The sequence below is a fragment of the Seohaeicola nanhaiensis genome, assembly GCF_042654245.1.
In the GTDB taxonomy this organism is placed as follows: domain Bacteria; phylum Pseudomonadota; class Alphaproteobacteria; order Rhodobacterales; family Rhodobacteraceae; genus Seohaeicola_A; species Seohaeicola_A nanhaiensis.
The window spans coordinates 105850-161870 of the sequence record NZ_JBHSGI010000024.1; the positions used below are offsets into that span (position 1 = coordinate 105850).

Here is a 56021-nt window from a genome sequence, read left to right on the forward strand (position 1 = left end):
CTCGCCTACCCGATGGGCTGGGCCAACGCGCTCTTCCTCGCCACGCCCTGGCCGTTGTTCATCGGCCTCGTCACCGCCCTCGGCTGGCTGATTGGCGGCTCGGCGATGGCCCTGCTCGGCGGCCTCGGGCTCGGTTTCGTGCTGATCTCGGGGTATTGGGTGCAGGGGATGAGCACGCTGGCGCTGGTCGCCGTCTCGGTGCCCGTCGCCCTGCTGGCCGGGATGGCCATCGGCCTGCTCGCCAATGAAATTCCGCGCGTCAAGGGCGCGGTGCAGGCGCTGCTCGACGTCATGCAGACGGTGCCCACCTTTGCCTACCTCACACCGCTCGTTCTGCTCTTCGGCTTTGGCCCCGTCGTCGGCCTGATCGCCTCCGCGATCTACGCCGCGCCGCCGATGGCGCGCAATGTGATCCTCGGCCTGGAGCGGGTCGAAACCGACGTGAAGGAAGCCGCCGTGATGAGCGGGGCGACCCGCTGGCAGCAGCTCGTCCAGGTCGAAATTCCCTCCGCCGGGCATCAGATCATGATCGGGTTCAACCAGTGCCTGATGGCCGCCCTGTCCATGGTCATCATCGCGGCGGTGATCGGCGGCTTCAACGACATCGGCTGGGAAGTCCTGCTGACCATGCGCAAGGCGCAATTCGGGCAAAGCTTCCTCGCCGGCCTCGTCATCGTCGCCTTCGCCATGGTAATCGACCGGATGAGCGGCGCACTCGCCTTCGAGCGCGCCCGCCACGACCGCCGCGTTGCGCTGGCAATCCTCGGCCTCGCGCTGATCGTCACACTCGCCGTCTGGCGGCTCCATCCCGATCCGGCCCGCTTCACCCTGCTTGCCCCGGCGGCCGAGGCGGTAGACAAGGGCCTCGGCGCCTTCACCTCTGCCTATGGCGCAAGCCTCGACCACCTCAAGAACAGCGCCATGTTCTTCGGTTTGCTGCCGCTCAGGATTGGGCTCGACGACTCGGTTCTCCCCTTCACCTGGGGCTTCCAGTGGAAGCCGTGGATGAGCGCCGTCTGGTATGCCGCCGCCTTGGGGCTGGGCTTGCTCGTCGCGCTGCGGGGACGGCCGGTGGCGGGCGTCGCGCTGGTCATCGGCATGGGCATCCTCGAAACCGGCATAGCGCAGCTGCCCTGGCCCTTCGTCCTGATCGGCACCGGCGCGCTCGGCCATGCCGCCGGCGGCCGGCGGCTCTCGGCGCTGTCGGTGGGCCTGCTGACGCTCATCCTGGTCTCCGGACTGTGGGAGCGTGCGCTTCTCTCGCTCTACCTTTGTTTCGCGGCGGTCTTCGCTTGTGCCGTCGTCGGCGGCGCGATCGGCCTTGCCAGCGCAGTCAGCCCCACCGTCTGGCGCATCGTCCGACCGATCTGCGACATGCTGCAAACCATACCGCTCTTCGTCTTCCTCATTCCGGTTCTGATGTTCTTTCAGATCGGCGAGTTTTCGGCCTTCCTCGCGATCTGCGCCTATGCCGTCGTCCCGATGATCCGCTACACCCGCCACGGCCTGACCGAGACGCCGCCCGAAATGGTCGAGGCGGCGACCGCGTCGGGCGCAACCACCTGGCAGATGTTGCGCGACGTCCGCGCGCCCTATGCTGCGCCAACCATCCTGCTCGGCCTGAACCAGACGATCCTCTACGCCTTCGCCATGCTCGTGATCGCCGCGCTGATCGGCACCACCGGCCTCGGGCAATCCATCTTTCTCGCGCTCGGGCAGGCCGACATCGGCCTCGGCGTCTCGGCCGGGGCCGCCATGGCCATCCTGGCCTTCATTGCCGACCGACTGGTTCAGGGCTTCGCAAGGGGACAACGCGAAGCGCTGGGGCTCTGAGCCGAACTCGTTGCAGGAATTCGGACATTTTCCACGAGGGAGAACGTCTAGCCGAACCGCGGCGGCACCAGGCTCGACTGGAACCAGCTCACGAAACTCAGGATCGAGAAGACCGGCAGCCCGGTCGCCGCGCGGATATCGGCGGCATAGGGCACCATATTGGTGCATTCGAGCACGATGGCGCCCAGATCGGGGTTGGCATCCTTCAGCGCCAATGCCGCCGCGACATTGTCGGCGCGCGCCAGTTCCACGTCCAGCTCCAGCTCGTTGTCCAGGATCGCCCGGGTGAATTCGCGCCCGCCCTCGGTGGATCCGATGGGCGTGTCCTGCGGCACGCCGGCCTTGACCAGATGCATCGGCGTCAGGGTCGAGGCGGAGATGGTCAGCACACCCGCGCGTCGACCGGCAGGTAGCAGACGGTTCACCATCTCGACCTGCATCAGCGACGAGGTGGCGACCGGAACCCCCACCGCCGCAGCCAGCTCGTCCTGGAACAGCGACAGGAACCCGCAGTTCGTGGTGATCCCGTCTGCCCCGTCCGCCACCAGCGTGCGGGCGGCGTCGACAAAGGCGCCCAACATCCCCTCGGCGCCATGGCGCACCACCCGGTCGGGCGAGGCGCCCCGCACGATCCGGTAATGCACTGGAAAGGGCCAGGTTAGCGCATTCCCCATGTCTCCGGGGATGCGTGGAAACCGAGCCTCCAGCATCAGGATGCCTACTGCGGCGCCATAGACCGCCTTGCCGCCAACCGCCTTGGTCATGATATCTCCTCATCGGGAACGTAAAGCTGCGAATAGGCGATGCGCACCGCCTGCGCGGCATCCTCGCGACGCCGCTCGATATGGCCGCGCATGACCTGCGCCGCGGCAGCCTCATCGCCCGAGGCGATGGTCGCGGCAATCGAACGGTGCGCCGTGACACGCGCCGTCCGCGGCGTGCCGTCCTCCACCATCCGTTTCATGAACATCAGTCGGATAAAGCGCACGCGGTCGTTCAGGTTCTCGACCATGCGCCGCAACTCGTTGTTGCCCGAGAGCGCGGCGATCTCGAGGTGAAACGCTTCGTCCATGTCCAGCAGCCGCGCCGCGTCGTCGCTTTCAGCGTATTCCGCGGCCCCCGCCTCGACATGCGCGACCAGCCTGGCCAGTCCCGCGGCCCCCGCATTGCGCGCGGCCAGACGGGCGGTCTCGGTTTCCACGGCAACGCGCGCCTCGTAAAGCTCCATGACCAACCCGGGCGAAAGCGAGCGGCAGAAGAACCCGCGCCCGCTGCGGAAGGTCAGAAATCCCTCGGCCACCAGCCGGTTCAGGGCCTCGCGCAGTGGTGTGCGGCTGGCGCCCAGTTGCTGCGACAGGGCGCTCTCGTTGATACGTTCGTCTGGCTTCAACTCGAAATCCGCCGCCATCCGGCGCAGGGTCGCGTAGACACGGCTCACATTGCTGTCGGTTCTGGACATCTGCCGGCCTCCCTCACGGGCGAAATTACAAGGCGATTGACATGCGCGCAATCCTGCATATCAATCTGTATACAGCTGGACGGGGGACGACATGGACAACCGGATGACCGGGGCCGAAGCGGTGGTGCGCATGCTGCAGGCGCACGACGTGACGCATATGTTCGGCCTTTGCGGCGACACCACGCTGCCCTTCTACGACGCGCTCGCCCAGCTCGACCACGGCATCACGCACTATCTCACCCGCGACGAACGCCATGCCGGCTACATGGCCGACGGCTATGCCCGCGTGACCGGCAAGCCGGGCGTCTGCGAAGGCCCCTCGGGGGGCGGCGCGACCTATATCCTGCCGGGCGTGGTCGAGGCGAACGAAAGCTCAATTCCGATCCTGGCCATCACCACCGACGTTTCCACCGCCTCGCGCGGGCGATATCCGCTGACCGAACTCGACCAGAAGGCGCTCTTCGCGCCGTTGACCAAATGGAATGCCTCGCTAGACGACGCGGCGCGCCTGCCCGCCATGGTCCGCGCCGCCTTTCGCGCGATGACCACCGGGCGCCCCGGCGCCGCGCATCTGGCCTTGCCCTTCGACACCCAGAAGGCCCCGGTCGACCAGGCCGAGGTCTGGGCAGATCCGCGCCACCGCGCCTTCCCCGCCGAACGCGCCGCCCCCGATCCGGAGGCCATCGCCCAGGCTGCCGAGCTGCTCGCCGCCGCCCGTCGGGCGGTCGTCATCTGTGGCGGGGGTCCGGTGATCGCCGGCGCGTCCGCCGAACTCGCCGCACTCGCCCGCCTGCTCGACCTGCCGGTCGCAACCACCGTCTCGGGTCAGGGCGCCATTGCCGAGACCGATCCCCAGGCGCTGGGCGTGGTCGGCTCGAACGGAGGCAACCCGGCCACCCGCGCCGTCGTGGACGAGGCAGACTTGGTGATGTTCATCGGCTGCCGGGCCGGCTCGGTGACGACCGAGCGCTGGCGCTCGCCAAAGCCGGGCGTGAAGATCATCCATATCGACAGCGACCCCATGGTGATCGGCGCGAATTATTCGACCGACGTTGCCATCTGCGCCGACGCCCGTCTGGCACTGGCCGCGCTGGCGACGGAACTCGATGGCCGCGATCTGGCAGGGCAGGGCGGACAGGCCCGCGCCGCTGGAGCGTGGCAGGCCAAGCTTGCCGCCTTCGCGCCGCTCGCCACCAGCGACGAGCGTCCGATCCGGCCCGAACGGGTCATTGACGCCCTGCACGACCTTCTCGACGACGACGCCATAATCGTCGCCGATCCCGGCACGCCTTGCCCCTACTTCAGTGCGCATTACCGCTGGCGGCAGGCCGGACGCCATTTCATCACCAACCGCGCCCATGGTGCGCTCGGCTATGCGCTGGCGGCCTCGATGGGCGCGCACGCCGGCCGTCCCGACGTCAAGACAGTCGCGGTGATGGGCGACGGCTCCTTCGGTTTCTGCTGCGGCGAATTCGAAACGATCTGCCGCTACCGGATGCCGATCACCTCCATCGTCTTTTCCAACTCGGTCTATGGCTGGATCAAGGCGGGCCAGAACGCCGGCTTCGGCCAGCGTTTCTACAACGTCGACTTCAACCGCACCGATCATGCCGCCGTCGCCTCGGCCTTCGGTGTCAAATCCTGGCGGGTCGAGGATCCGGCCGAGCTGCACCGCGTCCTGAAGGAGGCGCTGGCCCACGACGGCCCCACGCTGGTCGACGTCATCTCGCAGCCGCTGCACGAGGCGGCCGCACCCGTCTCCGAATGGGTCGCCTGAACATGAGCCAGCCCGACGATATCATCTCGGGAATGGACCTCTGGCACTGCGCCCTGCCCGTAACAGGGCGGCGCGACCACGGCATCGGCAGCGTCGGTGGTGCGATCGAGGTCATCATCCTGCGCCTCACCACCGAAGGCGGTCTGGAAGGCTGGGGCGAGGCCTCGCCCTGGGTCGTCTTCACCGGCTCGCCCGAGGCCAGCTTCGCCGCGCTCAACCGATACATGCGACCCCATGTGGTCGGCCGCAAGGTTTCCGAACACGCCGAGATAATGGAGAAGGCCGCCCGCGCCGTGGTCCATTGCACCGAGGCCAAGGCCGCGCTCGACTCTGCGCTCTGGGATCTTGCCGGAAAGCTGGCGAGCCAACCGGTCTGGTCGCTGCTGGGCGGGCACGACCCGCAGCCGATCCCCCTATCATGTTCCATCGCCAATCCGGATTTCACCGCCGACAAGGCCCTGCTGACCCGCCTGCGCGACGACGGCGTACGGATCGTCAAGCTCAAGACCGGCTTCAGGGGTCACGCCTTCGACATGGAACGCCTCGACTATATCCGCGCCCATCACCCCGAGATGCGCATCCGCGTCGACTACAACCAGGGCCTGACCCGCGACGAGGCCCTGCAGCAGGTGCCGGAGGTTGCTGGGCTTGCCCCCGACTTCATCGAACAGCCTGTCGCCGCCGGCGACTGGGCGACGATGTCCGAGCTGCGCGCAAAGATCGACGTGCCGTTGCTCGCAGACGAAAGCGTCTTCGGCCCCGAGGACATGGTCCGCGCCATCCGCGAAGGCATCTGCGACGGCGTCTCGGTCAAGATCATGAAAACCGCCGGGCTGGAACGGGCCCGGCAGGTCGCTCACCTCGCAGCCCAGGCCGGTCTTCTGGCCTACGGCGGCGACATGTTCGAAACCGGCCTCGCCCACCTCGCCGGCGCGCATATGATCGCCGCCACACCGGAAATCTCGCTCGGGTGCGAATTCTACCAGGCCCGGTATTTCCTGGCCGAAGACCTGCTCGCCACGCCCTTCCCCTGCGACAACGGGCATGTCCGGGTTCCGGCCGGCCCCGGATTGGGACTTGTGCCGGACATGGACAAGGTTCAGAAATTCGCCATTGCGGCGGCCCCGAGGTGACCAGATGAACGACAGCCCCAAGACCGTTGCAATCGTCGGAGCGGGTATCGTCGGTGTCTCGACCGCCCTCTGGCTTCAGCGCGACGGTCATAAGGTCATCCTGATCGACCGCCGCGGTCCGGGCGAGGGCACCAGCCACGGCAACGGCGGCGTGCTCGCCTCCTGCTCGATCATCCCGGTCGCCGTACCGGGCCTGATCGGCAAGGCCCCTCGGATGCTCTTCGATCCGAACCAGCCGCTCTTCCTCAAGTGGAGCTATCTGCCCAGGCTTGCCCCCTGGCTCTGGCGCTACCTCAAGACCGCCAACAGCACCAGCGTCCGCCAACGAGCCGCCGCGCTCGCGCCCATCATCGGCGACAGCCTCGCCGACCACCAGGCGCTGGCCGCCGGCACCGGCGCGGAAAAATGGCTGATCCCCGCCGACTACCTCTTCCTTTACAACAATCGCGCACACTACGAAGGCGACGCCTTCGGCTGGGCCATCCGCAAGGAATACGGATTCGAAGGCGAAATCCTCGAAGGTGCCGCCTTTCGGGCCTATGACCCAGGCTTCAGCAGCGTGCTCGATCTCGCCGTTCGGATGCCCGATCACGGGCGCATCGCCGATCCCGGCCAATACGTGAAGGACCTCGCCGCCCATGCCGAACGCCAGGGGGCAAAGATCATCCGGGCCGAGGTTCAGGACATCGTCCGTGACGGCGGCCGCGTGACCGGCGTGCGCGCGGGGGGCGAGACCATCCGCTGCGATGCGGCCATTCTCGCCACCGGCGTCTGGTCGGTGCCGCTGACCAACAAGCTCGGCCTGCGGATCCCTCTGGAAAGCGAACGCGGCTATCATCTCGAACTGTGGGAACCTTCGATCATGCCGCGATCCCCGGCCATGGTCGCCTCGGGCAAATTCGTCGCCACCCCGATGGAAGGCCGCATCCGCCTTGCCGGCGTGGTCGAATTCGGCGGTCTCGACGCACCACCTTCGCGCGCGCCCTTCCGCCTGCTCGAACGCAATATCCGCGCCGCCATGCCCGGCCTCACCTGGAAGAAAACCGTCGAATGGATGGGCCACCGTCCCTCGATGGTCGACTCGATCCCCGTCATTGGCAAGGTGCCGGGCGTCGAAGGCGCTTTCCTCGGCTTCGGCCACGATCATGTCGGTTTAACAGGCGGTCCCAAGACCGGCCGCATCCTCGCGCAGCTGGTTTCCGGCCGCTCACCCAACATTGACCTTGCCCCCTACAGACCTGAACGATTTAACTGAAACCGGAAGGAGGCCGTCCGAGCCTCCAAACACCACAACAGGGAGACGACCATGAAGACGATTGCCAGACTGATGGGCGCAAGCGCCATGACCCTGGCCGGTGCCGTGACGGCACAGGCCGAAAAGTGGGACATGCCGATGGCCTATGCTGCCACGAACTTCCACTCCGAGATCGGCGCGGCCTTCGGCAAATGCGTGACCGACGGCACCTCCGGCGCGCTCGAGATCGTGACGCACCCCTCGGGCTCGCTTTTCGCTGGCAACGAGATCAAGCGCGCGGTGCAGACCGGCCAGGCCAATATCGGCGAACGCCTGCTGTCGGCGCATGAAAACGAGAACCCGCTCTACGGCGTCGACTCGATCCCTTTCCTCGTGTCCTCCTTCGACGAGCATGAAAAGCTCTGGAAGATCGCCGAACCCTACGTCTCCAAGGTTCTCGAAGGCGACAACCTGCACTATCTCTATTCGGTGCCATGGCCGCCGCAGGGCCTCTACATCAACAAGCCGATGACCTCGGTCGCCGATCTCAAGGGCGTCAAGTTCCGCTCCTACTCCACCGCCACCGCCCGCATGGCCGAGCTGACCGGCGCTCTTCCGGTGCAGGTCGAGGCGGCGGAACTCTCCCAGGCGCTGGCCACCGGCGTGGCCGAAAGCTTCATCTCCTCGGGCGCAACCGGCTATGACCGCAAGGTCTGGGAGCATCTGAGCCACTTCTACGAGGTCGATGCCTGGCTGCCGCGCAACGCCGTCTTCGTCAATATGGACGCCTGGAACGGGCTCGATGACGCGACCAAGAAGGTGATGAACGACTGTGCCGCCACCGCCGCAACCGACGGCCTGGCCAAGGCAAAGGACTACACTGCCTTCACCCTCAAGGGGCTCAAGGAAGGCGGCATGACCGTCGAACGCGCCGGGGATGAGCTGATGAACGGCCTCAAGGAAATCGGCGCCACGATGACCGAAGAATGGCTGGCAAAGGCCGGTGACGACGGCAAAGCCATCGTCGACGCCTACAAGGCCGGTAACTGACTCCGGACGACCGGACCGGGGCCAGAGAACTTCGCAAGATCTTTGGCCCCCCTTCCAGCAGTGCAACGCGGGGGTGAGCGATGCCGATTGCCAGGGTGCTGCGGCGCCTTCTTGATGGCCTGTACACTCTTGGCGGGGTGATCGCGGCCTTTTTCCTGGTCGCGATCCTCGTGCTGATCGTGCTGCAGATGCTGGCCCGATGGACGGGCCATGTCTTCCCCGGCGCCACCGATTACGCCGGTTACTGCATGGCGGGCGCGTCGTTCTTCGCCTTCGCCTATGCCCTGAACCACGGCGCCCACATCCGGGTGTCGCTGTTCCTCTCCGTCCTCGGGCGGAACCGCTGGTGGGGCGAGCTTTGGTGTTTCGGCATCGGTGCCGCCACGGCCACCTATTTTGCCTGGTACGCCATCAAGGGCACGCGCATCTCCCACCGGTTCAAGGAACTCAGCCAGGGCCTCGATGCCACCCCGATGTGGATACCGCAGCTGTCGATGAGCATCGGCACAGTCCTTCTGGCGATCTGCTTCTGGGATCACCTCATCCGCCTGATCTTCACCGGCTCCCACGGCATTGCCGAGGACACGGTCGAACAGGCCCACGCGGAATAGGGGCGCGTCATGGAACAACTGATCCCGATCGGCATCTTCCTCTTCGTCCTCTTCCTGCTGCTGGGCTCCGGCGTCTGGGTCGGCCTCGCGCTGATGGGCGTGGCTTACGTCGGCATGGAGCTCTTCACCTCGCGTCCGGCCGGCGACGCGATGATCACCAAGATCTGGACATCTTCGTCCTCCTGGACGCTGACGGCGCTGCCGCTTTTCATCTGGATGGGCGAAATCTTATATCGAACAAGGCTTTCCGAGGACATGTTCAGAGGGCTCAGCCCCTGGATGGCCCGCCTCCCGGGCGGCCTGATCCACACCAATATCGTCGGCTGCACCGTCTTCGCCGCAGTGTCGGGCTCGTCAGCCGCCACGCTGACCACGGTCGGCAAGATGTCGATCCCCGAACTGCGCAAACGCGACTATCCCGAAAGCATGATCATCGGCACCCTCGCCGGCGCGGCGACCCTGGGTCTGATGATTCCTCCCTCGCTCACGCTGATCGTCTATGGCGTCACCATCAACGAATCGATCACCAAGCTCTTCATGGCCGGTGTCTTCCCGGGCCTGGTGCTGGCGGCCATGTTCATGGCCTATGTCGCCATCGCCTCCTTCCTGAAACGCGATTTCAACCCGAAGCCCGAACCGGTCATGACCTTCGCGCAGAAGCTGAAGAACTCGCGTTTCCTTCTGCCGGTGATCTGCCTCATCCTCGTCGTCATCGGCTCGATGTATCTCGGCTTTGCCACCGCGACCGAGGCGGCGGCCTTCGGCGTCATCGGCTCGCTGATCCTGGCGGCGGGGCAGGGGTCGCTCTCCCTCTCGACCTTCACCGAAAGCCTCATGGGCGCCGTGCGCACCTCGGCGATGATCGCCCTGATCCTCGCCGGCGCCGCTTTCCTCTCGCTGTCGATGGGTTTCACAGGCCTGCCGCGCGGGCTGGCCGACCTGATCGCCTCGCTCGAGCTGACGAAGTTTCAGCTGCTGATGGCGCTGCTGGTCTTCTACATCATCCTCGGCTGTTTCCTCGACGGCATCTCCTCGGTCGTACTGACCATGGCGGTGGTCGAACCGATGATCCGTCAGGCCGGCATCGACATCATCTGGTTCGGCATCTTCATCGTGGTGGTCGTCGAGATGGCGCAGATCACGCCGCCCATCGGCTTCAACCTCTTCGTGCTGCAGGGGATGACCGGCCATCAGATGACCTTCATCGCCCGCGCCGCGATTCCGATGTTCTTGATCATGGTGCTGATGGTCTTCGTTCTGATCTTCTTCCCCGAGCTCGCCACCTGGCTGCCCGACAACATCCGCCAGCGCCCGGGCGCCTGAGGCGATGCCTCTCCTGGTGATGGCGGCCCGGCACGGCCGGCTGCTTCTGGTCGCCGGGCTGGTGGCGGGGCTGGTGCTCCAGGATCTGGCCCAGGCGATGCGCGCCTGGCTGCCGGTCATGGTGGCCGGGCTGATCTTCATCGCGGCCTTCCGAATCGGGCATCGGCAGGCGGCGACTTCGCTCGGGGAGCTGCCCCGGCTGCTCGGCGCGGTTCTGGCCTTTCAGGTCGCGGTCCCGGTCATCGTCGCGCTTGTCTTCCTCGCCCTCGGAATGGCCGACACGCCGCTGGCGGTGGCGCTGACCCTGATGACCGCCGCGCCCTCGGTCGCCGGATCGCCCAATCTCACCGTCATGGCCGGCGGACCGCCAGTGCCGGCCCTGCGCCTCGTCATCGCGGGCACGGCCCTGCTGCCGCTGACGGTGTTCCCGGTGTTCCTGCTGACTCAGGGCCTCGGCGGACCTGCCGCGCTGGTCTGGGTCTCGCTGCGCCTGACCGCGATCATCCTGGCCGCCGCCACCTTCGCCTTCTGGCTGCGCGCGCGCTGGCTGCCCACGCCGGACGCGCGCCAGGTTCAGGCCATCGACGGCGCTTCGGCCCTGCTGATGGCGGTGATGGTCATCGGGCTGATGTCCGCCGCCGGCCCGGCGCTGACCCACGAGCCGGCGCGCTTCTTCACCTGGCTCGCCGCCGCCTTTGCCGCCAACTTCGGGCTGCAGCTCCTCGCCGGAGCACTGCTCAGGGGCCGCCCGGACCGGACGCCGCTCTCGATCATCGCGGGCAACCGCAACATCGCGCTGTTCCTCGTGGCGCTGCCGCCCGAGATCACCACGCCGATCCTGCTCTTCATCGGCTGCTATCAGATGCCGATGTATCTGACTCCGCTACTGATGCGCTGGTATTACCGCTAGAGCGCGCCGTCTCTTCCTCTTGCCGGAAATATCCTCGGGGGGACCGGGGGGCAGACAGCCCTCCGGCTCAGCCGACCTTTGCCTCGATCACCTGCCAGATCTTCTCGGCCACGTTGATCCCGTCGAAACGTTCCAGCTCCTGGATGCCGGTGGGCGAGGTCACGTTGATCTCGGTCAGGTAATCCCCGATCACGTCGATCCCCACGAAGACCTGACCCTTCTCGCGCAGCAATGGCCCGATGGTATCGCAGATCTCGCGGTCGCGCGCGGTCAGGCCGATCTTCTCGGGCCGCCCGCCCACATGCATGTTTGACCGCGTCTCACCCGCCTTCGGCACCCGGTTGATCGCGCCGACCGGCTCGCCGTCGACCAGGATCACCCGCTTGTCGCCCTGCGCCACCGCCGGCAGGAACTTCTGCACGATCAGAGGCTCACGCGAAAAACCGGTGAACAGCTCGTAGAGCGAGGCCAGGTTGCGGTCGTTCTCGTCCAGCCGGAACACGCCGGCCCCGCCATTGCCGTAAAGCGGCTTCAGGATGATGTCGCCGTGGCGCGCCTTGAAGGCGCGGATGGTGTCCAGGTCGCGCGCGATGGTCGTGGGCGGCGTCAGGCCCGGAAAATTCAGCACCAGCAGCTTTTCGGGATAGTTGCGCACCCAGAACGGGTCGTTCACCACCAAAGTCGTCTGCTTCAGCCGGTCGAGCAGATGGGTCGAGGTGATGTAATGCATGTCGAAGGGCGGATCCTGACGCAGCCACACCACGTCGAAATCGGCCAGATCCACCTCGCGGCTCTCGCCCAGGATTGCGGGGGCAGCCGGGTCCCGCTGGACGGTCATGTCCTGCCCGCGCGCGGTGATGCGCCCTTCCTGATAGGCCAGCTGGTCCGGGCCGTAGTAGAACAGCGAATGCCCCCGCTTCTGCGCCTCTTCGGCGAGGCGGAAGCTGCTGTCGGCATTGATGTTCACCGTAAGGATCGGGTCCATCTGGAAGGCGATTTTCATGGCGGTTCCCCTGTGTTCGGCCGCATTCATGGCGCAGGCGCGAGGGGGGATCAATGGCGATCAGGTCTCGCCGAAGGCGTTTTCGATGATCCGGAAGGCGCCGGTGGCGTTCACCAGCGCCACGTCAAACCGCATGTTGGTCATCAGCCCGTTCGGTTCCCCGGCCAGAAACTGCTCCGCCGCCGCGCAGATCCGGCGCATCTGGTGACGGCACAGGGCGTCGGCGGCCCGGGCAAAATCGCTGCTTTTCTTGACCTCGACAAAGACCAGCCCGTCCTTGTCGCGCGCGATGATGTCGATCTCTCCGCCGCCCGCGCGCCAGCGCCGCGCGGCCAGCGCAAAGCCGCGCCGCTGATAGTCTTCGGCGATCCGCTCCTCCGCCGAGGCGCCCGCCTCATAGGCCAGCTTCCCGCGCAGCGCCTTCTGCATCATCCCTTCCCCAGCGTCAGCGCCATCTGATAGACCTTGCGGCGTGGCAGATCGTGCAGCCGCGCCACAAGATCCGCCGCATCGCGCAGGCTGTTCCCCTTCATCGCCTCGATCAGATCCGCTTCTACGTCGGATTCCCTAATTTTCACCGAACGCCCGCGGTCGACCACCAGCACGATCTCGCCCTTCACCGGCGCCCCCTCCAGCGACCGCGCAAGCTCCCCCAGCGGCAGGCGGCGAACCTCCTCGAATTTCTTCGTCAGCTCACGGCACAGCGCGGCGGGGCGCTCTTCGCCCAGCACCTCCGCCATGTCGGCCAGGGCCGCCGCCACCCGCTGCGGCGATTCGTAGAACACAAGCGTGCCGGGGATCTGGGCCAGCTCTTCCAGCCGCGTGCGGCGCGCCGCCCGGGCCGGGGGCAGAAATCCGCCGAAGAAGAACGCGTCGGTTGGCAGCCCCGCCAGCGCCAGCGCGGTGGTCAGCGCCGTCGCACCCGGCGCCGCCGTGACCGGATGACCCGCCGCCGCCGCCGCGCGCGCCAGGTCGAATCCCGGATCGGCGATCAGCGGCATCCCCGCTTCCGAGGCATAGGCGACCGATCGCCCCTCGGCCATCGCCTCCACAAGCCGTGCGCGCACGCCTTCTCCGCTATGGTCGTGATAGGCGATCACCCGCCGCCCCTCCAGCGGCACGCCGTGGATGTCCATCAGATGGCGCAGGCTGCGGGTGTCCTCCGCCGCCAGCACATCGGCCGAGGCCAGGGTGTCCAGCGCGCGCAGGGTAATGTCCCGCGCGGTCCCGATGGGTGTGGCGACAAAATGCAGGCCCGGAGCCAATTGTACCTTGCGGTGATTCAATGCTGGACCCGCCTTCGCTGACGTCTATTATTCCGGACCGACCAGCACGCGGTATCAAAGCCGCGCGATCCGAGGGAGAGAGTTCCATGTTCGCTGTTTTTTCCAATGCCCGCAAGGCGGCCCTTGTCGGGCTGACACTGATCGCCGGCGCCCTGCTTTCCGCCTGTGATGTCGCCACAGGTACAGGTGGCCCGTCCATCGACACCTCCGCGCCTGTCCCCGTCGCGCTGCTCGTGCCGCGCGGTTCGGCCCAGCCCGGCGACGCAATCCTCGCGGTCAGCCTCGAAAACGCCGCCCGTCTTGCGATCGCCGACCTGCAGGGCGTCAAGATCGACCTGCGCGTCTATGACACCGCGGGCGACGCGGGCACTGCCGCCACCGTGGCCAGCCAGGCCGTGGACGAGGGCGCCCGGATCATCCTCGGACCGGTCTATGCCGAATCCGCCAATGCGGCCGGCCTCGCCGTGCGCAACCGCAACGTCAATGTGCTCTCCTTCTCGAACAACGCCTCGATCGCCGGCGGCAACGTCTTCATCCTCGGCCCCACCTTCGAGAACACCGCCACACGCATGGCCAACTACGCCGCCTCCCATGGCAAGCGGAACATCGTCGTGGTCTATTCGACCGACCTCGCCGGCACTGCTGGCCGCGACGCCTTTCAGGCCGCCGCAACCCGGGCCGGCGCACGGATCGCCGGGGCCGTACCTTTCGAGCTTTCGCAGCAGAGCGTGATCGCCTCGGTGCCCCGCATCAAGGAAACCGTCTCCAGCACCGGCGCCGACGCGCTGTTCCTGACCGCCAACACCGCCGGTGCCCTGCCGCTCCTGTCGCAGATGCTGCCCGAAGCCGGGGTGTCGCCCTCTGCCGTGCAGTACATCGGCCTCACCCGCTGGGACATCCCGGCCCAGACGCTCGAGCTTCCGGGCGTGCAGGGCGGATGGTTCGCGCTGCCCGACCCGAACAAGGCCGCGCTCTTCAACAGCCGCTACGCCGCCGCCTATGGCGCCGCGCCGCACCCGATCGGCGGCCTCGCCTATGACGGCATCGCCGCCATCGGCGCCCTTGTCGGTGCCGGCAAGGCGAACGCGCTGACCGGCGCTGCGCTCACCCAGGGGGCCGGTTTCCAGGGTGTCGGTGGCATCTTCCGCCTGCGCTCGGATGGCACCAACCAGCGCGGCCTCGCCGTCGCGACGATCCAGAACAAGCAGGTGGTAGTGATTGACCCCGCCCCGACAAGCTTCGCGGGTCCTGGCCTCTGAGCCAGCGGTCCAGGCCCCCGAACTCGCGCTGATCTGCGACGATTCGCGGTCCATCTTCGATGTGGACGCCGTCACCGCCGCGCTCGACGCGCTGGCGGTCGACGCGCTGCCGCCACTCGAAATGAGGGCCGAGACCGTCCGCATCCTGCGCGAGGCGAACCAGACCGGGCGCGCGGCGATTGCCGACGCCTTCGCCAAGGCGCCCTTCAACGCCGAGGCACTCACCCGCTCCTACGCCTGGCTGACCGACTGTCTGGTCATCTCGGCGCTGCGGGTCGCCCGCACCCGCCTGCACCCGCTGCCCAACCCCACTGCCGCCGAGCGCATCGCCCTGATCGCGGTCGGTGGCTATGGACGGGGCGAGATGGCGCCCTTCTCGGACGTCGACCTGCTGTTCGTCACCCCCTACAAGATCACCCCCTGGGCCGAGAGCGTCATCGAATCGATGCTCTACATCCTCTGGGATCTTCGGCTGAAGGTCGGCCACGCCAGCCGCACCATCCGCGAATGCGTGCGCCTTGGCCTCAGCGATTTCACCATCCGGACCGCGCTGCTCGAACATCGGTTCCTGACCGGCGACGGCCGGCTCGCGGCCGAACTCGACAAGCGCCTCAAGGCCGACCTCTTCGCCCACGACGCCCGTGCCTTTCTCGAGGCCAAGCTCGAGGAACGCGCCGCGCGGCACGCCAAGTTCGGCCAGCGCTATGTGGTCGAACCCAACGTCAAGGAAGGCAAGGGCGGGCTGCGCGATCTCCAGTCGATGTTCTGGATGGCGAAATACGTCCACGGCGTGGACGACGCCGCCGACCTCGTGCCGCTCGGCGTCTTCCGGCGCGAAGAGTTCGAACGCTTCCGCCGCGCCGAAGACTTCCTTTGGGCCGTCCGCTCGCACATGCACCTGCTCGCCGGCCGCGCCACCGAACAGCTGACCTTCGACCTCCAGGTCGAGGTGGCCGAGCGCATGGGCTATCAGGACAAGGCGGGCCGCCGGGGGGTCGAGGTCTTCATGCAGGACTATTTCCGCCACGCGACCGCGGTGGGCGACCTGACCCGCATCCTGCTGACCAAGCTCGAGGCGATCCACGTCAAGCCCGCGCCGCTGCTCGACCGCATCTTCCAGCGCAAACGCCGCGCGCGCGAGGGTTACGAGGTCATTCACAACCGTCTGGCGATCAGCGATCCCAAGGAGTTTCTTGCCGATCCGGTGAACATCCTGCGCCTTTTCGACGAAGGTCTGCGCACGGGCATGCTGATCCACCCCGACGCCATGCGGCTGGTCACGGCCAACCTCCACCTGATCGACGACGAGATGCGCAACGACCGCGAGGCGGCGAACATCTTCATGGGTCTGCTGCTGAAACACGGCAACCCGGAACGCGCCCTGCGGCGGATGAACGAGCTGGGCGTGCTGGCAGCCTTCCTGCCGGAATTCGAGCCCATCGTCGCGATGATGCAGTTCAACATGTATCACAGCTATACGGTGGACGAGCACATCATCCAGTGCATCCGCAACCTCGCCCAGATCGAAAAGGGCGAACTGCGCGAATCCCTTCCCATTGCCTCGGGCATCCTCAAGGAGGGCGTGAACCGCAAGGTGCTCTACCTTGCCGTCCTGCTTCATGACATCGGGAAGGGCCGCAGCGAGGACCATTCGATTCTCGGCGCCCAGATCGCCCGTCGCGTCGCCCCGCGCCTCGGCCTCAACAAGGCTGACAGCGAAACGGTGGAATGGCTGGTGCGCCACCACTTGCTCATGTCCGACATGGCGCAGAAACGAGATATCGCCGACCCGCGCACCGTGCGGGACTTCGCCAAGGCGGTGCAGACGGTCAAGCGGATGGACCTGCTCACTGTTCTGACCGTCTGCGACATCCGCGGTGTCGGCCCGAACACCTGGAACAACTGGAAGGCCGCGCTCATCCGTGCGCTGTACCGCCAGACGCGGCGCGCGCTGGAAGAGGGGATGGAGGCGCTCAACCGCGAGAACCGCGGCACCGAGGCCAAGCGTCTTCTGCGCGAGGCGCTGCCCGACTGGCCCAAATCTGCGCTCAAGACCGAGACGTCGCGTCACTATCCGCCATACTGGCAGGGTCTGCACGTCACCGCCCATGTCGATTTCGCCCGCATGCTGCGCGAACTCGAAGAGGCTAACGATCCCGGGAAGGTTCTGATCAACCTGCACCCGGACGAAGACCGCGACGCGACCCGCGTCTGCTTCGTGATGGCCGATCATCCCGGCATCTTCGCACGCCTCGCCGGCGCGCTGGCCCTCGTCGGCGCGAATGTGGTCGACGCGCGCAGCTATACCACCAAGGACGGCTACGTGACCGACGCCTTTTGGATCCAGGACGCCGACGGCCATCCCTACGAGGCCGCGCGCCTGCCGCGTCTGGCGCAGATGATCCACAAGACGCTCAAGGGCGAGGTGGTCGCCCGCGACGCGCTGAAATCCCGCGACAAGATCAAGAAGCGCGAGAAGGCCTTCAACGTCGCCACTCACATCTCCTTCGACAACGACGGGTCGGAAATCTACACGATCATCGAGGTCGACACCCGCGATCGCCCGGGCCTGCTCTACGATCTGGCGCGCACCCTGGCAGCCAGCAACGTCTATATCGCCAATGCGGTGATCGCGACCTTTGGCGAGCAGGTGGTCGATACCTTCTACGTGAAGGACATGTTCGGCCTGAAATACCACTCCGAAAGCAAGCAGCGCTCGCTGGAGGCGAAGCTGCGCAAGGCGATCGAGGAAGGGGCCGCCCGCGCCCGAGACTGACAGGTTCGGCAGAGCGGGTGCAGACGATTGCGCCCGGCTGTTTCCGAAAGGCGACAAGCCCCGATCCCAGGACAACGCAAAGCCGCGAACGAATGTCGCTTTTGATCGCACCCATGGTCCCCGCGGGGTATAGACCCATGCACGGATCATTCGGAGTGACGGTGCGATGACTGTTCAGGACGGCAAGGGTATTTGGAAATCGGGCAAGGGCAAGGGCCGCCACGTTCCCAAGGGGCGCCAGCTTGACGACGCCGCACTCGCCGAGGTCCGTGGCCTGCTGGGCGATGCACCCCGGCGCCGAGACCTGCTGATCGAATTTCTCCACCTGATCCAGGACGCCTATGGCCACCTGTCCGCCGCGCACCTGCGCGCACTGGCCGAGGAAATGCGCATCGGTCAGGCCGAAGTCTGGGAGGTCGCCTCCTTCTACGCCCATTTCGACCTCGTCAAGGAAGGCGAGACGCCGCCGCCGGCCCTCACGATACGTGTCTGCGACTCCCTTTCCTGCGAGATGGCCGGCGCCCGGCAGCTGAAAAGCGCGCTGGAAAAGGGGCTTGATCCAGCCAAGGTCCGCGTCCTGCGCGCGCCCTGCATGGGCCGCTGCGCCGCGGCTCCCGCACTCGAAATCGGGCACAACCACATCGAACATGCCACGCCCGAAAAGGTGCAGGCGGCAATCGACGCACAGGATATCCACGCTTATATCCCCAGCTACGAAACGCTGGAAGATTACCGAGCCGCAGGCGGTTACGCCGAACTCCTGAACCTGCGCGCGAAGGGCGACTGGGAAGAAGTGCAGGCCACCGTCGCCGCCTCCGGCCTGCGCGGTCTCGGGGGTGCCGGTTTCCCCTCGGGCAAGAAGTGGGGCTTCGTCCGCGCCCATCCCGGCCCGCGTTACCTGGCGGTAAACGGTGATGAGGGCGAACCCGGCACCTTCAAGGACCGCTTCTATCTCGAAAGCCAGCCTCATGGTTTCCTTGAAGGAATGCTCATTGCCGCCTGGGCGGTCGAGGCGCAGCGCTGTTTTATCTACATGCGCGATGAATATCCTGCGGTGATCGAGATTTTGCGCAGGGAAATCAGAGCTTTGGAAGATGAAAACCTTGTGGATAAAGGCTTCGTTGAACTGCGTCGCGGCGCGGGTGCCTATATCTGCGGCGAAGAGAGCGCGATGCTCGAATCCATCGAAGGCAAGCGCGGTCTCCCGCGCCATCGCCCGCCCTTCGTCGCCGAGGTTGGCCTCTTCGGCCGCCCGACTCTTGTCCACAATGTCGAAACGCTTTTCTGGCTCTCGCAGATTGTCAGGGAAGGACACGAAGTCCTTTCGTCGACCCAAAAAAACGGCCGCACCGGCCTGCGTTCCTATTCCGTCTCCGGCCGCGTCCGGTCTCCTGGTGTCTACCTTTTGCCCGCCGGTTCGACGATGAGGGACATTATCGAGGCCGCTGGCGGAATGCTCGAAGGCCATGTCTTCAAGGCCTATCAGCCCGGCGGCCCCTCCGCCGGCCTGTTGCCGGCCTCGTTGTCCGACATTCCGATGGATTTCGACCAGCTGCAAAAACACGGCACCTTCATCGGCTCCGCCGCCATCGTGGTCCTCTCCGACCACGATTCCGCCCGCGCTGCCGCGCTCAACATGCTGCGCTTCTTTGAGGACGAAAGCTGCGGCCAGTGCACCCCCTGCCGCGTCGGCTGCGAAAAGGCGGTCAAGCTGATGGAGGCCGACCGCTGGGATACCGCGCTGCTGGAGGAGCTCTGCCAGACGATGGCCGATGCCTCCATCTGCGGTCTCGGGCAGGCCGCGCCGAACCCGATCCGCCTGACCATCCGGCATTTCCCCGACGAAATCTGACCCCGCACGTTCCTACAGAGCACTTTTTACCACCGCCACCCTCTCCAATCCGGTCAGAAACGCCCCGACCGCTTTCCAATCGCCGCGAAGCGCATTAGGTGAAGGCAAGACCCTGCGGAGACGACTATGGCGTTTTTCCAGAAGCTGAAGGATCGGCTGTTCAACTCCTCCTCGAAACTCGACGAGGGGTTGGATGCCATTGTCGGCGATGGCGGCGACACCGAACCTGCCGCGCCTTCCGCGCCTCCTGCCGCGACCCCAGCCCCCGCCGCCCGGTCCGAACCTTCCCGCCCCGGTCTGCTCGGCCGGCTCATGTCGCGCGCCGCGCCGCAAACTGTGGTCCGTCGAACCCTGGACGACGAGATGCTCGAACAACTGGAAGAGCTGCTCATCGCCGCCGACATGGGGGTCGACACCGCGCTGCGTGTCACCGCCAACATGGCCGAGGGTCGGATGGGGCGGAAACTCTCCTCCGACGAGATCAAGCAGATCCTCGCCACCGAGATCGCCCGCATCATGGAACCCGTGGCGCGGCCGATGCCGCTCTACCCCAAGCGCCCCCAGGTGGTGCTGGTGGTCGGCGTGAACGGCTCGGGCAAGACCACCACCATCGGCAAGCTGGCCAGCCAGTTCCGCGCCGCGGGCAAATCGGTGATCATCGCCGCCGGCGACACTTTCCGCGCGGCGGCCGTCGAACAGCTTCAGGTCTGGGGCGACAGGGCAGGGGTCCCGGTGCTGACCGCGCCCGAAGGTTCCGATCCCGCCAGCCTCGCGTTCGACGCGATGACAAAGGCCCAGACCGAAGGTGCCGACCTCCTGCTGATCGACACCGCCGGACGGCTGCAGAACCGTCAGGACCTGATGGAGGAACTGGCCAAGATCGTCCGCGTCATCCGCAAGAAAGACCCCGACGCGCCGCACAACACCCTGCTCGTGCTGGATGCCACCACGGGCCAGAACGCGTTGAATCAGGTCGATATCTTCCGCAAGATCGCCGATGTCTCCGGGCTGGTGATGACCAAGCTTGACGGCACCGCCAAGGGCGGCGTTCTGGTGGCTCTGGCCGACCGGTTCGGCCTTCCGATCCATGCCATCGGCGTCGGCGAGCAGATCGACGACCTTGCGCCCTTCGACCCCGAGGAATTTGCCGCCGCCCTGACCGGACTGGACCTCACCGCTTGAGTTATTCCTCTTTGTCTCTCCAGCCCATCCGGCGTTCCACCCATCCCAGCAGCAGCAATATCCCGAAGACGAGCGCCGTCGCGAGCCCGGCCAGCGCTTCCTGCCCTGCGCCGCAGGCCAGCCCGATCGCGCCAGCCAGCCACATGGAAGCGCCTGTTGTGATGTTTCGCACCCGACCGCCCGAGGTGAAGATCGCGCCCGCGGCCAGAAACGCGACCCCGGCAGTCACCGCCTCGATCAGGCGCAGCGGATCGACCCGCATCGACTCGCGCGGGCCGAAATCCAGCGTGGCGAGGTTCTGGCTGACCAGGATGAAAAGACAGGCCGCCATCGAAACCAGCATATGCGTTCGCAACCCGGCCGGCTTGCCGCTCGCCTCGCGCTCCAGACCGATGACCGCGCCGAGAAACAGCGCAACCCCCAGCCGGATGGCCGATTGCTCGACCGGGACCACGGAAAACCCGCCGGTGATTTCTTCCTTGATGATCTCGAGCATGCCGTACCCCTCGCAACGAAACGCCAACGTCCATCGGCGGTTCCGCCGACGATGAGCGCCTGGCTGATCTCGCTCGAAGGCACCGAGGCCGGCCACACTCTGGCCATGGTTCTCGCCCTGTTGGCCGCCTTCCTGCACGCCGTCTTCGGAGCGCTGCAGAAGGGGCGGCACGATCCTTGGCTCACCCGCGGTGCCATTGACGCGAGCTATGGCCTGATCGCCGCGCCCTTCGCGTTTTTCGTTGTGCCCTGGCCCGAACCGCATATGTGGGCGATCTTCTTTGGCGCCTTCGTGATCCACGTCGCTTACAAAATGCTTCAGGCGCAGGCCTATACCAAGGGCGCCTACACCGTGGTCTATCCCGTGGTGCGCGGCACTGGCCCTCTGTTTGCCGTCATCGGCGCGCATTTCCTGTTCGACGAGGTCTTCACGCTGACCCAGTGGCTGGGTATCGCGGTCCTGCTCGCCGGCATCTTCGGCCTGGCTGTCTACAACCTGATCTACCTTCAGGCCGCGCGCGACACGCTTCATGTCGCTCTTGCGCTGGCGGTCGTGACCGGCCTCTTCGTTTCGCTCTACACGACATACGACGCCTACGGCATTCGCTCCACGGCCGATCCATTCACCTTCCTCGCCTGGTTCTTCATGATCGACGCGCTGGTAATGCCCGTGATCGCCGCGCTGCGCTGGCGCAACATGACCATCCGCCCGGCCGTCGCGCCGCTGATGCTGCGGGGAGTCATCGGCGGAATCATCGCCTTCGGCAGCTTCGGCTCGGTGATGCTGGCGACACGACTCGACAAGGTGGGCGAAGCGGCGGTATTGCGCGAGACCTCGACGGTCTTTGCCGCTTTGATCGGCTGGATCGTCCTCAAGGAAACCGTCGGGCCACGGCGCATCGCGCTGATGACCCTGATCGCGCTGGGCGCGGTGATTGTCGAAATGGGAGGCTGATAGGCCCGATGGCACAAACGGAAAAGGCAGTGAACACCTGGGTGAAACAGGCGCTGGAACTTGGTCCCACGATCCTGTTCTTCCTGATCTACCTGTGGATCCGCGACAATACCTACACCTTCCATGGCGTCGAATATTCGGGGTTCATCGTCGCCACCATCGTCTTCGTGCCCATCCTTCTCGCCGCGATGGCGATTCTGTGGAAACTCTCGGGCAAGCTCAGCCGCATGCAGATCTTCACCGCCTTCATGGTGATCTTCTTCGGCGGGCTCACCGCCTGGTTCAACGACGAGCGTTTCTTCAAGATGAAGACGACCATCGTCTATGGCGTCTTCGCGGCTCTGCTCGGCATCGGCCTGCTGCAGGGCAAATCCTATCTCTCCTATGTGATGGGCGAGCTGATCCCGATGCAGGAGGAAGGCTGGATGATCCTGACCCGCCGGCTCTTCGTCGCCTTCCTGGTGCTGGCCGCGGCGAACGAATTCGTCTGGCGCACCATGTCGACCGACCTCTGGGTCAAGATCGAGACCTTCGCCTTTCCGCTCGCGCTCTTCGGCTTTCTCTGGTGGCAGATCGTGGCGCTCCAGCGCTACATGATCGACCCCGACGACACCTCTGCCTGAGCGCGTTCCGCGCGGCGGCGCCTGCGGCGCCACGCCTTTTGTCTCGTCTCCGGCCTCACGGCCTCCGCCTCGGACGCCGGGCCTTGCGGCCCGTCGCTTTGCCTCCGGCGGAGGTATTTTCAGAACCAGAGAAGAGCAGGGGCCCGTCTCAGCGGCGGAACAGGATGGCCTGCGCCTCCTTGCCCTGTGGCGCCGGGCTGCGCAGCTCCTCGTGCAGCGCGCGGCCCCTCTGCACCGCCGGGCGGCTGCCGACCGTCTCGATCCAGCGCGCGAAATGCGGCTTGTCCGAGATGTCCTGTTCCTGCCGCTTCCACAGGTGTGCCCAGGGCCAGATCGCCATGTCGGCGATGGAATAGTCCGGGCCGGCGACATAGGCATTGTCGGCGAGCTGCCGGTCCAGCACGCCGTAAAGGCGCGCCACCTCGGCGCGATAGCGGTCTCGGGCATAGGGCAGATCCTGCGGCGGATCCATCTGCGGCGCGTAGTGGATGAAATGATGCGCCTGCCCCGCCATCGGCCCAACGCCGCCCATCTGCCACATCAGCCACTGATCGACCGCCACGCGCGCCCGCTCGGTGGCGCCGCCGAAGGTGCCGGTCTTGCGCGCCAGATACTGCAGGATCGCGCCGCTCTCGAAGATCGAGATCGGCGCCCCGTCCGGCCCGTCGGGGTCGACGATCGCCGGCATCCGGTTGTTGGGTGAAATCTTCAGGAAGTCCGGTGCGAACTGTTCGCCCTTCGAGATGTTCACCAGATGGGTGCGATAGTCGAGCCCCATCTCTTCCAGCGCGATGGAGATTTTCCAGCCATTCGGCGTGGGCCAAAAATACAGGTCGATGGTCATATGCGTCCTCCTGCGCCGGATCATCGCGGATCCGGCTGCCGGCGCAAGCCGGCAGTTGTCGTGCCGCGCGGCAGACCCATGACCTGCCGCAAAATCGGTCAGCCGGCTGTCACAACGCCCGCCAGCCGATATCGCGCCGGCAGAAGCCCTCGGGCCAGTCCACCGCATCGACCATCGCATAGGCGGCGGCATGGGCCTCGGCCAGCGTCGCTCCCCGCGCGGTCAGGTTCAGCACCCGCCCGCCATTGGCGACGACCCGGCCGTCCTTTTCGGCGGTCCCGGCGTGGAAACACATCTGCCGTCCGGTCTCGGGCAGGGCGTCCAGCCCGCCGATCACGCTGCCCTTCTCATAGGCGCCGGGATAGCCGCGCGCGGCCATCACCACGGTGATCGCGTGATCGTCGGCCCAGTTGACCCGCATCGTATCCAGCCGCCCCTCGGCCACCGCGTGCATCAGATCCATCGCCTGCGCGCCCAGCCGCATCATCAGCACCTGGCATTCAGGATCGCCAAAGCGCACATTGTATTCCACCAGCCGCGGCTGACCGTCCTTGATCATCAGCCCGGCATACAGAATGCCCTGATAGGGCATCTCCCGCCGGGCCATCTCGGCCATGGTCGGACGCACGATTTCGTCCAGCGCCTTGGCGGCGATCTCATCGGTCAGCACCGGCGCCGGGGAATAGGCGCCCATACCGCCGGTGTTCGGCCCGGTATCGCCCTCGCCAACCCGCTTGTGATCCTGCGCCGTGCCCATCGGCAGCACCGTCTCGCCGTCGCAAAGCACGAAGAACGACGCTTCCTCGCCCTCCATGAATTCCTCGATCACCACCTCGGCCCCGGCCTCGCCGAACGCGCCGCCGAAGATCTCGTCGATGCCGTCCAGCGCCTCGGTCTCCGTCATCGCCACGATGACCCCCTTGCCGGCCGCCAGCCCGTCGGCCTTGATCACGATCGGCGCGCCCTGGGCGCGCACGTAGTCCTTGGCCGGCCCGGCCTCGGAAAACCGCGCCCAGGCCGCGGTAGGCGCACCCGCCGCGTCGCAGATCTCCTTGGTGAACCGCTTGGAGGCCTCCAGCTGCGCCGCCGCCGCCGAAGGGCCGAAGACCAGGAAGCCCGCCTCGCGCAGCCGGTCCGAGATTCCGGCCGCCAAAGGCGCCTCGGGTCCGACGATCACGAAGTCGATGGCATTGGCTCCGGCAAATTCGACGACCTCGGTGGCGTCCAGAATATCCAGCTGCGCGCATTGCGCGATCTTGGCGATCCCGGCATTGCCGGGCGCCACGATCAGCTTGTCGCATTTCGGATTCTGCATCACCGCCCAGGCCAGCGCATGTTCGCGCCCGCCGCCGCCGAGAATGAGGATATTCATGCGCCTGCGCCCCCGTTGCCGTTTCTGGCGCCTGCTTAGGCGGCAAGGCAGGGATAGGCAATAACCCGCGGAACAGGGAACGCCCGGTCGCCCAGGCACGTTGTGGGGGCAGGAAACATCATCAATAAAGACAAGGAGAGCATCATGCCCCGCATCCAAGGGAAGAAAATCGCCATTCTCGCCACCAACGGTTTCGAGCAGTCCGAGCTGGAATACCCGCTCCGCGCGCTGCGCGACGCGGGCGCCGAGGTTCATGTCGTCTCGCCCGAGTCGGGCGAGATCAAGGGCTGGGATAACAAGGACTGGGGCGATGCCGTGCCGGTCGACCGCGCTCTCTCGGACGCCTCGGCCAGCGACTACGACGCACTCGTCCTGCCCGGCGGGCAGATCAACCCTGACCTGCTGCGCGTCAACGAAGAGGCGCTGTCTCTCGTGCGTGCCTTCTGGGAGGCCGGCAAGCCGATCGGCGCCATCTGTCATGCCCCCTGGCTGCTGGTCGAGGCGGGCGTTATCGCCGGCCGCCAGGTGACCTCCTACAAGTCGATCCGCACCGACGTGCGCAATGCCGGCGGTCTCTGGGAAGACAGCGAGGTTGTCTGCGACCAGGGTCTGGTCACCAGCCGCCAGCCAGATGACCTGCCTGCCTTCTGCTCCAAGCTGATCGAAGAGATCGCCGAGGGCAAGCACCAGCGTCGCGCGGCCTGAGATGGACGGGCGGGCCTATCGGCCCGCCCGTTCCGCCATCCATTCCGCCGCTGCGGTCAGCTGATCCGCCGGAAGTTCCTGAGCCAATGTGGCAACGAGCTCCGACAGGGTCACTGCCTGAAGTTCCCGCCGCCACGCGGCGTCCGCCTGCCACATCACCCGCGCGATCTGACAGGGCCCCCTGGGCTTGTGATCCTCCGCCAGGCAGGGGGAATTGCACCGGATTTCCGTGCAGGCAAAGCTTCGACCCGCGCCCTCGACCGCCTCCACCACGTCGAGAAAGCTGATCTCCGCAGCCGGCCGACCCAGCCGGTAGCCGCCCGAAGGGCCCAGCGACCCCTCGATAAGCCCCGCCTGCGCCAGATTTTGCAGCGCCTTCGAGAGGTAGTCCTTCGGCACGCCATGAAATTCGGCCAGCACACGTGTCGACAGGCGCGCGCCCTCGGGCAGCCCGGCCAGGACTGCACAGCAATGCAGCGCCCATTCAACCTGATTGCGCAGCTGCATCAGGCAAGACCTGCCTTCGACAGCCCCAGCGCCGCATCCGCAGACCCCGGCACCGGCGTGAAGGCCGCAACCAGGCGATTCCAGCCGTTGATCGCCACCACCGCGAAGGTCAGCTCGGCCAGCAGCGCCTCGCCGAAGATGCCGCGCATCCGTTCGAACATCGACGGCGGGATGCCTTCGGCCGGCAGCCGGGTCAGCGCCTCGGTCCATTCCAGCGCCGCCCGCTCGCGCGCGTCGAACAGCGGCGATTCCCGCCAGACGGCGACGTGATGCAGCCGCAGTTCGCGCTCTCCGGCCAGCCGGGCGGCCTTCACATGCATGTCCGTGCAGAAGGCACAGCCATTCATCTGCGAGGCGCGCAGGTTGACCAGTTCACGCATCCCGACCTCCAGCGCCTTGCCGCCAGCCGCCCGGCTGAAAGCCATGTAGGCCCGCGCCGGATCCGGTGCCGCCGCGTTGTAATCCAGTCTCTGAGTCATGATTCTTTCGCCTTATTGCGGATATTAGATATCTATATAGATATTTAATATCCTTAATTAGAGTCAATCGCCTTTCGCCCCTTTTCCTCGCCGGCGCGCTGGGGCAGACTCGCCGCATGGATCTGATCGACGACCCGGCCCCCGGCCAGAACACACCCGAATACAGCGTCTCGGAAATCTCGGGCGCGGTGAAACGCACGCTCGAGGGCGAATTCGGCCGGATCCGCGTGCGCGGCGAGGTCGGGCGCGTGTTTACGGCGCGGTCCGGGCACCTCTACTACGACATCAAGGACGACCGCAGCGTCCTAGCCTGCACCACCTGGAAGGGGCAGATCTCCCAGCTCTCGGTCGTCCCGGAAGAGGGGCTCGAGGTCATCGTCACCGGCCGCCTGACCGCCTTCGGCGCGCAGTCGAAATACAATCTCAACGTGGAAGAGGTGGCCGTCGCGGGGCAGGGCGCCCTGATGGCGCTGCTGGAAAGGCGCAAGAAACAGCTCGCCGCCGAAGGACTTTTCGATGCCGCCCGCAAGCGGAAACTGCCCTTCCTGCCCGAGATCATCGGCGTCATCACATCGCCGCAGGGCGCGGTGATCCGCGACATCCTCCACCGCCTGCGCGACCGCTTCCCGCGCAAGGTTCTGATCTGGCCCGTCGCCGTGCAGGGCGCCAACTGCGCCCCCGAGGTCGCCCGTGCCATCGAAGGCTTCAACCGCCTCACCCCCGGCGGGGCGATGCCGCGCCCCGATCTGCTGATCGTCGCCCGGGGCGGCGGCTCGGTCGAAGACCTCTGGGGCTTCAACGAGGAAATCGTCGCGCGCGCCGCCGCCGCCTCGGCCATCCCGCTGATCTCGGCAGTCGGTCACGAGACCGACACAACCCTGATCGACTTCGTCTCGGACATGCGTGCGCCGACGCCGACGGCCGCAGCCGAACTGGCCGTGCCCGTGCGGGTAGACCTGATCGCATGGGCCGACAGCATGGGCGCGCGCCTCGTCCGCGCCGCCTCGGTCGGCGTGCGCTTGCGCCAGCAGCGCCTTGCCGATCTCTCCCGTGCGCTGCCGCGCAAGGAAAGCCTGCTGGACACCGCGCGGCAGCGTTTCGACCGCACCGCCGACCGGCTCGACGGCGCGCTGACCACGGGCGTTCAGCGCCGCCGCCTGCATGTCTCCGAGATCGCGGGTTCGCTGCGCCCCGGCCTGCTCAACCGCATGATTGCGGCGCAACGCAACGCCTTCCAATCGCGCGCCCGCAGCCTGCGTCCCGCCCAGCTCCAGACCCGCCTCAGCGCAGAGCGTGACGCGCTGGCCCGGCTGGCACGCCGCCTGTCTATCGCCGCCAGCGCCCAGCACCAGCATCGCGTCACGGCACTCGCCAGCGCCGACCGGATGCTCGCCACCCTTGGCTATCAGGCGACGCTGGCCCGCGGCTATGCCGTCGTGCGCAGCGGCGGCGACCTCGTGACCACCCGCGCCGATGCCGCCCGTCACGCAACGCTGGAAATCGAATTTGCCGATGGCCAGATCGACGTCGCGCAGACCGGCGCTCGAACTGTGCGCAAACCGAAGGCCGAACCGCCGCCGGGCGGGCAGGGTACTCTGTTCTGAATCGCCCCGCCGGTGAAACCGGTGCGCCGCAGTTTGTTCAATGAAAAGGCAGCCAGACGGGTCTCCCGACTTGCTGCTTCTTCTCTTCAATAAATACTCAGTTCCCGGCGCCAGACGAAAGTCTCAGGCCAAGGGCAGGTGTACCTCAGACCCCGATGTCGGGTCCATAGCACAGCATCTCGTCGCCCATGTCGCGCGCCTCGTAAAGCTCAGTCGCCGCCGGATCGTTGCGGAACTGCGCGACCAGACCGCTCTGGGTCTGCTGAAAGGTCCAGCACTGTGGCCCGTCGCTGTCCTCGTAGACAAAGCAGATCTGCCCCGCCTCCTCGTACCAGATCCCGTCCTTGCACTTGCCGTCGAGGAACGACCAGACCACGCGCCGCCCCTCCAGATACCGCTCGACGCCATAGGCCTCGCCGTCGTTGCCGTAATACAGCGTCTTGCCGCGCGTGTAGGCGTCAAACGCCTCCGCGCTCAGCGTCGATTGCGCTGAGGCCGGCATCGCCGCGAGGGCGATCAGAATCAATGCCACTCTCACCATGGCCCGAGTCTGCCAGAATCGGTGACTTCGCGCCACTTTTGGTTTGCAAAAGGTTAACGTCGCCCCGGGTCAGTGCGGCGACACGCGGGTCCATCACCCGCCGCCACAGCCACGGAAAGGCCGCCAGCAGCCCCATCGCGGGCATTGCCAGAGGCAACATCGGCAAATCCGGCGCGTCCAGTCGCAGGCCGGGGAAGGCGCGGGCGGGATGCAGGTGATGGTCGGAATGGCGCGGCGCGTTCAGCATCATCGCGCCCGAAAACCAGGGCGCCGCGTTCCAGGACTCCTGAACGCTGACCGGCAGCGGGCTGCCATCGCGCCGCAGCGGCCGGCGCAGCCCGTAGTGCTGCACGTAATCGGCCAGCAGCAGCTGCGTCTGCGCCCAGGCCGCCAGCACCAGCAGGGCAGCCACGCCGCGAATGCCGCCGATCAGCGCCGCAGCCGCCAGCGTCGCCAGCGCGCCGCCGACATAGATCGCATAGGGATGCAGGTGCCCGCCGCCGCCCCTCTGTCGCAGCCGCGCCTCGGCCTGCCAGCCCGCGCGAAACGACCCGATCCAGGCCCGGGGCCAGAACCGGTAGAAGCTCTCGCCCAGCCGCGCCGAATTGGGATCGCGCGCGGTTCCCACATGCGGGTGATGCACGCGCAGATGGGCCGAGACATGGTGTCCGAACAGCAGCGAGACGAAGACCGCCGTGCCCAGCCGCACCCGCCAGCGCCCGCGCGCATGGATCAGCTCATGCGCATCGGTGTTCGACACCTGCCCGAAGAAACTGCCCAGCGCCGCGGCCAGGGCGACGCTCTGCCAGGGCCCCAGCGGCACCGCGCCCGACAACGCCCGCACGCCCAGGAACAGCAGCATGAAATGCACCGCTGCCACTGCCATCGCCAGTGCCGCACCGCTCTCTGCACGCGGCGGCAGGGACACGCGCGTGAACCGGTCCAGTGCCGCCACCAGCACGGTCATCGCTGCCAGAGCGGCCCAGGCCCAGGCGCCACCCAGCAAACAGGCCAGCGCCACGACAGCGGCCGGCGACAGGGTTGCGATCACATACCAGTTCATATGGGCTCCTTCGGAACCGACTGTCCGCCGCCCGTGCCGCGCTGTCCAGTGCCTCAGACGGCGGCGGCATCCTCCAGCCGCAGTTGCACCTGCGCCCGCCCGCCCCAGGTGTTGATCTCCAGCCGCCCCGCCACGTGGAACCGCGCGCCGCCGTGCTCCACCAGCTTTGGACCAAGGTCGCTGTCAAAGGCGCCAAAGGCGATGGCATCGATCTTCTGCCCGGCGCCATCGTTCAGAGACAGCTTCAGGTGCCGGTCGCCGACCTGTTTGGCAAAGCCCACCCTCATTTCCGGCAGCGCAAAGCGCGGGGCCGGCGCGCTGGCCCCATAGGGCCCTGCCTGCTCCACCTGCGTTATCAGCTCGGGCGTCGCCGCGCCCGGCATCAGCGCGCCATCGATGCGCAGATCAGCCACCCCGCCGACCCCGGCCCTCTGCCGCGCCAGCAGTTCGGACAGCCGCGCCATGGCCGCCTCGATCTGGCCTTCGGCCACCGTCAGTCCCGCCGCCATCCGGTGACCGCCTCCCTTCAGCACCAGCCCCTCGGCTGCCAGCCGCTGCACGGCCGCGCCCAGATCGACGCCGGCCACCGACCGGCCCGATCCCTTGCCGATACCGTTCTCGACCCCAATCACCACGGCCGGCCGGTTTGCCGACTCCTTCAGCCGCGCGGCCACGATCCCGACCACACCGGGATGCCAGCCCGCGCCGGCCGCCCAGACCAGCGGAGTCTCCAGCCCGCGCGACTCCGCCTGCGCCAGCGCCGACAGGCGCACCGACTCCTCGATCTCGCGCCGCTCGGTGTTGAGCTGGTCCAACCGCGCGGCCAGCGCCTGCGCCTCGGCCACCGAGTCGGTGGCGAGCAGCCGCGCGCCCAGGTCCGCCTTGCCGATCCGCCCGCCCGCATTGACCCTTGGCCCCAGCAGGAACCCCAGGTGATAAGGGGTCGGCGCGGTGTCCATCCGCGCCACATCGGCCAGGGCCACCAGCCCGGGCCGCTCGCGCCGTGCCATCACTGTCAGCCCCTGCCGCACAAGCGCCCGGTTCACTCCGATCAGCGGCGCGACATCGGCCACCGTCGCCAACGCCACAAGGTCGAGCAGCCCCATCAGGTCGGGCCCGGTCGGCCGCCCAGCTTCGCGCAGTTGCCGTCGTGCCTCGACCAGCATCAGGAAGACCACGCCCGCCGCGCAGAGATGGCCCAGCTCGCCGTCCTCATCCTGCCGGTTCGGGTTCACCACCGCCAGCGCGTCAGGCAGGGTCTCCCCGCCCAGGTGATGGTCCAGCACGAGCACATCCGCGCCCGCCGCCGCGGCAATCGGCTCGTGCGAGAGCGTGCCGCAATCGACGCAGACGATAAGATCATGTGCCTTCGCCAGCATCGCCATCGCCTCGACATTGGGGCCATAGCCCTCGTCGATCCGGTCGGGGACATAAAGCGTCGCCGCGATCCCCATACCGCGCAGCCAGACCAGGAGAAGCGCCGCCGAGCTGCCGCCATCGACGTCATAATCGGCGAATACAGCGATCCGCTCGCGCCGCGCCACCGCGGCCAGGAACCGCGCCGCGGCCTTTTCCATGTCGCGCAGACGACGCGGATCCGGCAGCAGGTCGGCCAGCCGGGGGGTAAGGAAACCGGTCGCCTCCTCCGGCGGCACGCCCCGCCGCGCCAGGATCTGACACAGCGGCCGGGGCAGGGCGGTGGCCTGCGCCATCGCCTCCGCCGCGCGCTCCACCTCCAGCGCCGGGCCCGTCCAGCGCCGCCCGGTCAGCGAGGCCGAAACGCCAAGAAATCCGGGGTCCGCCACAGCGCCCAAGCCTCTGTCCCTTCTGTCCTGTCAGTCGGGCCGAAGCCCGGGTCCTCAGACCACGGGCGTCCGGTATTCCATCCGCCGCACCGACCCGGTCTTCGACCGCATCAGCAGCGTCGTGCAGGTCACCCAGCCCGGTTCGCGCCGGATGCCGGGCAGCAGCGTGCCGCCGGTCACGCCGGTGGCGGCAAAAATCACGTCCTGCGTCACCATCTCGTCGCGGGTATAGACCCGGTCGAGATCGGTGATCCCCGCCTTGGCCGCGCGCGCCTTCTCGTCATCGTTGCGGAAGACGAGCCGCCCCTCGATCTGTCCGCCCATGCACTTCAGCGCAGCCGCCGCCAGGACGCCCTCGGGCGCACCGCCGGTGCCCATATACATGTCGATGCCGGTCTTCTCGCTGTCCGCGCAATGCATCACACCGGCCACGTCACCATCGGTGATCAGCCGGATCGCGGCCCCGGTCGAGCGCACCTCGGCGATCATCGCCTCGTGGCGCGGCCGCTCGAGGATGCAGACGGTGATGTCCGACGGCGCGCAGCCCTTCTCGGTCGCCAGCGCCGACACGCGGGTGGCCGGCGGCATGTCCAGTGTCACCAGCCCCTCGGGATAGCCCGGTCCGATGGCCAGCTTTTCCATGTAGGTGTCCGGCGCGTGCAGCATCGAGCCGCGCGGCCCCATCGCGATCACGGTCAGCGCGTTCGGCATGTCCTTGGCCGTCAGCGTGGTGCCCTCCAGCGGGTCGAGCGCGATGTCCACGCCCGGCCCCTTGCCGGTGCCGACCTCCTCACCGATGTACAGCATCGGCGCCTCGTCGCGCTCGCCTTCGCCGATGACGACGACACCGGCGATGTCGAGCAGGTTGAGCTGGGTGCGCATGGCGTTCACCGCCGCCTGGTCCGCAGCCTTCTCGTTGCCGCGCCCCACCCAGCTGGCCGAGGCCAGCGCTGCCTGTTCGGCGACCCGGGCAAGCCCGAGAGAGAGCATGCGGTCCTGGAAATCGGTGGTCGTGGTCATGTGGGCATTCCTGCTGAAGCGATGTTTGCCCCGGTTTAGCCGCGCGCAGGAAGCGGCACAAGCCTGCGCACAATTCCCTCCGTGCACGGAACCGGGCCGGGGCAGGGGGCGCTGCCCCCGTCGCGCCTTCGGCGCGACACCCCCGAGGGTATTTGGAAACCAGAGAAAGGGCGGGCGCCGCGCCTCAGACTTCCTCGATCCGCAGCGCGACCGGCTCGCCCGCCACCACGTCGGTTTGGCGCATCGCGGCCAGCGCCTCGTCCAGCGCCGCACGGCTGGTCTTGTGTGTCACGAAAAGCACCGGCGCGGTGGCTTCGGAATGGCCGTACTGCCGCATCCGGTCGATCGACACGCCCGCCTGCCCGAGGATTGCCGCGATCTTGGCCAGGGCGCCGGGTTTGTCCACCAGCTTCATGCGCAGGTAATAGGGGGCGGGCAGCGACGAGCGCGCGGCGGGCAGGCTTGCCAGCGTCGCCGCCGGCTGGCCGAAGGTGGCAATGCGCAGCCCGCGCGCGATGTCGCAGACATCGCCCATCACCGCGCTGGCGGTCGGCCCCTGACCGGCGCCGGGGCCGCGCAGCACCAGCTGCTGCACCGCATCGCCCTCGATCACCACCATGTTGGTGCCGCCCTCCAGTTGGCCGAGCGGCGAGTCGGCGGGCACGAGGCAGGGCTGCATCCGCTGTTCCAGCCCCCGCCCGGTCCGCTGCGCCACGCCCAGCAGCTTGATGCGATAGCCCATGTCGGCCGCCTGATGGATGTCGTCGATCGCGATCCGCTGGATCCCCTCGATCTCCATCCCGTCGAAATCCGGCGCGGTGCCGAAGGCGATGGCGGCCAGCAGCGCCAGCTTGTGACCGGCGTCGATGCCGCCCACGTCGAGGTTCGGGTCGGCCTCCAGATAGCCCAGGTCGGCCGCTTCCTGAAACACCTGGTCATAGGTCAGCCCGGCGGATTGCATCCGCGTCAGGATGTAGTTGCAGGTGCCGTTCATCACGCCCATCACCCGGGTGATCTCGTTGGCCGCCAGCCCCTCGGTCAGCGCCTTGATCACCGGTATGCCTCCGGCCACCGCCGCCTCGAAGCGGATCACCCGGCCCGCCGTCTCGGCCATCTCGGCCAGGGCGCGTCCGTGATGCGCCAGCATCGCCTTGTTCGCCGTCACCACGTCCTTGCCGCTCTGCAGCGCCGCCTTCACCGAGTCCAGCGCCGGGCCGTCCGACCCGCCGATCAGCTCGACAAAGACGTCGATGTCATCGCGCCGCGCCAGGACAACCGGATCGTCTTCCCAGGCATAGCCGCTCAGCGATACGCCCCGGTCCTTGCTGCGATCCCGAGCCGAGACGGCCGTCAGCACAACGCTGCGCCCGGTGCGCGCTTCCAGCAGGGCGGCATGCTGGCGCAGGATGTGCACGACACCCGCGCCCACGGTGCCAAGACCGGCGATTCCAAGGCGCAACGCAGCACTCATCTGGCGTATCCTCTTTCTGGGATTGATCTTGAGCCCGTCGCTTAGCCGGTTCGCCCGCGCAGCGCAACGCGGCAGATATTCACGGATGCACGCCCTCTTCCATCCGTGTCCGAGTGGCCCCATCGACCACCGAGGCCTCGTTCAGCGCCTGCGCCCGCCGCTTCAGCCGCGCCACCCGTGCATTCAGGTTGTCCGAGACCCGCTCGGCCTCGGCCGTGGGATCCTGCGGCACCGACAGCTCCGGGCCCAGCGGGATCAGCTGCGGATATTCCGCCGCGCGCAGATCGGGCGGCACCACCGCGCCCAGTTCCGGCACCTGGGTGCAGGCCGCCAGCGCCAGCAGGGCGGCAGAGGCGAGGCGGGTCAGGGGCATCGTCGGCACTCCGGAAGGGACCCCGCCAGTCTCGCCCGCGCGCGCGGCGGATGCAAGCGGGGCTTCTAATTGAACGCCCGGTCAGTTACTCTGCCGCCCATGGCCCGCACCCATGGTTCGCATTCCGACATCACCGGCCCGCGCATCCGTGACGCGGCCCTGCGCCTGTTCGCGCGCCACGGCTATGCCGCCGTCTCTATGCGCCAGATCGCAGCCGAGGTCGGGGTCCAGGCCGGCGCGCTCTACAACTACATCCCCGACAAGCAGTCGCTGCTCTTTGAACTGATGCAGGGCCACATGTCCGAGACCATCGCCGCCTGCGAGGCCCGACCGAAGGCCTCCGGCGCCCTGGCCCGCCTGCGCGACTTCATGGGCTTCCACATCCGCTTTCACCTGGCCCGGCCCGACGCGGTCTTCATCGCCTATATGGAACTGCGCAACCTCAGCCCCGAGAACTTCGCCGTCATCGAGGGCCTGCGCCAGCGCTACGAGAGCCTGCTCGAGTCGATCCTGACCGAGGGCATCCACGAAGGCACCCTCGCGCCCCCCGACCCCAAACTGGCCACCCGCGCCGTCATCGCCATGCTGAACGGCGTCAACACCTGGTACCGCGAAGGCGGACGCCTGACGCTGGACGAGGTCGAGGCGATCTATTGGGACATGGTGCGCAGGGCCGTCGGGGGATAAGCGGCGACGCCGCCGGACACCGGCGGTTCTCGCCCCGCGATGGCATCGCTGCCGCGCATCCCGCAAACGTGTCCAGATGTGCCCGGCGAAAGCCGGGGGTCGCTGAGCGCCAGGAATCCGGGACAAAAACCTCGTCCCGGATCCTCACTCCCGAATTATCCCGCTAAATCAGCCCCTTGACCCCCCGTCCCAGCTGGGACACCTAATGGGCGGGCTTGATGAAGGTGCCGTTGCGCAGCTCGGTCATGGCCTGCATCAGCTCGGCCTTGGTGTTCATCACGATCGGCCCGTGCCAGGCCACCGGCTCGTTGATCGGCGCGCCCGAGATCAGCAGGAAGCGCGCCCCTTCCGGACCGGCCTGCACGGTGATCTCATCCCCTGTGCCAAAGCGGATCAGGGTGCGGTCGCCCGACAGGTCACGGATATTGACCTCTTCGCCGGCCACTTCCTTCTCCAGCAGCACGCCCGCGGGCTTCGAGGCATCGGCAAAAGCCGCCGCCCCCTCGAAGACATAAGCGAAGGCCCGGCGATAGGTGTCGATCCGAAAGGTCTTCTTCACCCCGGCCGGCAATGAGACGTCGAGATATTGCGGATCGGCCGCGATCCCGTCCACCGGCCCGGTCTTGCCCCAGAACTCGCCCACGATCACCCGCACGCGGGTGCCGTCATCGTCGATGATCTCCGGGATCTCCTTGGCCTGCACGTCCTGATAGCGCGGCGCGGTCATCTTCTGCGCCGAGGGCAGGTTGCCCCACAGCTGAAAGCCGTGCATCTGCCCCTTGGCGTTGCCCTGCGGCATCTCCTGATGCAGGATGCCGGACCCGGCGGTCATCCACTGCACGTCCCCCGCACCGAGGAGGCCGGTATTGCCCAGCGAGTCGCCGTGCTCCACCGTACCGGCCAGCACATAGGTGATGGTCTCGATCCCGCGGTGCGGGTGCCAGGGAAAGCCGCGCAGATAGTCCTGCGGCCGCTCGTTGCGGAAATCGTCGAACAGCAGGAAGGGATCCAGTTCGCTCGGATCCTGGAACCCGAAGGCGCGGTGCAGCTTGACGCCGGCGCCTTCCAGAGTGGGCTGCGCGCGGCGGGTCTCGAGAGTCGGTCGAAGCGACATGGTCGGTCTCCTGATAAAGGGCTGCCATGACAATAGGCGCCCGCAGGATCCATTCAATGCGCGCGATCACACGGCACCTGTGCGGTGCTGCAAGACCATCGGGCCAGCGCGCAAGACCTGCGCGTAGAAATACCGATGTTACTCGTTACAGACGTCAAATCATCGCCCGGCAACGTGCCAGGCGGGAAAAACCATTCAAAACGGGGTGGTGCAGAACCAAGTGCCCTCCACCGAGACCATCTCCTCGTCGCCCAGGTGGAAGCGGTAATAGGTGATATCGTTCCGCCGGCTCCGCATCATGTTCGGCGTGTCCTCCATCTGCTGCGCGGTGCGCGCGATAAAGCCGTCGCCGGGCCGCGAGAGCCAGAGCTTCTGTGCGGGCGACACCAGCATGTGGCGCACCGGAAAGGCACCGCCCATCGCCCTGGCGCGGATCATCACCGGCTGCGCGGCCGGATGGCGTTCCAGAAAGTCGGCGTCCAGCCGGATTGCCTCGACCTTTTTCACCTCCTTGAAGGCGCCGCAGATGGTCCGCACCTGGTCGCGCCGGCGCAGCGCCTCGACGGGGAGTTCCCCGAAAATGGTGGTGATACGGCATTTGCCCTCGAAGCCCGGCAGATTCCAGATCAGCGGCGCGGGGGTATCCGCGCGTTGCCCAGGTTGAGCCTCCGGGGCGCAATTGCCGGTCTGCGAGAGCACGGCCTCCAGCACCCGGCGATCGGACGGCGCCAGTCCGCCTGCACGCTCGGCAAGCTCTCTGGTGGCGGGCCGGGCACGGGAGCGTAGCGTCGGGGTGTGCATAGAATTGTCCATGCACGCAGACTATGCCAGCGCTGCCGGACACGCGACGAATATGGCCATTTTGCGGAGTTAGGCGCCGGAAACTGCATATTGCAGGAAACAATTTCGCGAAAATCCCGGGGTTTCAGGTGAATCCGGAAACGCAGACAAACTCAGGTTGAGTCGTGCCACCAATGCCCCGGCTTCACTCGCTTGCCCCGGCCGCGGTCCAGCCACAGCGCCAACCGCCGGAACCGCGAGAGCGCAACGCGCAGCCACAGCCGGTGTCTCCTTCGCCGGAAGTCGCGGTTGAACGGGCAGACCCGCATGCAGATCGCGCAATCGGTGCTGGTCTTGGCCCAGAACGAAAAGCACTTCTCGGCGTCCGAAGTCCATTTGCGCACGCCCTGGATGGCCGAGACGTTGGCGCCGCCTACCTTCGGCGGTCCATAGGGCAGCGCCTTCGGCGGGCAGGCATCGGCGCATTTTGTGCATATCGCGCAGAAGTCGGCCACGCCCAGCGGGCGCGGGCGGTCATGGGTCAGCGGCAAGTCGGTGAAAATCTTCGAGAACCGCAGGCGCGGCCCGAACTCCGGGGTGATCACCATCTGGTTGCGCGCATATTCCCCCAGGCCCGCCTTCAGCGCATAGGGGATCACCAGCCCGGTGTCGTTCATCGAGGCCACCGCCCGCCAGCCAAGGTTGCGGATATAGGCCGCGACCTGCATCACCACCGCCGCCTCGTGGCTGTATTCGCGGCCCGTCGCCGCGCCCGCCAAAGCCGAGGGATAGGTGGCCACCAGCCCCGCGTCCATCTCGTGGCCCAGGACGATCACGCTGGTCATCCCCTCGGGCAGGCCCAGCGGCGCCTCGCTCATGTCGCGCACATCGACGCGCGCCGAATAAAGCCACCGCTCGTCCATTTCGGTGATCCCGCACAGACCCGCACCAAAGAACCGCGCCACCCGCTTGATCTCGGCGGCCATCGCAGCAGGGTTCTCGACCGCGACCCGCTCGGGCGCAACCGGCGTGTCGTCGCTGATCGGGGCCTGGAATCCCTCGCGCCGTCCGGCACCGGCAAATCGGTTCGTGATCACGTCCGAGATCAGCCAGGCCGCGTTGCGCAGCGCGAAATCGCGCTGGGCAAAGCCCTCGCCGCGCCGCGGCACAGCCTCCATGCGATACGAGTTGAAAAAGCCCTCCGTCGCCTTGCTGCGCACCGTTTCGTCCCACATCGCGCGGGTAAAGATGTCGTTGCGCTGTGCGAAGGGCTCGAACGCCTCGGTCACGTCGATCCCCGCCTCGGCATCGCCGGGACGGGTCAACGACGCGCGGTTGGCCGGATAGCTCATGCGCGCGATGCTAGCCCTGGTCCGCGCCTGCGGCAATTCTTCTGTTTGCACCCCGGTACCAGATCGCCCGGCGGGCCATCGTGTGCCGGATCGGGGACCTGGGGCAGGGCGCTCGGGTCATCGACCGGATCGCGTTCACCGAAGAGAGACCGTTGGAAATCGCCGCCGCCCTTGCCCACCTGTGACCCCAACCATCCGGTCGCGCCGGCCGCCGACGCCGCGCCCTGTCTCCACGCGCTGGGCCGGGTCTTTCCCGGGTCGCGCATATTCATCTGTAACTCCGGCCAGGCCGTCGCCTCCGACAAGCCGCGCGACAGCTGATCCGCCCGCGACCTCGAAAGCCCGCCGCCCTGTCGCAAACAGAAGCGCGCGCGTCCGGGCCGCGCGGCAGGCTTGCCGCGACAACAGCGGGGAGCGGTCACATGAAGGTCGGATTCATCGGTCTGGGCAACGTCGGCGGGAAGCTCTCCGGCAGCCTGATCCGCAACAAGGTCGATGTGACGGTTTTCGACCTCAATCCCGATCTCGTCGCGGCCTCGGTCGCCAAGGGTGCCCGCTCCGGCAGCTCCGCCGCGGCGCTGATGCGTGACTGCGACGTGGTCATCACCTGCCTGCCCAGCCCCGCGATTTCGGCCGCTGTCGTAGCCGAGATGCTGCCCGAGGTCCGAACGGGCAAGATCTGGCTGGAAATGTCCACCACCGACGAGGCCGAGATCCGGCGCCTCGGGGCAGAGGTCATCGCGCGCGGCGGCGCGGCGGTCGACTGCCCGGTCTCGGGTGGCTGTCACCGGGCCGACACCGGCAACATCTCGATCTTCGCCGGCTGCGACCGGGCTACCTTTGAACGGGTGCTGCCGCTGCTCACGATCATGGGCCGCCGCATCCTGCACACCGGCGAGATCGGCAGCGCCTCGATTCTCAAGGTCATCAGCAACTACCTCGCCACGGCCAACCTCATCTCCTGCACCGAGGCGCTGACCGTCGCTGCCGGCGCTGGCATGGACCTCGGCACCGCCTTCGAGGCGATCCGCATCTCCTCGGGCAACAGCTTCGTTCATGAGACCGAAAGCCAGGTGATCTTGAACGGCAGCCGGGACATCTCCTTCACCATGGACCTCGTCGCCAAGGACATCGGCCTGTTCCAGGCGGTGGCCGACCGCGCCGGGGTGCCGCTGGAGCTTAATCCGCTGCTGATCGGCATCTTCCAGGACGGCATCGCCCGCTACGGCGCGCGCGAGCAGTCCGACAACATCATCAAACGGCTGGAAGAGGCCACGGGCCTCGACATCCGCGCTCCCGGCTTTCCGGCCGAAATGGTCGATGACGAACCCGAAGAACCGGGCGCCGAGGTGATCGTGCGCCGCGCCGCCGCCAACTAGGCTGTTCCTGAGCGCTCAATTCCGCTAAGCGCGTCGGAACGGTGCGAGGGGGCAGGAATGAACGACGAAGTTCTGGCAGTGGTAAAGGCCTCGGCGATGCGGCGCTGGATCGGGCTGGCCATGCTCGCGGGCCTGGGCATCGTTACCCTCTATGTCGCCATGACCCAACCGCCCGCACTGCTCTGGCAGGTTTTCCTGATCGCGGTCGGCCTGCTGGCGCTCTGGGGTGCCGTGCGGTTGTATGCCGCGACCCAGCTCCACATCGAACTGACCCGCGACGAAGTCCGCGACAGCGAAGGCACCGTGCTGGCCCGCGTCGCCGATATCCGTGGCATCGACCGCGGTGCGATGGCCTTCAAACCGTCCAACGGCTTTCTGATCAGCACCGTCACCCCCGGTCCGCGCACCTGGCGGCCCGGCCTCTGGTGGCGTTTCGGCCGCCGCGTCGGGATCGGCGGCGTCGTGCCCGGCCATCAGACCAAGCTGATGAGCGACATCCTCTCGGCTCTGCTGCTCGAGCGAAAGGAACACGGCGCGGACTGAGGCCCGCGCCGCGAACGTCATCCCAACAAACGCTGGTCAGGTGCCGGAGGATGTATCGACATTGTCGTCATGGCTTTCGTTCGACCCGTTCTGCGTCCCCTCGAAGACGATCTGCGACACGAACCGCGGCCGGGTGAACACGAAGTTCGACAGGTTGATATCGTCCAGCCCCACGTTGAACAGCGGCACGAAGACGTTGTTCGTCTCCACCAGAATGACGCGCTCGTCAGCCGGCATCACCGGCAGCTTGTCCTCGATGTCCGAGATGTTGTCGTCGGTCAGCGCGTTGATGAAACCGCGATTGGCTGACCAGTCCAGGTAATAGCGGTCGTCCGTCGCGTCCCAGCGGATCACCGAAATGCGCAGGTCCACATCCGAGGGCGTGCGCGTCATCAGCTCCAGCAGGTTGACCATGCTCTGGATGTAGGCGTCGTTGATCGTCCCCGTCTCACGCGAAACAAGGTCGCTGATGGTATAGGCGGCCTTGAGGTTGATGGCGCTCTGCCGGTAGCCGTCGAAAAAGACATAGCTCGCCATGAAGCTCCAGAACAGGATCGGCATGGCCAGGCAGAACTCGACCGTCACGTTGCCCGAAGTATCGGACCAGAAGGCTTGCAGGCGGGATTTCAGCTTGAGCGTCAGCATGGCTTATCTCGGCTCCTGAACGAATGCGGATACGGCGACCAGCGCGAATTGTCCCGCGCCGTCCTTGACCAGGTTCTTGCCCAGGCCGGCGGTTGGAAACACCGGGTCGATCTTGGCGCAGGCGCGAAGGATCATCAGTGCGTTGTCGCCGGCGTCATTCTTGAACTGGACCACCGGCGCGACCTCTTCCGACTTGTCGGTGCAGGCTGCGTTCTGCGAAAGTCCCGACCAGTTGCGAGGGTCGACCTCGATCATCTCAAGCATCATGTTCTGACTGCAATTGTCGATGAAACCCGCCCGCTCGCACAGCAGATCCTTGATCTCGTCATGTTGCGGCGCGTTGCCGGTCGATAGACGGATATCGCGCACGGTGATGTCCATCGCCCGCTCCAGCATCGAATGCTGCAACGAGATCAGGCCCATCTCCACCGAAGAGAGCAGCAGGAACAGCATCGCCGGGAAGACCAGCGCAAATTCGATCGTGGCATGGCCGCTTTCCGACCGGCGGAACCGGCGAAGCATCGGGATAAGGGCGCGGCTCATTGGGTCAGCCTCAGCTTGCGGATCGAGGTGGCGATCGAGGCGAAGGCCTCCGAGATTTCCAGGCCATTAACGTCGAAGTAATGGGCATCCGAGCTGGCGCAGTCCTTCAGCACCGTCCGCCCGTTGTAGGGCGCCTCGAACCCGATGGTGAAGACGATCACGTCCTTCGCCTTGGCCGCCTCGCAGATCGCATGGGTGCGGCTGTTCTTGGACGAGGAGTTGACCTCGCCGCGCACGCCGTAATTCCATGTGTTCTGCGCCGTTGAGTCGTTCATCCAGGGGTCGTAGTTCTTGTCTACGTTCACGGCGAGCGGCGTTCGCGCCCAGAGCTCGCTGTAACTGAGCCGCACCGATGTGCCCGTTTCCGTGCGATTCTTGCAGCTATAGCTGCTCGACACGCTGTTCGTGGAAGAGACGCAGCTGTTGGCGCTCTGGCCATAGCCGTTGTCGCCATAGGGCTGACCATATGCATGATCGGCCCAACGGTCGTAGGACGAGTTGCTGTTGTGCGGCCAGTAGAATTTGCCATACTCCGGCACCCAGACCGAATACTCCTTGACGTCGGGATTCCACCAGATGTTCGAGAGGCCGTCATAACCGGGCCGGATGTAATACTGCGAGGTATTCTCGCCATCGCTCATCAGCACGATCACCTTGAGAATGTCCTGATCGTCGTAATTCAGCGGACGCGCCGCAAAATCCGCCGGGATCGTGCCCTCTCCCGCCATTGCGGCAAAGACCGGGCGCATCGCCGGATCGACAAGCGCCGTACCCCACTTCATCCCGATGTCGATCGAGGTATTGCCCCCCGCCGACAGGTTCGAAATGAAATTCTTCAGAATGGTGCGATCCTTCTGCATGATCAGCATTTCACGAGACGACATGGCCTCGCAGACAGGCTGCTTCACCAGTGCGGACGGGCTGCTGTAACGCCCATCGCGCGAGTCGCTCGATCCGCTGGTCCAGGGATCGAAATGCATGCTGCGCTCCAGCGTCTGAGTCGTGGTCACCGCGGTATCGTTGAAATCGCTCGCCGAGAAATTGATGCAGTTGGAATAGGGGTTCACGCCCGTGGTGGTGAGACGGTTGATGAAGGAACTCGGCATCGACACCTGGGTGGCGTAGGGGATGATCGAGATCGACATCTTGCCGTCCTCGGTATTGTCCACCATCGTATCGATGAAGTCGCGCGCGGCGATCTTGAGGTTGTAAAGCCGGCTGTTCGAGTTCATCGACCCCGACACGTCCAACACCAGTGAGATCTCGACGCCGTCGATGCGTTCTTCCGCGGTGCCGGCCGCCGGCGCGGTGATCATGTCGAGGCCGGTCATGTGCATGAACTGCGTCTTCACCTCGGTGCGCGCCGTCGCCGAGACGGTGCGATAGCCCAGGCCCTCGCTGACCTGCGTGCCGGTCAGGTATTCGCCCAGCCCCGCCTTGTCGAAATAGTCCTGAACCACGCTTGCGGGATCCAGCGTCTGTTCCAGGTCGGCAGCGGCCAGAACCGCGCGGTCCAGAGTATATTGCAGTTCGGCCCGGTCGCGCTCGAACCGCATCAGGTCGATGCCGATGCCGGCGACCATGAGGATGAGGACCAGGATGTAGACGCTGAAAATGATCAGCGATCCCTCGTCGTCGCGGCAGAACCGACCCAGCGCGCCTCTGACTCGCCGTTTCCTGCCGAGTGCCAGACCGAAGGAACGAGCAGCATTCTTTCCGTATTGCACAGCCATGGAGACCTCTCTGCCGTGGCAACGTCACGGCGATCATCGTCAAATCATCATGCGGTTTCTGGCCGAAAAACGTGTCGTAAGTTTGGCGGAATCCCGCCGGAGCCGTCACCATTCCGGCAGCAAGGCGCCACTATTGGCGCGATTCCGCAGAGTTGTTGACGGGGCCCGAACAACGAATCGAATCGCCAGCGGCCGCGCGACGGTTCCGGCAGCGTCGCGGCGAAACCGTAAAATTGCCAATATCCGTGGGCATTCCGTTACAACCTGCTAATACTTTGGGCAGTAGGAACGGGGCGCGACTCGCGCGAGGCAACCGGGAGGAATCGAAAGAATGGCGACGATCAAGGAACCGAGTTTCCGCGAAAGCGTGGATCTGATGTTCAACCGCGCGGTGGCGCTACTCGATCTCTCGCCCGGGCTGGAAGAGAAGATCCGCGTCTGCAACTCGACGTACACGGTGCGCTTCGGCGTCCGCCTGCGCGGCCAGATCCACACTTTCACCGGCTACCGCTCGGTCCATTCCGAACATATGGAGCCGGTCAAGGGTGGCATCCGCTATGCGATGGGCGTCAACCAGGATGAGGTCGAGGCGCTCGCCGCCCTCATGACCTACAAATGCGCGCTGGTCGAGGCGCCGTTCGGCGGCTCCAAGGGCGGCCTGCGCATCGACCCGCGCCAGTATGACGAACACGAACTGGAACTCATCACCCGCCGCTTCGCCTACGAGCTGATCAAGCGCGACCTGATCAACCCCGCCCAGAACGTTCCGGCCCCGGACATGGGCACGGGCGAGCGCGAGATGGCCTGGATCGCCGACCAGTACAAGCGGATGAACACGACCGAGATCAATGGCAACGCCTGCGTCACCGGCAAGCCGATCAATGCCGGCGGCATCCAGGGCCGGACCGAGGCCACGGGTCGCGGCGTGCAATATGCCCTGCGCGAGTTCTTCCGCGACGCCGAGGGGGTGCAGAAGGCCGGGCTGGCCGGCACGCTTGACGGCAAGCGGGTGATCGTCCAAGGCCTCGGCAACGTCGGATACCACGCCGCCAAGTTCCTCTCCGAAGAGGACGGCGCGCTGATCACCGGCATCATCGAACGCGACGGAGCGCTGTTCAATCCCAAGGGCCTCGACGTCGAGGCGGTGCATCACTGGTTGGTCAGCCACGGCGGCGTGTCGGGCTATCCCGACGCGACGCACACCGCCGCCGGTGCCGCGGTGCTGGAAGAAGACTGCGACATCCTGATCCCCGCAGCCATGGAAGGCGTGATCAACCTCGACAACGCCGCCCGCATCAAGGCCCCGCTGATCATCGAGGCCGCCAACGGCCCGGTCACCGCGGGCGCCGACGAGATCCTGCGCGAGAAGGGCACCGTAATCATCCCCGACATGTATGCCAACGCCGGCGGGGTGACCGTCTCCTACTTCGAATGGGTCAAGAACCTCAGCCACATCCGTTTCGGCCGCATGGGCCGCCGCCAGGAAGAGGCGCGTCACCAGCTGATCGTGGAGGAACTCGAACGTCTCAGCGCCGACCGCGGCCTCGGCTGGACCCTCAGCCCGGGCTTCAAGGACAAATACCTGCGCGGCGCGGGCGAACTTGAACTGGTGCGCTCCGGCCTCGATGACACCATGCGCACCGCCTACCAGGCGATGCGCGACATCTGGCATGGCCGCGACGACGTGCACGACCTGCGCACGGCGGCCTACCTGATCTCGATCAGCCGCGTCGCCGCCAGCTACCGCGCCAAGGGTCTGTAACGGCGGCGGACCCGCCCGGTTCCCGCCGGAAACGCTGAGCCGCGCCCGGAACGGGCGCGAAATCGCGCGTGCCGCGCGATGCCTCCGGCGGAGGTATTTTTGAACCAGAGAAGCCATAGCGCCGCGCCCCGTCTTCTCTGTTTCAAAAATACCTTCGTGGGAGGCGCGCCGCAGGCGCGGCGGGGGCAGAGCCCCCATTGCCCGGCCGGTCACGCCGCGTTGGCGTCAATCCGCCGGGACGGGTCGCGCGCTGACCGCCGAATGTCGAAAAGCGCTGCGGCACCGACTTCGGGGATTGATACTCCTGTCCCGAGCCGTTTGACTGGACGCGGTTCGCCAGGGAGTTCCACATGCGCTTTTCCGCCCTCCGCATCCTCAAGGAAGGCCTGACCGGCAACAAGGGCTGGACGCCGCACTGGCGCGACCCGGCGCCCAAGCCGGCCTATGACGTCATCGTCATCGGCGGCGGCGGCCATGGTCTGGCCACGGCCTTCTATCTCGCGCAGGAACACGGGCTGACCAACGTGGCGGTGCTGGAAAAGGGCTATATCGGCGGCGGCAACGTCGGGCGCAACACCACCATCGTACGCGCCAATTACAACATGCCCGGCAACTCCGAATTCTATTCCCACTCGCTCAAGCTTTGGGAAGGGCTGGAGGAAAGCCTCAACTACAATGTCATGCATTCCCAGCGTGGTGTGCTCAACCTGTTCCACTCCGACGGTCAGCGCGACTATGCCGCACGGCGGGCGAATTCGATGATCAACCAGGGCGACGACGCGATCCTGCTGGACCGCGAGGGCGTGCGCAAGATGGTGCCCTATCTCGACTTCGAGAACGTGCGCTTCCCGATCTACGGCGCGCTCTACCATCCGCGCGGCGGCACGGCCCGCCACGACGCGGTGGCCTGGGGCTATGCCCGCGGCGCCGACATGCGCGGCGTCGACATCATCCAGAATTGCGAAGTCACCGGCATCGACATCGACAACGGCCGCGTGACCGGGGTGCAGACCACCCGCGGTGCGATCAAGGCGAAGAAGGTCGGCATCGTGGTCGCCGGCCGCTCCAGCCAGGTCGCCGCCATGGCCGGCATGCGCCTGCCGATCGAAAGCCACGTGCTCCAGGCCTTCGTCACCGAGGGGCTCAAACCCTGCATCGACCAGGTCATCACCTTCGGCATGGGCCACTTCTACATCAGCCAGTCCGACAAGGGCGGCCTCGTCTTCGGCGGCGACCTCGACATGTATGCCTCCTACGCCGCGCGGGGGAACCTGCCGCTGGTCGAACACGTGATGGAGGCGGGCATGACGCTGATGCCGATGATCGGCAAGGCGAAGGTGCTGCGCTCCTGGGGCGGGATCATGGACATGAGCCCCGACGGCTCGCCCATCATCGACAAGACCCATATACAGGGGCTCTATCTCGACTGCGGCTGGTGCTATGGCGGCTTCAAGGCGGTGCCGGGCTCGGGCAACTGCTTTGCCCATCTGGTCGCGCAGGACCGCCCGCATCCGGCTGCCGCGCGCTTCCGGCTCGACCGCTTCCGCACCGGGGTCGGGCTGATGGACGAAGAAGGCACCGGGTCGCAGCACAATCTGCACTGAGGCGCGTGATGAGGGCGGATGTGAGTATTTGGAAAGAGAAGAAGGTGGGGAAGCAGGCATGAGACTCCCGTGTCCGATCTGTGGCGAGCGCGACCGGCGCGAGTTCTACTACCGCGGCGCGGCCCTCGCGCTGCACCGCCCCGACCCCGAGGCGGGCGACGCGGCCTGGGCCGATTACGTCCACCTGCGCGAGAATCCCGCCGGGGTGACGCGCGACCTCTGGTATCACGAAACCGGCTGCTCGGCCTGGATCGTGGTGACGCGCAATACCCTCACGCACGAGGTCCTCGGCGCCGAACTGGCGGAGACGGCGCGATGAGACTCGCAAACCGCGGCCAGATCGATCGCAACGCGCCGGTGACCTTCACCTTCGACGGGGTCAGCCACACCGGCTACCAGGGCGACACGCTCGCCTCGGCACTGCTTGCCAGCGGCGTCCGCCTCGTCGGCCGCTCGTTCAAATACCACCGACCGCGCGGCATTCTTACCGCCGGCAGCGAGGAACCCAACGCGCTGGTGACCATCGGGCAGGGCGCCCGGCAGGATCCGAACGTGCGCGCCACGGTGCAGGAGCTCTACGACGGCCTCAGCGCCCGCAGCCAGAACCGCTGGCCCTCGCTTGACTGGGACGTGATGGCGGTGAACGACCTCGCCGCGCCCTTTTTCGGCGCGGGCTTCTATTACAAGACCTTCATGTGGCCCAAGGCCTTCTGGGAAAAGCTCTACGAGCCGGCGATCCGCCAGGCCGCGGGTCTTGGCGCGCTCTCGGGGCTCAACAATCCCGACACATATGAACGCGCCTATGCCTTCTGCGACCTGCTGGTGATCGGTTCGGGCCCCGCCGGGTTGATGGCGGCGCTGACCGCTGCCCGCGCCGGGGCCGACGTGATCCTGGCCGAGGAAGATTTCCGCATGGGCGGCCGCCTGCTGGCCGAGACGCATGAGATCGGCGGCAAGCCGGGCCATCTCTGGGCGGCCGAGGTTCTGGGCGAACTCGCCGCGATGGACAACGTGCGCCTGATGACCCGCACCACCGTCACCGGTGCCTACGATCAGGGGACCTATGGCGCGCTGGAACGTGTCAGCCACCACGTCCCGCGCTCGCGCGCGCCGCTCGAATGCTTCTGGCGCATCGCCGCCAGGCGGGCGATCCTCGCCGCTGGCGCGCTCGAACGCCCGGTCGCCTTCCGCAACAACGACCGCCCCGGCATCATGACCGCCGGCGCGGTGCGGGCCTACGTGAACCGCTGGGGCGTCGCGCCGGGCAAGGCGGTCAGCGTCTTCACCAACAACGACGACGGCCATCGCACCGCACGCGATCTGGCGGCGGCCGGGGTTCACATCGCCGCGCTGATCGACAGCCGTCACGACGGACCCGATCTGCCGGGTGTCCACGTCATCAAGGGCGCACAGGTCTGCAACGCCGCCGGGCGCAAGGCATTGGAAAGCATCACCATCCGCAGCCATCGCGGCGAGGAAAAGCTGCTGACCGACTGTCTCGCCATGACCGGCGGCTGGAACCCGACCGTGCACCTGACCTGCCACATGAACGGTCGCCCCAAGTGGCGCGAGGACATCCAGGGGTTCGCCCCGGTGCCCGACATGATCCCCGGCCTTCAGGCCGTCGGCGCCTGCAACGCTGCCTTCTCGACCGCCGCCTGTCTGCGCGAGGGCGCCGAGGCTGGCGCCGATGCGGCCGAGGCGCTGGGCTTCAAGCCAACCGAACCCGACCTGCCCCAGGCCGAGGACGATCCCTTCCGCATCGCTCCGCTCTGGACGGTCGAAGGGCAGGGGCGCGCCTGGCTCGACTTTCAGAATGACGTCACGGTCAAGGACGTCAAACAGGCCGCGGTCGAGAATTTCCGCTCTGTCGAGCATATGAAGCGCTACACCACCCAGGGCATGGCCACCGACCAGGGAAAGAACTCGAACGTCGCGGCGCTCGCGGTGCTGGCCGATGCCACGGGCCGCGCGATCCCGGAAACCGGCACCACCACCTTCCGTCCGCCCTACAGTCCGGTTTCCATTGCCGCGATGGGGGCCGGGGCGCAGGGAAAGGGCTTTGCGCCGCAGCGCTTCACCACCTCGCACAAGGCCAGCGTCGATCGCGGCGCGCCCATGATCGAGGCGGGGCTGTGGTATCGCCCCAGTTATTTCCCTGCCCCGGGCGAAACAAACTGGCGCCAGGCCTGCGACCGGGAGGTGAAGATGGTGCGCGAGACGGTCGGCGTCTGCGATGTCTCGACGCTCGGCAAGATCGACATCCAGGGTCCGGATGCCGCCGCTTTTCTCGATTTCGTCTATACCAACACCTTCTCCACGCTGAAGGTCGGCCGCACCCGCTATGGCCTGATGCTGCGCGAGGACGGCTTCGTCATGGACGACGGCACCACAGCGCGGCTGGGTGACACGCATTTCCTCATGACCACCACGACCGCGGCGGCAGGCGAGGTGATGCGCCACCTGGAATTTGTCCACCAGTGCCTGCGCCCGGACCTCGACGTGGTCTTCACCAGCGTCACCGAGCAATGGGCGCAGTTCGCCATCGCCGGGCCAAAATCGCGCGACCTGCTCGACCGGCTGCTCGATACGCCGCTGAACCCTGACGACTGGCCCTTCATGGCCTGCGGACCGGTCACGGTGATGGGCGTCGCCGGGCGGCTGTTCCGCATCTCCTTCTCGGGCGAACATGCCTACGAAGTCGCGGTGCCGGCGCGCTATGGCGACAGCCTCTTCCGCGAGCTGCTGACCCGCGCCAGCGCTCTGGGCGGCGGTCCCTACGGGATGGAGGCGCTGAATGTCCTGCGCATCGAAAAGGGTTTCATCACCCACTCCGAGATCCACGGACGCACCACCGCCTATGACGTCGGCCTCGGCAAGATGGTGTCCGACAAGAAGGACTGCATCGGCAAGACCATGTCCGAACGCGACGGCCTGCTCGACCCGATGCGCGAGCGTCTGGTCGGACTCAAGCCGGTCGGTGCGGTCAAGCAGGTCATCGCTGGCGCGCATCTCTTCGAGATCGACGATGCGCCCGTCCGCGAGAACGACAAGGGCTACATCACTTCGGTCTGCTACTCGCCGACGCTGGGCCACATGCTCGCGCTCGGTTTCCTGAAGAACGGGCCGGACCGGATCGGCGAAAGGATCAAGATGGTCGACCACGTGCGCAAGATCGAGGCGATTTGCGAGGTGGTGCCACCCATCGCCTTCGACCCCGAAGGAGGACGGATGCGTGACTGACCTGCTTGCCAGAACCGCCTGCGACGGCCTGCTGCCACTGACGGCCGGAACGGTCACGCTGAGCGAGGAACCCTTCGCCCCGCTCACCTCGCTGATGCCCTACAAGGGCCGCGAAAAGGACCTCTCCGCGGCGCTCGAAGCGACACACGGCGTGAAACTGCCCGGCGTGAACCGTTCGGCGTCCAAGGCCGGCACCTCGGTGATCTGGTTCGGCCGCGGCCAATACCTGCTCATCGGCGCCGAGCCCGGCGCCGCGCTGGCCGATCATGCCGCCGTGGTCGACCAAACTGACGCCTGGGCGCGGGTGCGCCTCGACGGGGCAGGGGCCGAGGCGGTGCTGGCCCGGCTGGTTCCGGTCGATCTGCGCGCGGCCGTGTTCAAGCGCGGCCATACCCTGCGCAGCCCGCTCCAGCACATGATGGCATCGGTCACCCGCACCGGCGCCAACGTCTTCAGCGTGATGGTTTTCCGCTCGATGGCCGGGACATTGGTGCATGACCTCAAGACAGCCATGGAAGGCGTCGCCGCACGCGGCTAAGATGGCGGCCCAGAGGTATGTGAATCGAGGAGCCCGTTGCCATGTTGATCCGCCTGACCCTTGCCGCCGCCCTGCTGGCGGCCCCCGCCTACGCCGAAGACACCCAGGCCGAAAGCTGCGCCTATCAGGCCCAGGTGGTCGCTGCGATCCAGCAGGCCCGCAAGGACCGGGTCAAGGAACAGGACGTGCCCGCCGCCATCGCGGCCACCAACCCGACCTGGCCCGAGAACTACAACGCCGCGATTCCCCTCATCACCCCCTGGGTCTACGAGCAGAAGATGCACGACATCCGCCAGAACGACCTTGCCGCCGCCTGGAGCGATCTCTGCAACAAGCGGTAAGTTGCGGACGGCCGGGACGCAGGTGACAAAACGGCGTCCCGGGCGGCCACTCCGGTCTTCGCCCTTGCATTCTGCGGTCGCCTCGCTTAGGTAGGTGGGGCGAAGCATCTTCTTTCGACCTTCTGTCTCCTAACGGCCTCAGTAGTTCTTTCGACGACACTGAGCCGGGTCATCGCGTGTTGCGGATGGCACTATACTATGGAGAAACACGATGGCCGCAGGCACCGTGAAATGGTTCAACACTCAAAAAGGCTTCGGCTTTATCGCACCGGAACATGGCTCGAAGGATATCTTCGTGCACATCTCCGCGCTGGAGCGCGCTGGCATCCAGAAGCTGGATGACGGTCAGAACGTGACGTTCGACATCGAATCCGGCCGCGACGGCCGCGAATCCGCGACCAATCTCGCACTGGCATAAGCCTTTGCGCGATTGACTGAACTGGCGGAAACGGTCCCTCGGCCGTTTCCGCCTTTTCGTTTTTGACGGGCCCATGCCCGTCCCCCGGTCACGTCCCCATCCGGCTGTGCCCACACGCTCGCCTTCCCCTGTCCGAAAGGAGACTGACATATGGCCAGACTTTCCAAGACAACCCTTTTCAAGGACGTCCCCCAGCGGTCCGAAACACCGATGGACAAGACGACACGTGCCGCCAAGGAAATCCTTGACCACGAAAAGGAAGTGCGCGAGGGCAAGACCGACCGTCTGCGCAAGGCCCGACTTGCGCACGAGGCGGCGACACCGTCCGAACCGCCGAAGAAGGCCACGCGCAAGAAACCTGCCGCCAAGGCCGACAAATAACGCACGTCAGGCGCCCGAAACCGGACGCCCCATGTCATTTCCCGCCTTTGGTTCCGACAGGAAAGAGTACCGGATGCAATCTACCGAATGGACCCGCATCCTCGCGAGATACCGCGAACCGATCCTGTCGCGCAGCTTGTTCGAGCTGGCCGTCACCCTGCTTCCCTTTCTGGCGCTCTGGGCGCTGGCCTGGTGGTCGCTGTCCGTCAGCCCCTGGCTGGCCATCGCCCTGGCAATCCTCAACTCCGCCTTCCTCGTCCGCCTGTTCATGATCCAGCACGACTGCGGTCACGGCGCCTTTTTCCGCAACCGGCGGATGGGTGACTGGATCGGGCGGACCATCGGCGTTCTGACGCTGACCCCCTATGCCGTCTGGCGCAAGACCCACTCGATCCACCACGCCACCACCGGCAACCTCGACCGCCGCGGCCTCGGAGACATCCCCACACTGACGGTGCGCGAATACCGCCAGATGGGATGGATCGGCCGCACCCTCTATCGCCTGCTGCGCAATCCGGTTGTGCTCTTTGGTCTGGTGCCCTTCTACACCTTCTTCCTGGAACACCGCCTGCCGGTGGGACTGATGCGTTCGGGCTGGCAATACTGGTACAGTGCGCTCGCCACCAATCTCACCCTCACCGTGCTTCTGGCCGCGCTGGTCTGGCTCGGCGGCTGGCAGCTGGTTCTGCTGGTCTTTGTGCCCACCACTCTATGTGCCGCCATCATCGGCATGTGGCTGTTCTATGTGCAGCACCAGTTCGAAGAGACCCACTGGAACCGCGAAGCCGAATGGAACGTCCAGGACGCCGCCTTGCACGGCAGTTCGCACTACGATCTCCCCTGCGTGCTTCGATGGCTGACCGCCAACATCGGCGTTCATCACGTGCACCACCTCGCCAGCCGTATTCCCTTCTACCGGCTGTCCGAAGTGATGCGCGATCACGACATCCTGGCCCAGTCGCAGCGCCTGACGCTGCGCGACAGCTTCGCCTGCGCCCGTCTCCACCTCTGGGACGAGAACAGCCGGCGGCTGCTCTCCTTTTCCGAGGCCCGCCGCGTCGCGGTCTGACTGCCCAGCCTCAGTGCGCGATCATCACATGACGCACGGCGGTGTAATCCTCCAGCGCCGACATCGACATGTCCTTGCCATAGCCCGATTGCTTGAGGCCGCCATGCGGCATCTCGTTGACCAGCATGAAATGCGTGTTCACCCAGGTGCAGCCGTATTGCAGCCGCGCCGAGACATCGAGCGCGCGGCCAACATCCCGCGTCCAGACCGATGATGCCAGCCCATACTGGCTGTCATTCGCCCAGCCCACCACGTCGTCGTCCGCGCCGAAGCGGGTCACGCTGACCACCGGACCAAAGACCTCGCGCTGCACGATCTCATCCGTCTGGAGTGCCCCGGCGATCACGGTCGGCTTGTAGTAAAAGCCGGGCCCATCGGGCTGCCCGCCGCCGGTGACGATCTCGATATGCTTGCGCTCCGCCGCCCGCTGCACGAAGCTCGCCACCCGGTCGCGCTGCCGGCTGGAAATCAGCGGCGGGATCTCGTTGGCCGAATCGTCCGACTGGCCAAAGGCAATCGAACCGGCTGCCGCGGAAAGTTCGGCGACCAGCCTGTCGTAAATCCCGTCCCCGGCATAAACCCGGCAGGCCGCCGTGCAGTCCTGCCCGGCGTTGTAGAAACTGAAGGCGCGCAGCCCCTCGACCACGCGCTCCAGATCGGCGTCGTCATAGACGATGACCGGAGCCTTGCCGCCCAGCTCCAGATGGGTCCGCTTCACCGTATTGGCGGCGGCCTGCAAGACCTTCTTGCCGGTCGCGATATCCCCGGTGATCGACACCATGTCGATGCCCGGATGGTGGATCAGCGCATTGCCGACGCTCGCGCCCTGGCCGACGATCACGTTGACCACGCCTTCGGGCAGGATCTCGGCCAGCTTGCCCGCCAGTTTCAGCGCCGTCAGCGGCGTCTGCTCGGAGGGTTTCAGCACGACCGTATTGCCGCCGGCAAGGGCAGGGGCCAGTTTCCAGGCCATCATCATCAGCGGATAATTCCACGGTGCGATCGATCCCACGACTCCGATCGGGTCGCGCCGGATCATCGACGTATGTCCGGCCAGGTATTCCCCTGCGACGGCCCCATGCATGTTGCGCACCGCGCCCGCGAAATAGCGGAAGCAATCCGCAATCGCCGGAATCTCGTCGTTTAGCGCGCAGCCGATGGGTTTGCCGCAGTTCAGCGCCTCAAGCTGGGCAAATCCCTCGGCATCGGCCTCGATGGCATCCGCAATCGCCAGCAGCTTGGCCGACCGCTCTGCCGGCGTGGTGCGCGACCAGGTGACAAAGGCCTTGCGCGCCGCTGCCACCGCCCGGTCGATCTGCCCCGCGTTCGCCTCGGGCATCATCAGGATGCTCTCGCCCGTACGCGGGTTCAGGACGTTTTCCTCGGTCTCGGTCCCGGCCTCGAAGGCGTTCCCGATCAGCATCTTGGTCTGCATGGGTCTCTCCTCATTTGCCCTGTCCGGCAACGCTCTCGGTGCCGCGGGTCAGATAATAGGCGGCCAGGATCGGCAGGAAGGTGACCAGCACCACCACCATCGCCACCACATTGGTCACGGGCCGCTGGCGCGGGCGCACCTGTTCCTCCAGCATCCAGATCGGCAGCGTCTGCTGCTGCCCGGCGGTGAAGGTGGTCACGATCACCTCGTCGAAGGACAGCGCAAAGGCCAGCATCCCGCCGGCCAGCAACGCAGTTGCGATATTGGGCAGGATCACATGCCGGAAGGTCTGGAAGGCATCCGCACCCAGATCCATCGAGGCCTCGATCAGATGGCCCGACATCCGCCGGAACCGCGCCACCGCGTTGTTGTAGACCACGACGATGCAAAAGGTCGCGTGCCCCAGCACGATGGTCCAGAAGCTGAACGGGATTTCCGCCAGGTTGAAGGCCGACCGCAGCGCGATCCCGGTGATGATGCCGGGCAGGGCGATCGGCAGGATCACCAGCAGCGACACCGTCTCGCGCCCGAAGAACCGCGACCGGCTGACCGCCGCCGCGCAAAGCGTGCCCAGCACCAGCGCCACCACCGTCGAAATCGCCGCCACCCGCAGCGACAGCGACAGCGCCTCCCAGACATCCGCCCGGTTCCAGGTCACCGCGAACCACTTCAGCGTGAATCCCGGCGGCGGCCACTGATAGGACTTCTCCTCGGTCGTGAAGGCATAGACGAAGATCAGCAGCAGCGGCAGATGCATGAACAGCAGCCCCGCACCGGCGGCGATCTTCAGCCCGAGTGAGGCGCGCTCAGCCATGTCCCGCCTCACAGCGCATCGAACGCCCCCTGCCGCTTTGCCGCCCAGAGGTACAGTCCCATGATCACGATGGGCACCACCGCGAATGCCGCCGCCAGCGGGATGTTCCCCGCCGTCCCCTGATGGGCATAGACCGCCTGTCCGATGAACAGCCGCGAGGTGCCGATGATCTGCGGGATGATGTAATCCCCCAGCGTCAGCGAGAAGGTGAAGATCGACCCGGCGATAACCCCTGGCAGCGCCAGCGGCAGGATCACATGCCGGAACGTCTGCCCCGGCGCCGCGCCAAGGTCGCCCGAGGCCTCGATCACCGAAACCGGCACCCGCTCCAGCGAGGCCTGCACCGGCAGCACCATGAACGGCAGCCAGACGTAGAGGAAGACGAGGAATGTCCCGGTCCAGCTGACCGACAGCGAATTGCCCCCCAGCACCGGGATCGCCAGATAGGCGTCCAGCAGCCAGGTCAGGTGCAGCGTCTCGAACAGCCAGGACAGGATGCCTTCCTTGGCCAGGATCAGCTTCCAGGAATAGACTTTCACCAGATAGGACGACCACAGCGGCAGCATCACGCCCAGATAGAAAACCGCCTTCCACGCCCCCCGCGCATAACGCGCGGCATAATAGGCGATGGGAAAGGCGATCACCGCCGCCGCCACTGTCACCGCCGCCGCCATCGCCACGGTGCGCAGGATGATGTCGAGGTTCGCCGGGTTCAGCAGCTCGCGATATGTCTTCAGCGTGAACTCGCGGACGATCAGCCCCGAGAATTCGTCGATCGAGAAGAAACTCTGTGCCAGCAGCGCGAAAAGCGAGCCCAGATAGACAATCCCCAGCCAGGCCAACGGCGGCCCCAGCAGCAGCGCCAGCAGCAGTCGGGGATTGCGCCACAGCGCGTCCGAGGCCGGGCGCAGCCAGGTCATGACGCGCCCGTCATCAGATGAAGGTCATCGGCGTCCCAGTCCAGATGAACGCGGCTGCCCGGAGGCGGGATCTCCACTCCCTTGGGCAGCAGCGCCACCAGCTGCGCATCGTCGGTCTCCAGCACGACCCGCGTATTCGCACCGTGGAAACTCGCGCTTTTGACCACGGCAGCCA

Annotated in this window: 54 protein-coding genes (2 of these 54 only partly in view); 28 read left to right on the forward strand and 26 right to left on the reverse strand. The window is 66.4% G+C overall.

The genetic code is table 11. The features are described from left to right. Positions 1-1833, forward strand: partial view of an ABC transporter permease gene (locus ACFO5X_RS14965; RefSeq protein ID WP_380718276.1) — the 3' portion only. It extends 234 nt beyond the left edge of the window; the window shows 1833 of its 2067 coding nt (coding positions 235-2067); its start codon lies beyond the left edge, outside the window; the stop codon is at positions 1831-1833. 47 nt (positions 1834-1880) lie between these two features. Here the strand turns inward: ACFO5X_RS14965 and ACFO5X_RS14970 are convergent, their stop codons facing one another. Both ACFO5X_RS14970 and ACFO5X_RS14975 read right to left on the reverse strand, forming a co-directional pair. After that, positions 1881-2597: an aspartate/glutamate racemase family protein gene (locus ACFO5X_RS14970; RefSeq protein ID WP_380718277.1), complete on the reverse strand. Its 717-nt coding sequence runs from the start codon at positions 2595-2597 to the stop codon at positions 1881-1883. Further along, positions 2594-3292, reverse strand: coding sequence for a GntR family transcriptional regulator (locus ACFO5X_RS14975; protein WP_380718278.1), 699 nt, complete (start codon positions 3290-3292; stop codon positions 2594-2596). The genes ACFO5X_RS14970 and ACFO5X_RS14975 overlap by 4 nt, the downstream gene beginning before the upstream one ends. Positions 3293-3383: 91 nt before the next feature. Between ACFO5X_RS14975 and ACFO5X_RS14980 the strand changes: the two genes are divergently transcribed. The 7 genes from ACFO5X_RS14980 to ACFO5X_RS15010 all read left to right on the forward strand — a co-directional run bounded on the left by ACFO5X_RS14980 (position 3384) and on the right by ACFO5X_RS15010 (position 11330). Continuing rightward, positions 3384-5069 (forward strand): thiamine pyrophosphate-binding protein, encoded by a 1686-nt coding sequence (locus tag ACFO5X_RS14980; RefSeq protein WP_380718279.1) that lies wholly within the window; start codon positions 3384-3386, stop codon positions 5067-5069. Positions 5070-5071: 2 nt separating this feature from the next. Then, the gene (locus ACFO5X_RS14985; protein WP_380718280.1) at positions 5072-6202 is read left to right on the forward strand and encodes an enolase C-terminal domain-like protein; all 1131 of its coding nucleotides are present in this window, start codon (positions 5072-5074) and stop codon (positions 6200-6202) included. 4 nt (positions 6203-6206) lie between these two features. Beyond that, the gene (locus ACFO5X_RS14990; protein ID WP_380718281.1) at positions 6207-7457 is read left to right on the forward strand and encodes an NAD(P)/FAD-dependent oxidoreductase; all 1251 of its coding nucleotides are present in this window, start codon (positions 6207-6209) and stop codon (positions 7455-7457) included. 51 nt (positions 7458-7508) lie between these two features. After that, complete coding sequence (locus ACFO5X_RS14995) at positions 7509-8486, forward strand: TRAP transporter substrate-binding protein (RefSeq protein ID WP_380718282.1); 978 nt, start codon at positions 7509-7511, stop codon at positions 8484-8486. An 80-nt stretch (positions 8487-8566) separates the two neighbouring features. Continuing rightward, positions 8567-9097, forward strand: coding sequence for a TRAP transporter small permease (locus ACFO5X_RS15000; RefSeq protein WP_380718283.1), 531 nt, complete (start codon positions 8567-8569; stop codon positions 9095-9097). 9 nt (positions 9098-9106) lie between these two features. Further along, positions 9107-10420 (forward strand): TRAP transporter large permease, encoded by a 1314-nt coding sequence (locus ACFO5X_RS15005; protein ID WP_380718284.1) that lies wholly within the window; start codon positions 9107-9109, stop codon positions 10418-10420. 4 nt (positions 10421-10424) lie between these two features. Beyond that, positions 10425-11330, forward strand: a complete 906-nt coding sequence (locus ACFO5X_RS15010) for a hypothetical protein (RefSeq protein WP_380718285.1) — start codon at positions 10425-10427, stop codon at positions 11328-11330. A gap of 67 nt (positions 11331-11397) precedes the next feature. Here ACFO5X_RS15010 and gshB read toward each other — a convergent pair whose 3' ends face one another. From gshB to rsmI, 3 genes are read right to left on the reverse strand one after another with little or no spacing between them, the layout of a single operon-like run. Continuing rightward, the gene (gene gshB / locus ACFO5X_RS15015) at positions 11398-12333 is read right to left on the reverse strand and encodes a glutathione synthase (protein WP_380718286.1); all 936 of its coding nucleotides are present in this window, start codon (positions 12331-12333) and stop codon (positions 11398-11400) included. A 60-nt stretch (positions 12334-12393) separates the two neighbouring features. After that, positions 12394-12762, reverse strand: coding sequence for a YraN family protein (locus ACFO5X_RS15020; protein WP_380718287.1), 369 nt, complete (start codon positions 12760-12762; stop codon positions 12394-12396). Next, positions 12762-13619, reverse strand: coding sequence for a 16S rRNA (cytidine(1402)-2'-O)-methyltransferase (gene rsmI / locus ACFO5X_RS15025; RefSeq protein ID WP_380718288.1), 858 nt, complete (start codon positions 13617-13619; stop codon positions 12762-12764). Before rsmI ends, ACFO5X_RS15020 begins: the two co-directional genes overlap by 1 nt. Positions 13620-13705: 86 nt before the next feature. Here rsmI and ACFO5X_RS15030 point away from each other — a divergent pair, with 86 nt between their 5' ends. The 4 genes from ACFO5X_RS15030 (at position 13706) to ftsY (ending at position 20688) form a co-directional block, all read left to right on the forward strand. Further along, on the forward strand, positions 13706-14878 hold the full coding sequence (locus ACFO5X_RS15030) for a penicillin-binding protein activator (RefSeq protein WP_380718289.1): 1173 nt from the start codon (positions 13706-13708) through the stop codon (positions 14876-14878). Then, positions 14838-17654, forward strand: coding sequence for a [protein-PII] uridylyltransferase (locus tag ACFO5X_RS15035; RefSeq protein WP_380718293.1), 2817 nt, complete (start codon positions 14838-14840; stop codon positions 17652-17654). The genes ACFO5X_RS15030 and ACFO5X_RS15035 overlap by 41 nt, the downstream gene beginning before the upstream one ends. Positions 17655-17820: 166 nt before the next feature. Further along, positions 17821-19506 (forward strand): NAD(P)H-dependent oxidoreductase subunit E, encoded by a 1686-nt coding sequence (locus ACFO5X_RS15040; RefSeq protein WP_380718296.1) that lies wholly within the window; start codon positions 17821-17823, stop codon positions 19504-19506. A gap of 126 nt (positions 19507-19632) precedes the next feature. Continuing rightward, complete coding sequence (gene ftsY, locus ACFO5X_RS15045) at positions 19633-20688, forward strand: signal recognition particle-docking protein FtsY (RefSeq protein WP_380718298.1); 1056 nt, start codon at positions 19633-19635, stop codon at positions 20686-20688. 1 nt (position 20689) lies between these two features. Here ftsY and ACFO5X_RS15050 read toward each other — a convergent pair whose 3' ends face one another. After that, positions 20690-21184, reverse strand: a complete 495-nt coding sequence (locus tag ACFO5X_RS15050; protein ID WP_380718301.1) for an MgtC/SapB family protein — start codon at positions 21182-21184, stop codon at positions 20690-20692. A 51-nt stretch (positions 21185-21235) separates the two neighbouring features. On the opposite strand from ACFO5X_RS15050, the gene ACFO5X_RS15055 reads away from it, so the two are divergent. Beyond that, complete coding sequence (locus tag ACFO5X_RS15055) at positions 21236-22138, forward strand: EamA family transporter (protein ID WP_380718303.1); 903 nt, start codon at positions 21236-21238, stop codon at positions 22136-22138. 8 nt (positions 22139-22146) lie between these two features. Further along, entirely contained in the window at positions 22147-22761 is a 615-nt protein-coding gene (locus tag ACFO5X_RS15060) for an inner membrane-spanning protein YciB (protein WP_380718305.1), read from the forward strand. Between the two features lie 148 nt (positions 22762-22909). On the opposite strand, the gene ACFO5X_RS15065 is transcribed toward ACFO5X_RS15060, so the two are convergent. Then, positions 22910-23605, reverse strand: coding sequence for a glutathione S-transferase N-terminal domain-containing protein (locus ACFO5X_RS15065; protein WP_380718307.1), 696 nt, complete (start codon positions 23603-23605; stop codon positions 22910-22912). A 109-nt stretch (positions 23606-23714) separates the two neighbouring features. Beyond that, positions 23715-24977 carry a phosphoribosylamine--glycine ligase gene (purD, locus tag ACFO5X_RS15070; RefSeq protein WP_380718310.1) on the reverse strand — a complete coding sequence of 421 codons (1263 nt, stop codon included), beginning with the start codon at positions 24975-24977 and terminating at the stop codon, positions 23715-23717. Between the two features lie 144 nt (positions 24978-25121). Here purD and ACFO5X_RS15075 point away from each other — a divergent pair, with 144 nt between their 5' ends. Beyond that, positions 25122-25682 carry a type 1 glutamine amidotransferase domain-containing protein gene (locus tag ACFO5X_RS15075; RefSeq protein ID WP_380718312.1) on the forward strand — a complete coding sequence of 187 codons (561 nt, stop codon included), beginning with the start codon at positions 25122-25124 and terminating at the stop codon, positions 25680-25682. 15 nt (positions 25683-25697) lie between these two features. Here ACFO5X_RS15075 and ACFO5X_RS15080 read toward each other — a convergent pair whose 3' ends face one another. Next, positions 25698-26189 carry an RrF2 family transcriptional regulator gene (locus ACFO5X_RS15080; RefSeq protein WP_380718314.1) on the reverse strand — a complete coding sequence of 164 codons (492 nt, stop codon included), beginning with the start codon at positions 26187-26189 and terminating at the stop codon, positions 25698-25700. Continuing rightward, a complete protein-coding gene (locus tag ACFO5X_RS15085) occupies positions 26189-26668 on the reverse strand; it encodes a carboxymuconolactone decarboxylase family protein (RefSeq protein WP_380718316.1) in 480 nt (159 codons plus the stop codon). The genes ACFO5X_RS15080 and ACFO5X_RS15085 overlap by 1 nt, the downstream gene beginning before the upstream one ends. A gap of 116 nt (positions 26669-26784) precedes the next feature. On the opposite strand from ACFO5X_RS15085, the gene xseA reads away from it, so the two are divergent. After that, positions 26785-28272, forward strand: coding sequence for an exodeoxyribonuclease VII large subunit (gene xseA, locus ACFO5X_RS15090; protein WP_380718318.1), 1488 nt, complete (start codon positions 26785-26787; stop codon positions 28270-28272). Positions 28273-28417: 145 nt separating this feature from the next. Here the strand turns inward: xseA and ACFO5X_RS15095 are convergent, their stop codons facing one another. The 6 genes from ACFO5X_RS15095 to ACFO5X_RS15120 form a co-directional block, all read right to left on the reverse strand. Next, a complete protein-coding gene (locus ACFO5X_RS15095; protein WP_380718320.1) occupies positions 28418-28813 on the reverse strand; it encodes a hypothetical protein in 396 nt (131 codons plus the stop codon). Beyond that, positions 28731-29876 carry an alkane 1-monooxygenase gene (locus ACFO5X_RS15100; RefSeq protein WP_380718322.1) on the reverse strand — a complete coding sequence of 382 codons (1146 nt, stop codon included), beginning with the start codon at positions 29874-29876 and terminating at the stop codon, positions 28731-28733. Before ACFO5X_RS15100 ends, ACFO5X_RS15095 begins: the two co-directional genes overlap by 83 nt. Positions 29877-29929: 53 nt before the next feature. Then, complete coding sequence (recJ, locus tag ACFO5X_RS15105) at positions 29930-31681, reverse strand: single-stranded-DNA-specific exonuclease RecJ (protein ID WP_380719516.1); 1752 nt, start codon at positions 31679-31681, stop codon at positions 29930-29932. Between the two features lie 54 nt (positions 31682-31735). Continuing rightward, positions 31736-32701: a class II fructose-bisphosphatase gene (glpX, locus tag ACFO5X_RS15110; protein ID WP_380718324.1), complete on the reverse strand. Its 966-nt coding sequence runs from the start codon at positions 32699-32701 to the stop codon at positions 31736-31738. A gap of 184 nt (positions 32702-32885) precedes the next feature. Next, on the reverse strand, positions 32886-34172 hold the full coding sequence (locus ACFO5X_RS15115) for a homoserine dehydrogenase (protein ID WP_380718326.1): 1287 nt from the start codon (positions 34170-34172) through the stop codon (positions 32886-32888). 79 nt (positions 34173-34251) lie between these two features. Beyond that, a complete protein-coding gene (locus tag ACFO5X_RS15120; protein ID WP_380718328.1) occupies positions 34252-34545 on the reverse strand; it encodes a hypothetical protein in 294 nt (97 codons plus the stop codon). Between the two features lie 99 nt (positions 34546-34644). Between ACFO5X_RS15120 and ACFO5X_RS15125 the strand changes: the two genes are divergently transcribed. Continuing rightward, entirely contained in the window at positions 34645-35232 is a 588-nt protein-coding gene (locus ACFO5X_RS15125) for a TetR/AcrR family transcriptional regulator (RefSeq protein ID WP_380719518.1), read from the forward strand. A gap of 202 nt (positions 35233-35434) precedes the next feature. Here the strand turns inward: ACFO5X_RS15125 and ACFO5X_RS15130 are convergent, their stop codons facing one another. From ACFO5X_RS15130 to ACFO5X_RS15140, 3 genes are all read right to left on the reverse strand, one after another. Next, positions 35435-36346 (reverse strand): pirin family protein, encoded by a 912-nt coding sequence (locus ACFO5X_RS15130; protein WP_380718330.1) that lies wholly within the window; start codon positions 36344-36346, stop codon positions 35435-35437. A gap of 195 nt (positions 36347-36541) precedes the next feature. Further along, the gene (locus tag ACFO5X_RS15135; protein WP_380718332.1) at positions 36542-37147 is read right to left on the reverse strand and encodes a Hint domain-containing protein; all 606 of its coding nucleotides are present in this window, start codon (positions 37145-37147) and stop codon (positions 36542-36544) included. A 152-nt stretch (positions 37148-37299) separates the two neighbouring features. Continuing rightward, entirely contained in the window at positions 37300-38478 is a 1179-nt protein-coding gene (locus ACFO5X_RS15140; protein WP_380718334.1) for a 4Fe-4S double cluster binding domain-containing protein, read from the reverse strand. Positions 38479-38900: 422 nt separating this feature from the next. Here ACFO5X_RS15140 and ACFO5X_RS15145 point away from each other — a divergent pair, with 422 nt between their 5' ends. Then, positions 38901-39857 carry an NAD(P)-dependent oxidoreductase gene (locus ACFO5X_RS15145; RefSeq protein WP_380718336.1) on the forward strand — a complete coding sequence of 319 codons (957 nt, stop codon included), beginning with the start codon at positions 38901-38903 and terminating at the stop codon, positions 39855-39857. Between the two features lie 57 nt (positions 39858-39914). Then, on the forward strand, positions 39915-40400 hold the full coding sequence (locus ACFO5X_RS15150) for a hypothetical protein (protein WP_380718338.1): 486 nt from the start codon (positions 39915-39917) through the stop codon (positions 40398-40400). A gap of 36 nt (positions 40401-40436) precedes the next feature. Here ACFO5X_RS15150 and ACFO5X_RS15155 read toward each other — a convergent pair whose 3' ends face one another. The 3 genes from ACFO5X_RS15155 to ACFO5X_RS15165 are packed head-to-tail and all read right to left on the reverse strand — an operon-like array spanning position 40437 to position 43321. Then, positions 40437-41045: a TadE/TadG family type IV pilus assembly protein gene (locus ACFO5X_RS15155; protein WP_380718340.1), complete on the reverse strand. Its 609-nt coding sequence runs from the start codon at positions 41043-41045 to the stop codon at positions 40437-40439. Between the two features lie 3 nt (positions 41046-41048). Then, positions 41049-41588: a TadE/TadG family type IV pilus assembly protein gene (locus ACFO5X_RS15160; RefSeq protein WP_380718342.1), complete on the reverse strand. Its 540-nt coding sequence runs from the start codon at positions 41586-41588 to the stop codon at positions 41049-41051. Beyond that, on the reverse strand, positions 41585-43321 hold the full coding sequence (locus ACFO5X_RS15165; protein ID WP_380718344.1) for a TadE/TadG family type IV pilus assembly protein: 1737 nt from the start codon (positions 43319-43321) through the stop codon (positions 41585-41587). The genes ACFO5X_RS15160 and ACFO5X_RS15165 overlap by 4 nt, the downstream gene beginning before the upstream one ends. 331 nt (positions 43322-43652) lie before the next feature. Here ACFO5X_RS15165 and ACFO5X_RS15170 point away from each other — a divergent pair, with 331 nt between their 5' ends. The 9 genes from ACFO5X_RS15170 to ACFO5X_RS15210 all read left to right on the forward strand — a co-directional run bounded on the left by ACFO5X_RS15170 (position 43653) and on the right by ACFO5X_RS15210 (position 52677). Further along, positions 43653-45083, forward strand: coding sequence for a Glu/Leu/Phe/Val family dehydrogenase (locus ACFO5X_RS15170; RefSeq protein ID WP_380718346.1), 1431 nt, complete (start codon positions 43653-43655; stop codon positions 45081-45083). 350 nt (positions 45084-45433) lie between these two features. Next, positions 45434-46687 carry a sarcosine oxidase subunit beta family protein gene (locus ACFO5X_RS15175; RefSeq protein WP_380718348.1) on the forward strand — a complete coding sequence of 418 codons (1254 nt, stop codon included), beginning with the start codon at positions 45434-45436 and terminating at the stop codon, positions 46685-46687. Positions 46688-46745: 58 nt separating this feature from the next. Further along, positions 46746-47006, forward strand: a complete 261-nt coding sequence (locus ACFO5X_RS15180; protein WP_380718350.1) for a sarcosine oxidase subunit delta — start codon at positions 46746-46748, stop codon at positions 47004-47006. Continuing rightward, entirely contained in the window at positions 47003-49930 is a 2928-nt protein-coding gene (locus ACFO5X_RS15185) for a sarcosine oxidase subunit alpha family protein (protein WP_380718352.1), read from the forward strand. The genes ACFO5X_RS15180 and ACFO5X_RS15185 overlap by 4 nt, the downstream gene beginning before the upstream one ends. Continuing rightward, complete coding sequence (locus ACFO5X_RS15190) at positions 49923-50468, forward strand: sarcosine oxidase subunit gamma (protein WP_380718354.1); 546 nt, start codon at positions 49923-49925, stop codon at positions 50466-50468. The genes ACFO5X_RS15185 and ACFO5X_RS15190 overlap by 8 nt, the downstream gene beginning before the upstream one ends. 44 nt (positions 50469-50512) lie before the next feature. Next, positions 50513-50809, forward strand: coding sequence for a hypothetical protein (locus tag ACFO5X_RS15195; RefSeq protein ID WP_380719520.1), 297 nt, complete (start codon positions 50513-50515; stop codon positions 50807-50809). A gap of 211 nt (positions 50810-51020) precedes the next feature. Continuing rightward, positions 51021-51227, forward strand: a complete 207-nt coding sequence (locus ACFO5X_RS15200; protein WP_380718356.1) for a cold-shock protein — start codon at positions 51021-51023, stop codon at positions 51225-51227. Between the two features lie 150 nt (positions 51228-51377). Continuing rightward, complete coding sequence (locus ACFO5X_RS15205; protein ID WP_380718360.1) at positions 51378-51608, forward strand: hypothetical protein; 231 nt, start codon at positions 51378-51380, stop codon at positions 51606-51608. A 73-nt stretch (positions 51609-51681) separates the two neighbouring features. Further along, positions 51682-52677 carry a fatty acid desaturase gene (locus tag ACFO5X_RS15210; RefSeq protein WP_380718362.1) on the forward strand — a complete coding sequence of 332 codons (996 nt, stop codon included), beginning with the start codon at positions 51682-51684 and terminating at the stop codon, positions 52675-52677. Positions 52678-52687: 10 nt separating this feature from the next. Here the strand turns inward: ACFO5X_RS15210 and ACFO5X_RS15215 are convergent, their stop codons facing one another. The 4 genes in view from ACFO5X_RS15215 to ACFO5X_RS15230 are tightly spaced (at most 10 nt apart) and all read right to left on the reverse strand, a layout consistent with a single transcriptional unit that may run on beyond the window. Further along, a complete protein-coding gene (locus tag ACFO5X_RS15215) occupies positions 52688-54112 on the reverse strand; it encodes a gamma-aminobutyraldehyde dehydrogenase (protein ID WP_380718366.1) in 1425 nt (474 codons plus the stop codon). 10 nt (positions 54113-54122) lie between these two features. After that, on the reverse strand, positions 54123-54926 hold the full coding sequence (locus tag ACFO5X_RS15220) for an ABC transporter permease (protein ID WP_380718369.1): 804 nt from the start codon (positions 54924-54926) through the stop codon (positions 54123-54125). Positions 54927-54934: 8 nt separating this feature from the next. Further along, on the reverse strand, positions 54935-55846 hold the full coding sequence (locus tag ACFO5X_RS15225) for an ABC transporter permease (protein WP_380718371.1): 912 nt from the start codon (positions 55844-55846) through the stop codon (positions 54935-54937). Further along, positions 55843-56021, reverse strand: partial view of an ABC transporter ATP-binding protein gene (locus tag ACFO5X_RS15230; RefSeq protein WP_380718373.1) — the 3' portion only. The gene runs 808 nt beyond the window's last position; 179 of the gene's 987 nt are visible here — the last part of the coding sequence; the start codon falls outside the window, past its right edge; it ends in the stop codon at positions 55843-55845. The genes ACFO5X_RS15225 and ACFO5X_RS15230 overlap by 4 nt, the downstream gene beginning before the upstream one ends.

Excerpts from the sequence above, each read along its gene's own strand:
- ACFO5X_RS14970 (WP_380718277.1), bottom strand. The coding sequence starts at position 2,597 with ATGACCAAGGCGGTTGGCGGCAAGGCGGTCTATGGCGCCGCAGTAGGC.
- ACFO5X_RS14975 (WP_380718278.1), bottom strand. The coding sequence starts at position 3,292 with ATGTCCAGAACCGACAGCAATGTGAGCCGTGTCTACGCGACCCTGCGC.
- ACFO5X_RS14980 (WP_380718279.1), top strand. The coding sequence starts at position 3,384 with ATGGACAACCGGATGACCGGGGCCGAAGCGGTGGTGCGCATGCTGCAG.
- ACFO5X_RS14985 (WP_380718280.1), top strand. The coding sequence starts at position 5,072 with ATGAGCCAGCCCGACGATATCATCTCGGGAATGGACCTCTGGCACTGC.
- ACFO5X_RS14990 (WP_380718281.1), top strand. The coding sequence starts at position 6,207 with ATGAACGACAGCCCCAAGACCGTTGCAATCGTCGGAGCGGGTATCGTC.
- ACFO5X_RS14995 (WP_380718282.1), top strand. The coding sequence starts at position 7,509 with ATGAAGACGATTGCCAGACTGATGGGCGCAAGCGCCATGACCCTGGCC.
- ACFO5X_RS15000 (WP_380718283.1), top strand. The coding sequence starts at position 8,567 with ATGCCGATTGCCAGGGTGCTGCGGCGCCTTCTTGATGGCCTGTACACT.
- ACFO5X_RS15005 (WP_380718284.1), top strand. The coding sequence starts at position 9,107 with ATGGAACAACTGATCCCGATCGGCATCTTCCTCTTCGTCCTCTTCCTG.
- ACFO5X_RS15010 (WP_380718285.1), top strand. The coding sequence starts at position 10,425 with ATGCCTCTCCTGGTGATGGCGGCCCGGCACGGCCGGCTGCTTCTGGTC.
- gshB (WP_380718286.1), bottom strand. The coding sequence starts at position 12,333 with ATGAAAATCGCCTTCCAGATGGACCCGATCCTTACGGTGAACATCAAT.
- ACFO5X_RS15020 (WP_380718287.1), bottom strand. The coding sequence starts at position 12,762 with ATGCAGAAGGCGCTGCGCGGGAAGCTGGCCTATGAGGCGGGCGCCTCG.
- ACFO5X_RS15030 (WP_380718289.1), top strand. The coding sequence starts at position 13,706 with ATGTTCGCTGTTTTTTCCAATGCCCGCAAGGCGGCCCTTGTCGGGCTG.
- ACFO5X_RS15040 (WP_380718296.1), top strand. The coding sequence starts at position 17,821 with ATGACTGTTCAGGACGGCAAGGGTATTTGGAAATCGGGCAAGGGCAAG.
- ftsY (WP_380718298.1), top strand. The coding sequence starts at position 19,633 with ATGGCGTTTTTCCAGAAGCTGAAGGATCGGCTGTTCAACTCCTCCTCG.
- ACFO5X_RS15050 (WP_380718301.1), bottom strand. The coding sequence starts at position 21,184 with ATGCTCGAGATCATCAAGGAAGAAATCACCGGCGGGTTTTCCGTGGTC.
- ACFO5X_RS15055 (WP_380718303.1), top strand. The coding sequence starts at position 21,236 with ATGAGCGCCTGGCTGATCTCGCTCGAAGGCACCGAGGCCGGCCACACT.
- ACFO5X_RS15060 (WP_380718305.1), top strand. The coding sequence starts at position 22,147 with ATGGCACAAACGGAAAAGGCAGTGAACACCTGGGTGAAACAGGCGCTG.
- ACFO5X_RS15065 (WP_380718307.1), bottom strand. The coding sequence starts at position 23,605 with ATGACCATCGACCTGTATTTTTGGCCCACGCCGAATGGCTGGAAAATC.
- purD (WP_380718310.1), bottom strand. The coding sequence starts at position 24,977 with ATGAATATCCTCATTCTCGGCGGCGGCGGGCGCGAACATGCGCTGGCC.
- ACFO5X_RS15075 (WP_380718312.1), top strand. The coding sequence starts at position 25,122 with ATGCCCCGCATCCAAGGGAAGAAAATCGCCATTCTCGCCACCAACGGT.
- ACFO5X_RS15080 (WP_380718314.1), bottom strand. The coding sequence starts at position 26,189 with ATGCAGCTGCGCAATCAGGTTGAATGGGCGCTGCATTGCTGTGCAGTC.
- ACFO5X_RS15085 (WP_380718316.1), bottom strand. The coding sequence starts at position 26,668 with ATGACTCAGAGACTGGATTACAACGCGGCGGCACCGGATCCGGCGCGG.
- xseA (WP_380718318.1), top strand. The coding sequence starts at position 26,785 with ATGGATCTGATCGACGACCCGGCCCCCGGCCAGAACACACCCGAATAC.
- ACFO5X_RS15095 (WP_380718320.1), bottom strand. The coding sequence starts at position 28,813 with ATGGTGAGAGTGGCATTGATTCTGATCGCCCTCGCGGCGATGCCGGCC.
- ACFO5X_RS15100 (WP_380718322.1), bottom strand. The coding sequence starts at position 29,876 with ATGAACTGGTATGTGATCGCAACCCTGTCGCCGGCCGCTGTCGTGGCG.
- glpX (WP_380718324.1), bottom strand. The coding sequence starts at position 32,701 with ATGACCACGACCACCGATTTCCAGGACCGCATGCTCTCTCTCGGGCTT.
- ACFO5X_RS15115 (WP_380718326.1), bottom strand. The coding sequence starts at position 34,172 with ATGAGTGCTGCGTTGCGCCTTGGAATCGCCGGTCTTGGCACCGTGGGC.
- ACFO5X_RS15120 (WP_380718328.1), bottom strand. The coding sequence starts at position 34,545 with ATGCCCCTGACCCGCCTCGCCTCTGCCGCCCTGCTGGCGCTGGCGGCC.
- ACFO5X_RS15125 (WP_380719518.1), top strand. The coding sequence starts at position 34,645 with ATGGCCCGCACCCATGGTTCGCATTCCGACATCACCGGCCCGCGCATC.
- ACFO5X_RS15130 (WP_380718330.1), bottom strand. The coding sequence starts at position 36,346 with ATGTCGCTTCGACCGACTCTCGAGACCCGCCGCGCGCAGCCCACTCTG.
- ACFO5X_RS15135 (WP_380718332.1), bottom strand. The coding sequence starts at position 37,147 with ATGCACACCCCGACGCTACGCTCCCGTGCCCGGCCCGCCACCAGAGAG.
- ACFO5X_RS15140 (WP_380718334.1), bottom strand. The coding sequence starts at position 38,478 with ATGAGCTATCCGGCCAACCGCGCGTCGTTGACCCGTCCCGGCGATGCC.
- ACFO5X_RS15145 (WP_380718336.1), top strand. The coding sequence starts at position 38,901 with ATGAAGGTCGGATTCATCGGTCTGGGCAACGTCGGCGGGAAGCTCTCC.
- ACFO5X_RS15150 (WP_380718338.1), top strand. The coding sequence starts at position 39,915 with ATGAACGACGAAGTTCTGGCAGTGGTAAAGGCCTCGGCGATGCGGCGC.
- ACFO5X_RS15155 (WP_380718340.1), bottom strand. The coding sequence starts at position 41,045 with ATGCTGACGCTCAAGCTGAAATCCCGCCTGCAAGCCTTCTGGTCCGAT.
- ACFO5X_RS15160 (WP_380718342.1), bottom strand. The coding sequence starts at position 41,588 with ATGAGCCGCGCCCTTATCCCGATGCTTCGCCGGTTCCGCCGGTCGGAA.
- ACFO5X_RS15165 (WP_380718344.1), bottom strand. The coding sequence starts at position 43,321 with ATGGCTGTGCAATACGGAAAGAATGCTGCTCGTTCCTTCGGTCTGGCA.
- ACFO5X_RS15170 (WP_380718346.1), top strand. The coding sequence starts at position 43,653 with ATGGCGACGATCAAGGAACCGAGTTTCCGCGAAAGCGTGGATCTGATG.
- ACFO5X_RS15175 (WP_380718348.1), top strand. The coding sequence starts at position 45,434 with ATGCGCTTTTCCGCCCTCCGCATCCTCAAGGAAGGCCTGACCGGCAAC.
- ACFO5X_RS15180 (WP_380718350.1), top strand. The coding sequence starts at position 46,746 with ATGAGACTCCCGTGTCCGATCTGTGGCGAGCGCGACCGGCGCGAGTTC.
- ACFO5X_RS15185 (WP_380718352.1), top strand. The coding sequence starts at position 47,003 with ATGAGACTCGCAAACCGCGGCCAGATCGATCGCAACGCGCCGGTGACC.
- ACFO5X_RS15200 (WP_380718356.1), top strand. The coding sequence starts at position 51,021 with ATGGCCGCAGGCACCGTGAAATGGTTCAACACTCAAAAAGGCTTCGGC.
- ACFO5X_RS15205 (WP_380718360.1), top strand. The coding sequence starts at position 51,378 with ATGGCCAGACTTTCCAAGACAACCCTTTTCAAGGACGTCCCCCAGCGG.
- ACFO5X_RS15210 (WP_380718362.1), top strand. The coding sequence starts at position 51,682 with ATGCAATCTACCGAATGGACCCGCATCCTCGCGAGATACCGCGAACCG.
- ACFO5X_RS15215 (WP_380718366.1), bottom strand. The coding sequence starts at position 54,112 with ATGCAGACCAAGATGCTGATCGGGAACGCCTTCGAGGCCGGGACCGAG.
- ACFO5X_RS15220 (WP_380718369.1), bottom strand. The coding sequence starts at position 54,926 with ATGGCTGAGCGCGCCTCACTCGGGCTGAAGATCGCCGCCGGTGCGGGG.
- ACFO5X_RS15225 (WP_380718371.1), bottom strand. The coding sequence starts at position 55,846 with ATGACCTGGCTGCGCCCGGCCTCGGACGCGCTGTGGCGCAATCCCCGA.